The organism is Streptomyces sp. NPDC051907 (assembly GCF_040681075.1).
Taxonomy (GTDB): domain Bacteria; phylum Actinomycetota; class Actinomycetes; order Streptomycetales; family Streptomycetaceae; genus Streptomyces.
This window is the reverse complement of the sequence record NZ_JBFAYB010000022.1, coordinates 1-56,109: the sequence shown is the minus strand read 5'-3', so window position 1 is coordinate 56,109 and position 56,109 is coordinate 1. Positions and strand designations below refer to the sequence as shown.

The window sequence follows — 56,109 nt, the reverse complement described above, 5'->3', positions numbered from 1 at the left end:
GCCTCCTCGGTCCCGGCCACCGCGACCGTGCCCGCCACGACGACGTACGGCGCGTCGGACCACACGGAGGGGCGGAAGCCGGCCCGGTAGCGCTCGATCGCGGCGAGCACCTTGTCGCGGCCCTTGAGGTCGCCGATGACCAGCGGCAGCCCGGCTGCGGCGGCGATGTCCGCGCCCTCGCCGACGGCGAGCAGGTACGGCGGGACCCGCAGGCCCTCGGCGGGGCGGGCGTGCACCTGGGGGTGGGCTCTCTGCTCGCCGGTGAACCAGCCGAGCAGTTCCTCCAGTTTCCCGGCGAAGTCCTCGGCGTCCTTCTTGTCCCGGCCGAGCGCTCTGCGGATGCCGTCGGTGAAGCCCACCGAGCGGCCGAGCCCCATGTCGATCCGGCCCGGGAAGAGCGATTCGAGGACCCCGAACTGCTCGGCCACGACGAGCGGTTGGTGGTTGGGCAGCATCACGCCGCCCGTGCCGACCCGGATCCTCGACGTCACGGCGGCCACGGCGGACGCCAGGACGGTCGGCGCGGAGCCCGCGACGCCGGGGACGCTGTGGTGCTCGGAGACCCAGAAGCGGTGGTAGCCGAGCGCCTCCGCCTCGCGTGCCAGCCGCACGGTGTCGCGCAGCGCCTGCGGACCGCCCTGGCCCTCGCGGGTGCGGGAGCGGTCCAGGAGGGAGATGCGGGTCGCTGCGATCAATGCGCTCATGCAGGGTTCAACGTCTGCGTGCCGCGAGGATTCCCTAGGCTGTCCGCGTGACGCTCGACACCAGGCCCATGGCCATATTCGATCTGGACGGAACGCTCTCCGACTCCGGGCGCCGCCAGCGCTTCCTGGAGCGCCGGCCGCGCGACTGGAAGGCCTTCTTCGCGGCCGCCCCGGACGACCCGCCGCTGGCGGAGGGCGTCGAGCTGTGCCTGAAGGCGGCCGAGGAGTGCGAGGTCGTCTACCTCACGGGCCGGCCGGAGCGCTGCCGCAGGGACACGCTCGGCTGGCTGAGGGCCCAGGGGCTTCCGGAGGGGCGGCTGTTCATGCGGAGGAACGACGACCGCCGGCCGGCCCTGCACACCAAGATGGAGATCCTGCGCCGCCTCGTGCGCGACCGGGAGCTGCGGATGCTGGTGGACGACGACGCGTTGGTGTGCGACGCGGCGGAGCGGGCCGGCCTCCGGGTCGTACGGGCCCGCTGGGCGACGCCGAGCGAGGCGCTGAAGGACGCTCAGGAGCGCGAGGGCCGCACCTGATCCGCCCCTCAGCGGGGCGCCGGCGGGTCCGGCCCGTCGCTCAGGCGCCGTCCTCGAGGCGGAATCCGACCTTCAGGCCGACCTGGAAGTGCTGGATCTGCCCCTCGGCGATCTGGCCGCGGATCTGGGTCACCTCGAACCAGTCGAGGCTCCGCAGGGTCTGGGACGCACGGCTGATGCCGTTGCGGATGGCCTGGTCGATGCCTTCGGGGGAGGTGCCGACGATCTCGGTGACCCGGTAGGTGTGGTTCGACATGGGGGTCGTACTCCTCTCGGTGCGTTCCCTCAACGGTGCCCCACGGCGCGGCGGCGCGCGAGACGTCGGCAGCCGGACGGCGCTCGCCCTGCGGGGCGGACGGGGCTGAGGGGGCACGCGGTGCGGCGCGCGGGCCCAGGCGGCCCGGGGGCCTCGCGCGGACACCCCTCCCCAGCCCGCGGAGCGGGAAGCGGCGGCCGCGGACCCCGCGACGGAACCCGGTCGGCCGAGTCAGGTCTCGACGTCAGTAGTCGACCCGGTCGGACTTGGCCAGCCACGCGTCGAACGGCGCCGTACGGTTCGGCAGGTCCAGGTGCTCGACCGACACCGGCCACATCGACGCGGGCTTCTTCTCGAACAGGTCGTAGAACTTGCGGTCGTCGAAGCCGGCCACCGCGGCGTCGTGCCGGTCGGCGGAGTAGACGACCCGGTCGACGCGCGCCCACAGCGCGGCGGAGAGGCACATCGGACACGGCTCGCACGAGGTGAACAGGACGCAGCCCTCGAGCGAGAAGACGCCCAGCTTCTTGCAGGCGGCGCGCAGCGCGCTCACCTCGGCGTGCGCGACCGGGTCCAGGGTGGAGGTGACCTGGTTGTTGCCGATCGCGACGACCTCGCCGTCCTTGGCGACCAGCGCGCCGAACGGACCGCCGCCGTTGCGCACGCTGTTGGTGGCCAGCTCGATCGCCTCCTCCATCCAGGCGCGCTCGATCTCCTGGACGCCGGCTTCTTGGGTGTTCGCGGTCATGGTCACTCCTGTGTGGAGACGGTGGGTACTGCTCGGTGCTTGCGGGAGAATCGAGGGATCGAGCAGAGTGGTCGATCCCTTGCCGCGTTGCAACGTGGCTGGGTTCTTCGCAATGTGTGTGAGGAGTACACCGTCTGCCGTGCGGCGTCAGCTAGGAGTGGAAGACATGAAGGCGCAGGCCAGTCCTTCGTAGACTTCTACGAAGAAGCCGGTCGGACCTGCGGTGTTGTCAACTTCATGGACGCCACGCACAGTTCGCGATGAGGGCTGGCGGCAGTCGGTGCGGGGGCAGCTGCGGCTGCTGATGGTCGCTGTGGGGTGTGAAGACGAGCCAGGGAGATCTTCCGGCGCCCTCCGTCCCAGGCACGAACTCCTCGCCGGCCCCTACGGCGGCCCGGATCCGTGCAGCCAGAAGGCTCCGTAGACGGCCGCGGTCAGAACCGCTGTCCCGACGATCGACCACGCCCGTGCTGCTTTCATACGGCTCAGGGCGTTCGCCAGGGGAATGAGGAGGGGGAAGGCGGGGATCAGCAGTCTCGGCTTTGATCCGAAGTAGCCGGAGGCGCATAGGGCGAGGAGTACGACGACACCGCAGTAGACGAGCAGCGGAACTGGCTGATTTTCTTTGATGGTCTTTCGGTACAGCCAGCCGAGCATGAAGACGCCGACGGCAAGCGCGATTCCGGCGGGGAATGCGGGGCTGAGGATAAGGCCGCCGATGAACTTGGAGAAGGCGAGTCCGCCGTCGAATCCATTGCCCCACGCGGCCTGCACATCGAGGTATCCAAGCGGGCTGCCCACCTGGCTGCCGACCCAGAGGATGTAGCCGACGGCGCCGGCGGGGGCTATGAGGAGGCCCAGGATCATGCGGCCCGTCGGCCGGGAGCCTTCCGGGTCCTTGGAGCGCCCGCGGAGGTGAACCAGCGCCGCGGCCCAGAGCGCGGCGGCGACGGCGAGCCCCACGGGCCGTGTCAGGCCGGCGAGTGATGCCAAGAGGCCCGCGCGTACCCAGTCTCCGTTGATGGCCCAGCGCAGCGACCACACGGCGAGCGCGACGAAGAGCGATTCGCTGTACGCCATGGACTGGACGATGCCGACCGGCAGGGCCGCCCACAGGGCGACGGCGAACACGGCGGCCCTTCGGCCGTTCAGCTGGTCCACGACGGCGAAGATGCCGAGGGCCGCCAGGACGGACGCGACCGCGCTGATCGCCAGCCCGGCGTGCGCGGGGCTCATCGGTGTGGCGGCCGACACGAGCGACTCGAGCCAGGGCAGCAGGGGGAAGAAGGCCATATCGGACAGGACTCTGCCGTCCGGCGCCTGGAGGGTGAATCCATAGCCCTCTTCGACGACGCGGACGTACCACAGGGAGTCCCATCGCCGTGCGAGGAGATCAGTCGCGTCGCGGTCTGCGATATAGGACCACAGGTACAGGGTCCCAAGACACAGAATCCGGATCGCGGAATACGCGATCAGCGCGGGCGCTGCACGTCTGAGCAGCCTCGTGCTGGATTTCACTCCCCTGTCGAGAGTTGTCGCGTATTCCAACCTGGGAGTGGTCATCAGGGCTTTTCTTCCGGATCTCTCTCTTGTCGGCAGAAGCGGCCGGGGGCGGCTGCTCGGCCGCGTGGTCTGCCTCTCCCCGCCGACCAGCAGGCGCCCCCATTTTCCACACTGCGGTCTCGCGACGGCAATCGCCCTCCTGTGAGCCCTCGATGGGCAAGGGTGGCATGAGTGCTCTTTTCGATCTTCTGCGAGAAAAGGTCCATACAGCATTAATCGGGCATCTCGTCGTTGTTCCAGCCGTCCTTGATCATGGAATGAGTCCGCCGGGAAGGTGCGAGACGGCCGGGGCTTGACCGGCTCATTGGTCCATACCAAAATCCAGCCACACACCCCTGGAGAGCACGGCCGCGGGCGCGGCGCGGGGCAGGGCGACGCCCAATTCACCGCAGTGGGCCGGCGTGGAGGCGGCCAACCCCGTCAAGCCGTCTATGACGACGGTCCTCCAGGGCGGCGACCCGGCGCGCGCGGCGCGCACCGCCTCCGCGAGCGGATCACCAAGGCGCTCATCCCGCGCTAGGAGCGCCACCCCTCGCCATTCAGCCTCCGCACATCCCCGCTCCGCCGAGCGGTCATTCCGAATCCAGCCGGCCAAGGAAGAAGTAGTGGGGACGGGCCGCCGTCCCCGCGGCCCTCCCTCCGTCCGGCACAGGAGACCGCCATGACCGCATCGCCAGCCGTCGTCTCAGCCATGCTCCCCGCCCCCACCATGCTCCCCGCTCCCGCCGCGATGCCCGCCCCGGCCGAGCTCGCGTCGGTACCCGGACCGGGACCGGTCCCCGTCCCGGTCCCGGCCCCCGCGTCCGGCGAGACCCGGTACGTCGTCTCGCTCGCCCGCGACCAGGAGGACGTACGGGCCGCCCAGCGGCTGCGCCACCAGGTGTTCGCCGGCGAGATGGGCGCCCGCCTCCAGAGCCCCGAGCCCGGCCTGGACACCGACGCCTTCGACGCGTACTGCGACCACCTGCTGGTACGCGAGGCCGACACCGGCGAGATCGTCGGCACCTACCGGCTGCTGCCGCCCGAGCGCGCCCGCATCGCCGGCCGGCTCTACTCCGAGACCGAGTTCGACCTCGCCCGCCTCGCGCCGATCCGCGACGACCTCGTCGAGGTCGGCCGCTCCTGCGTCCACCCCCGGCACCGCAACGGCGCCGTCATCGCCCTCATCTGGGCCGGGCTCGCCCGTTATATGACCCGCACCGGCCACAACTGGCTGGCCGGCTGCTGCTCGATACCGCTCGCGGACGGCGGCTCCCTCGCCGCCGCGACCTGGGACACGGTCAAGACCAGGAACCTCGCGCCCGAGGAGTACTGGGTCACCCCGCACAAGCTCTGGAACGCCGACACCGTGCCCCTGCCCGACGGCCGCGTAGAGCTGCCGCCGCTGCTGCGCGGCTATCTGCGGCTCGGCGCCTGGGTGTGCGGAGCGCCCGCCCACGACCCCGACTTCGGCGTCGCCGACCTGTACGTCCTGCTCTCGCTGCGCCGCACCAACCCCCGCTATCTGCGGCACTTCCTCTCGCTGGCCCCGGTGAAATGAACGTCTGGCTGCCCACCGCGCCCTGCACCCCGCACCGCTGCGCCACCCACCCCGGCCCCGCGGCCGGGGTACCCACCGCCCTCGCCCGGCTGGTCGCCGGAGTCCTGACCGTGGCCCTCGGCCTGCTCCTCGCGCCGGCCGTCGCGCTGCTCGCCGCCGTGCTGGGAGCGCGCCTGCGGGACCCGCTGACCCGCTGCTGGGCGCGTGCGGTGGTACGCGCCTTCGGCGTGCGCACCGAGGTCGTCGGCCGCCCGGGCGGGCCCCGGGGTGTCCTGGTGGTCGCCAACCACGTCTCCTGGCTGGACATACCGCTGATCGCGGGCGTCCTCCCGGGACGGATGGTCGCCAAAAGGGAGGTCCGCGGCTGGCCCGTGCTCGGCCCGCTCTCCGCCCGCGGCGGCACCCTCTTCCTGGACCGCGACCGACTGCGCGCGCTGCCCGGCGCCGTGCGTCTGATGGCCGCCGCGCTGGCGGGCGGCGACCGGGTGATCGCCTTCCCCGAGGGATCCACCTGGTGCGGCCGCGGCCAGGGCAGATTCCGGCCCGCCGTCTTCCAGGCCGCGCTCGACGCGGGCGTCGCCGTCCAGCCCGTGCGCATCACCTACCGGCCCACCGGCGCCGCCGCGTTCGTCGGGGACGACCCGCTGGCCGCCTCCCTGTGGCGGGTCGCGGCGGCCGGGGGGCTCACCGCCGAGATCAGGCTGCTGGAGCCGATCCCCGCGCGGAGCCTCCCCGACCGCCGGCTGCTCGCCCGAGCCGCTCAGGAGGCCGTCGAGAGCGAGAGCGCGAACCTGCCCTCCTCATCGGTCCACCAGTGCGTCAGGTCCATGCCCGCCTCCGCCAGCTCGGCGCGTACGCCCTCCTGACGGAACTTCGCCGAGACCTCGGTGCGCATCTCCTCGCCGGCCGCGAAGGAGACCGCCAGATCCAGCTCGCGGATCTTCACGGTGAGCGCCGAGCGCGCCCGCAGCCGCATCTCGATCCACTCCTGCTCCCGGTTCCAGAGCGCGACATGGTCGAAGTCGTCCGGGTCGACGTCCGCGCGCAGCTCCCGGGCGACGACGGCGAGCACGTTCTTGTTGAACTCCGCCGTCACCCCCGCCGCATCGTCGTACGCCCGCACCAGCACCGACTCGTCCTTGACCAGGTCCGTGCCGAGCAGCAGGCAGTCGCCGGGATCGAGCAGCGAGCGCACCGAGCGCAGGAACACCGTCCGCTCGGCGGGCAGCAGATTGCCGATCGTGCCGCCGAGGAAGGCGACCAGCCGCGGCCCCGGAGTGCCGGGCAGCGCGAGGCCCCGGGTGAAGTCGGCGATCAGGGCGTGGACGTTCAGCCCCGGCCGCTCGGCGAGCAGCGTCTTGGCCGCGCCGGTCAGCGCGCTCTCGCTCACGTCGACCGGCACATAGCTGTCCAGGTCAGGCAGCGCGTCCAGCAGATGCCGGGTCTTCTCCGACGAGCCGGAGCCCAGCTCCACCAGGGTGCGCGCGGCGGTCGCCGCCGCGATCTCGGGCGCCCGGGCGAGCAGGATCTCCCGCTCGGCGCGCGTCGGGTAGTACTCCGGGAGACGGGTGATCTCCTCGAAGAGCTCGCTGCCGCGGGCGTCGTAGAACCACTTGGGCGGCAGCTCCTTGGGCGTACGGGTCAGGCCGTGCAGCACATCGGCGCGCAGGGCCGCCTCCGTGGCGTCCTCGGGCAGGGTGCGGGTCAGCAGGAAGGGGCTCACGCAACGGGCTCCTTGAGCGGGGTCAGCAGGACGTCGGTACGGGTCGCGGCGAGCAGAGTCCGGTCGGGTACCTCTCGCCAGTGCGGATCGTCGTCGTACGGCTCCGAGGCCACGACGGTGCGACGGCCCGGCTCGGCCAGATACCAGAGGGTGTCCCCCCACGCTGTGGCGGCGATCGTCTCGCCGTCCGTCACCAGGAGGTTCAGCCGCGACCCCGGGGCCGCGGCCGCCACCTCGTAGACCGTGTCGGCGAGCGCCTGGCCCAGCTCGTCGCCCACCCGCAGCCGGTGCAGCACCAGCGCCCACAGCAGCGCCGCGTCGCAGCGCGCCTCCATGGAGAGCACGTCGGCCGCGGGCAGCGTCAGGGCGAGCGGCCCCAGCACCCCCGGCCAGCCCCGCACCGCGCCGTTGTGGCTGAACAGCCAGCGTCCGGCGCCGAACGGCGCGGCCGCCGCCTCGCCGTCCGCGCCCGCCTCGGTGGCGTCGCGCACGGCGGCGAGCACCGCGCCGCTGCGGACCACCCGGGCCAGGTCGGCGAAGGAGAGATCGGCCCAGATCGGCCCGGCGCGCCGGTATCTGGCGGGCGTCGGGTCGTCCTCGGCGTACCAGCCGACGCCGAAGCCGTCGGCGTTGACCGTGCCGTGCCGCTGGCGGCGCGGCGCCCAGGACTGCCGGTACAGGCTGTGCGCGGGCTCCACGAGGACGCTCCCCAGCGGGAGCGAGGGCCCGAGATAGGCGAGATGGCGGCACATCAGGCGGTCTCCTCGTGGCCGGCCGCGTCCCGCGCGGTGCGGAACCCGGAGAAGATCTGGCGGCGCACCGGCAGATCCCAGTTGCGGAACGTGCCGCGGCAGGCCACCGGGTCCACGGCGAACGAGCCCCCGCGCAGCACCTTGTGGGCGCTGCCGAAGAAGACCTCGGAGTACTCGCGGTAGGGGAAGGCGGCGAAGCCGGGGTAGGGCAGGAAGTCGCTCGCCGTCCACTCCCATACGTCCCCGATCAGCTGCCGCACCCCGAGCGGCGAGGCGCCCTCGGGGTAGCCGCCGGCCGGCGCCGGACGCAGATGGCGCTGGCCGAGGTTGGCGTGGAGCGGCGTCGGGTCCTCGTCGCCCCAGGGGTAGCGCCTGGAGCGGTCCGTGCGCGGATCGTGCCTAGCCGCCTTCTCCCACTCGGCCTCGGTGGGCAGCCGCCGCCCGGCCCAGCGGGCGTAGGCGTCGGCTTCGTACCAGCTGACGTGCAGCACCGGCTCGTCCGCGGGCACCGGCTCGCTCACGCCGAAGCGGCGGCGCAGCCACTGCCCGCCCTCGCGTCGCCAGAACAGGGGAGCGCCGATGTCGTGCCGGCGGATCTGGTCCCAGCCCTCCGCGGCCCACCAGCGTTCGTCCCGGTAGCCGCCGTCGTCGATGAAGGCCTGGTACGCGCCGCAGGTCACCGGCGTCGTGTCGATGAAGTAGGCGGGGACGATGCGCTGGTGCGCGGGCCGCTCGTTGTCCAGCGCCCACGGCTCGGTGGAGGTGCCCATGGTGAACGGGCCGCCGGGGACGAGGACTTCGGCGGGCAGGCCGCGCGTGCTGCCTGCGGGCGGCTCGGGCGCGCTGAGCGCGGCCGGGCCCCTGCGGAGCTGGTGGGTGATGAGCATGGTCTCGTCGTGCTGCTGCTCGTGCTGCGCGATCATGCCGAACGCGAAGCCGGAGTCGACCAGCGGGCCGCCCTCCAGCGGGGTGCGCTCCAGGATGTCCAGCACGCGTCCGCGGACGTCGGAGGCGTAGACGCGGGCCTCGGCCGGGGCGAGCAGCGGCAGCGTGGGACGGGCCGAGCGCGGGTGCTCGAACGCGTCGTATATCGAGTCGATCTCCGGCCGCAGGGCCTCACGCCCGCCGACGGTGCGCAGCAGCCACTGCTCCTCCTGGTTGCCGATGTGGGCGAGGTCCCAGACGAGCGGCGACATCAACGGCGAGTGCTGGGCGGTCAGATCGTCGTCGTCGACGCACGTGGTGAGGACGGCCGTGCGGTTGCGGGCGGCGGTCAGCGCCTCGACGGCGCGCTGCCGCAGTTCTTGACTCATGAGCGCGGTTCCTTACCGAGTGAGGGGAGGCGCAGATCGTCGGCGGGACATCGGCCCCGCAGGACATGGCGCTCGTTGAAGTCCGCGACCGCCTCCTGCAAGGTGCTGGAGGCCCCGATGCGGGGCAGCGCCTCCAGGGCGGCGGCGAAGCAGCTGACGGCGGTGGCGTGCAGCTCCGGATCGGCCAGTCCGTGCCGGGCCGCGTTGATCCAGAGCGGGTTGCGGGGGGCGGGCAGCGAGTCGGCGCTCTCCGCCAGCGGCTTGACGGCGCGGTAGACCGTCTCGGCCGCCTCCGGATCGTCGAACAGGGCGGCGGTGACGGCGAGCGGCACCATCCAGCCGTCCTCGCCCGACTGGGCGTCGATCATGCGCAGTTCGAGGTGCCCGCGCGGCCGCACGGGCGGAAAGAGCGTGGTCATGTGGTACTCGAGGTCCTCCCTGGTCGGCGGTCTCAGCGCGCCCGAGCGGATCCACTGGCGGAAGGACATCCGGTCCGGCAGCAGCGTGAAGGGCCCGTCAGGAGTCCGTACGAACATCACCGGCGCGTCCAGCACATGACTCGCCCACGCGGCCCGCGGCTCCGCGTACAGCGGCGGGGCGATGGGCCGGACGGGATCGAGGGCGTTCCACACCGCCTGCCGGGTGGAGCGCCAGCCGGTGCGACGGCCCTCCTGGAAGGGGGAGTTGGCGAACGCCGCCAGCAGCACGGCGCCCAGCAGATGCCCGAGCTGCCAGCGTCTGCCGTGCCCGAGCGGACCGGGCTCCGCCTCGCCCGAGTCCAGGCAGACCTGTATGGAGGCCGATCCGCACATCATGGCGCGGCCGCAGGGGCCCGTCCGGTCGAAGTACGCCTCCATCGCGTCGTAGCGCGGGGCGTGCAGCAGCCGTCGGGGCGGTCGGAGGGGGTCGAGGCCGAGTCCGGTGAGAGCGAGTCCGGCCGGGCGGAGCGCGGCGCGTACGGCGTCCAGATCGGCGGCGACGGAGTCGATGCACTCCGTCAGCGAGGCGGCGGGAGCCGAGCTGAGCTCCAGCTGGCCGCCTGGTTCGAAGGTGAGGGCCGAATTCAGTTGAAGGGAACGTACCTGGTCGAACGCGGCCGTGAGGCGATCGTCCTCAACGGGCCGCTGGGGCCGCTGCGGCTCGTGGACGAGCCACTCGACCTCGACGCCCACGGTGCGGGGCGGGCCGGTCTTGAAGCAGATACATCGAAGCAGATCCTCCGCTTCGTCCTCGGCGATCGGCCGGCCGTAGTCGCCCGGATCGGGTGGGTGCATGTCGGCTCCTCCTGTCGAAGGCTCTCTGCCAACCTAAGGCCACGGCCGACGGTTCGCACAAGAGTGCCCCTGACGGGCGGAAATCCCGTTGCCGTGCCTGACGCCCGTCGCCCAGGATGTGCGCCATGAGTGCACGACTGCGGGGGATCGCAAAGGAAACCGAGGAGATCGTCGAACGGGGCCGGTACTTCCTGCCCGGCGGAGCCGAGGTGCTCATAGGTCCTCAGGTGGCCGCCGCGCTGGACGGAACCAGGATGTACGGGCCGGCCCCCGTGCCGGTCGCCCCGGACACCGACCGGGAGACCGCCTTCGCGGTCACGGGCGAGTCCAGCATGGAGGCGGCCTGCCGGATGACCTCCGCGGACGCGGCGCCGGTCGCCGTCTTGAACTTCTCCTCCGCCCGCAACCCCGGAGGCGGCTACCTCAACGGCGCCCAGGCCCAGGAAGAGGCCCTGTGCCGGGCCTCCGCGCTGTACGCCACGCTGCTGCGCGCCCCGGAGTTCTACGCGCACCACCGGGCGGAGCGCAGCCCCTTCTACACCGATCGGGTGATTCACTCGCCGGGCGTCCCGGTCTTCCGCGACGACCGCGGGCGGCTGCTGAGCACGCCGTACACCGTCGGCTTCCTCACCTCGCCCGCGCCGAACGCCGGTGTGATCGCCGGCCGCGCCCCCGACGAGGTCCCCCGCATCCCGGCGGCCCTCGCCTCCCGGGCCGAGCGGGTCCTGGAGACGGCGGCCGAGCACGGCTACCGCCGCCTGGTCCTGGGGGCCTGGGGCTGCGGCGTCTTCCGCAACGACCCGGCGCAGGTCGCGGGCGCGTTCCACGGCCTGCTCACCGGGTCGGGCCGGTTCGCCGGCCATTTCGACGAGGTCGTCTTCGCCGTGCTGGACCGAACGAGGGAGTCCGCCACGCTCGGGGCGTTCCAGGCGGCCTTCGCGGGTCAGCTCCAGCCGTAGCGCTCCTTCAGACGCCGCACGACCGCGTCGAAACGCGGCCGGTCCAGCGCGCACGCCTCACGGCGCATGCCCTCCTCGTGGACCCGCAGCACCCGGTCGAGGTCCACCCAGGACTCGCGCCCCGCGCGGTCCCAGTCGCCGGCGCCGATCGGCGCCCACTCCCGGTCCTGGTCGTGCCGCTTGCTGGACAGCTGCACGGCCAGCAGCGTGCCCGCCTCCTCGTGGGCCACCACCAGCACCGGGCGGTCCTTGCCCCGGCCGTCGTTCTCCTCGAACGGCACCCAGGTCCAGACGATCTCGCCGGGGTCGGGATCGCCGTCGCGGTCGGGGGCGTACGAGGTGCGGACCGGGCCGACCTCGTCGGGATGGGCCTCGACGGTGGCGGCCGGGCCGCTGCTGCCGGGGAGCTCGGAGGGGGCGCCGGACGCGCCGGGGGAGATCGTCACCCGCCATACGGTAGGCCGGACCGGTCCCTGCGCAGCGGCCGGACCCTTCGATCCGCTCGTCCGACCCAGCCGACGGGCGACGGCGACGGGCGCGCAGCCGTGGTTCGCGGCGTGGTTCGGCGCCGGGGTCGGGCGCCGGGGGTCGGCGGTTCGCCCGACCGGGCGCGGAGCACGGTGACACCGGATATCAGGCCGAAGTCGCCGCCGGCGCGGCCCGGAGCGATCTTCCGCGCGGCAGAGCGCCGGCCGGGCGCCCTGGACGCCGACGTACGGCGTGTACAGGGCGGGGCTGCCCACCGGCGGCGACCAGAGCGGACCGCGCCCGGGGCCGGTCCGTGCGGCCTGCGCGACCGGTGTGGCCTGCGTGATCTTTGTGGCCGCCGAGTCCCGACGCCCGGGCCGTCCCGCGCGGCACCCCGGCGGGCGGCGGAGAGGGCGGGCCGGATCGGCCCGGGGCCGTGCGGGAAGGGCGGAGGACGGCGCCGTACGAGGCCGCTTCGGGGGCCTGAGGCGACGAGGGTGACACGTGCCAGTGACGCGTGTCAGTCCTGGCCGGCGCTCGATTCCAGCCAACCGTCGAACTCGGCGCAGGGGCGTTCTGGAAGGATGCGGTGCGCGATGAGCCAGTTACCCAAGCAGTCCGCCGAACGCTCCGTTCCGACCAGCGCAGACGTCGCCCGGCTGGCCGGAGTCTCCCGGGCCACCGTGTCGTACGTCCTCAACAACACCGCGGCCGTCCGCATCAGCGAGCCCACGCGCCGCCGCGTCCGCCAGGCCGCCGAGGAACTGGGCTACGTGCCCCACGCCGCCGCCCGCAGCCTGCGCGCCGGCCACACCCGGATGGTGCTGCTGCCCACCGCCCACGCGCCCGTCGGACCGCTCTACCACCGCTTCCTCCGCGAACTCCAGTGGGCGCTGCGCCGCCTCGACTACACCGTCGTGCAGTACGGCAGCCTCGGCCTCGACGGCGACGAGGCCGCCCGCGCCTGGGCGGAGCTGCGGCCCGTCGCGGTCGTCTCCCTCGGCGAGGTGGCCCTCACCGCGCACGGCGTCGACGTCCTCAAGCGGTCCGGCGCCAAGGCCGTCATCACGCTCGGCCCCGAACGCGTCGAGGGCGCGCACTCCCTCGTCATGGACCAGCGGGAGATCGGCGGCCGCGCGATCGCGCATCTGATCGGCCGCGGCTATAGGGACATCGGCTTCCTGCTGCCCGAGGAGCCCGGCCTGGGGCTGTTCTCGCGCCCCCGCCTCGAAGGCGCCACGGAGGCCGCGCTGCGGGCCGGCGCGCGCATCGAGCCGCTGCCCATGGCGTACGACGAGGAGTCCGCGGCCGCCCTCGCGGCCCGCTGGCGCGGCCTCGGGCTCGACGCCGTCTACGCGTACAACGACGAGCACGCCATGCTCCTGATGCGCGCCCTCCAGGACGAGGGCGTGGAGGTCCCGCGCGAGACCGCGGTGATCGGCGCGGACAATCTGCTGCTCGGAAAGCTGCTGCGGCCGAGGCTGAGCACCGTCCAGATCGACCTGGTCGCCGGTCGGAGCCTGGCCGAGCTCGTCGACCGGGTGGTGCGCGACCCCGGCGGCGAGCCCGAGCGGCACGACCTCATGCGGGCGCGAGTCGTCCACCGCGAGTCCAGCTGAGCCCCGCGCCGCCTGCCCCGCCCGCCCCGCCGAGTGCGGCGCGACGACGACGTGCGCGCCGGGCGGCGCGTGTCTAGCGTCGCTTGCATGAGCACTCATCCGCAGCGGTTCGAGATCCTGGTCGTCCCCGAGCACGTCGAGGGCGACGACGCCGCCGAGCTGGCCGACAGCGCGATCCGCTCCGCCGTCGTGGTGGACACGGGCAAGCGGGGCTCCTCCGGCTATCCGCGCTATGTCGGCGAGGGCATGGAGGCCGACATCGATCCGGCGACCCGCACGGTCGAGGCGCTGCTGGTGGACGGCAACGAGCTGGACTACGGGCTGTCGGCGAGGGTGCTGGAGGCGTCGGACGGCTGAGCGCGCGAGCGCGGCCCGACGCCGTCGACGGGCTCCACGGGCACGGTCGTCCGAGGGCCGTTGACAGGGGCCGCATCCCGGCAGAGACTCGGCGGGGCCGGATGTGAACCATCGTTCACGGATGTGCCGCCGGGCCGAACCGCCGCTCGTCCACGCTTGGGAGAGATCCGATGAGCATCCGCGACGTCTACATTGTCGACGCCGTCCGCACCCCGATCGGCAAGTTCGGGGGCGCGCTCTCCTCCGTACGCCCCGACGACCTCGCCGCGCACGTCCTCAAGGGCCTCGTGGACCGTACGCCGGACCTCGACCCGGCCCGTATCGACGACGTCTTCTTCGGCGACGCGAACGGCGCGGGCGAGGACAACCGCGACGTCGCCCGCATGGCCGTCCTCCTCGCCGGACTGCCGGTCTCCGTGCCCGGCGTCACCGTCAACCGGCTGTGCGGATCGGGCATGGAGGCGGTCATCCAGGCGGCGCGCGCCATAGCGGTCGGCGACGCGTCGATCGCCATAGCGGGCGGAGTCGAGTCGATGTCCCGCGCGCCGTGGGTGCTCCAGAAGCCCGAGCGGGCCTTCCCCGCGGGCCACCAGGAGCTCTACTCGACAACGCTGGGCTGGCGGATGACCAACCCGCTGATGCCCGCCGAGTGGACGGTCTCCCTCGGCGAGGGCGCGGAGCTGATCGCCGACAAGCACTCCCTCACCCGCGAGCAGCAGGACGCCTTCGCGCTCGCGAGCCACCAGAAGGCGGCCGAGGCGTGGGCGAAGGGGCTGTACGACGGGGAGGTCGTGCCGTACGAGGGCACCGACCTGGTCCGCGACGAGTGCATCCGGGACTCGACGTCCATGGAGGCCCTCGCCAAGCTGAAGCCCGCCTTCCGCAAGACCGGCACGGTCACCGCGGGCAACGCGTCGCCGCTCAACGACGGGGCGGCCGCGCTGCTCCTCGTGGACGAGGAGGGCCTGAAGGCCACCGGCCGCGAGCCGCTCGCCCGCATCCGCGCCTCGGCCGTCACGGGCATCGAGCCCCAGCTCTTCGGCCTCGGCCCGGTCGAGGCGGTCGGCCGTGCGCTGGCCAAGGCGGGCAGGACGATGGCGGACCTGACGACGTTCGAACTGAACGAGGCCTTCGCCGCGCAGTCGCTCGGCTGCCTCGCCGAATGGCCCGACCTGGACCCGACCCTGGTCAACCCCCGAGGCGGCGCCATCGCGATCGGCCACCCCCTGGGCGCCTCGGGCGCCCGCCTGGCGGGCTCGGCGGCCCACCAACTGGCCTCAACCGGCTCCGGCACGGCCCTGGCGGCCCTGTGCATCGGCGTGGGTCAGGGCATCGCGCTGGTCCTGGAGCGGTAAGGGGGGAGGGTCGGGGCGCGGGCTGCACATGCGGTCGGGGGTCCGTCCTCAATCGCCGGACGGGCTGGAATCGTCTGCTTCGGGGACCCTGGCTGAGGGTTCGTCCTCAATCGCCGGACGGGCTGGATTCGCCCGCCTCGGGGACCTTGGCTGAGGGCTCGTCCTCAATCGCCGCGGGCTGGAATCGCCCGCCTCGGGGGCCCGGGGGCCCCGCCCCCCGGTTTCGGGGAGGGGCGGGGCTGGGGAGAGAGAAACCGCCTCAGGAAGCCGCCGCCCCACCCTCCGGCGCCGCTTCCTTCGCCTCCTCTATCGACTTCCGTACCTCGTTCATGTCCAGCCCCCGCGCCTGCCCGATCACGCCCTCCAGCGCCGTCTCCGGCAGCGCCCCCGGCTGAGCGAAGACCGCGATGTTGTCGCGGACGATCATCAGCGTGGGGATGGAGCGGATCTCGAAGGCCTCCGCCAGTTCCTGCTCCGCCTCTGTGTCGACCTTCGCGAAGACCAGATCCGGGTGGCGCTCGGACGCGCCCTCGTAGACGGGAGCGAACTGCCGGCAAGGGCCGCACCAGGAAGCCCAGAAATCAATCAGGACAAAGTCGTTCTCCGACACGACCTGATCGAAGTTTTCCTTGGTGAGCTCAACAGTGCTCATGACGTGCTACCTCTTCCTGCGTCCGGAGGACTCGCCCCCGACAACTGCGCCCGGGGCCGTGCTATTCCTCCCCCTGCCCATGTGGCCAGGACGCACACCCGGCACCAGACTGGCTCTATGACGGAAGCCGTGGAGTACGACGTCGTAGTGCTGGGCGCCGGCCCGGTCGGGGAGAATCTGGCGGATCGTGCGAGGGCGGCGGGCCTGAGCACAGCGGTGGTGGAGAGCGAACTGGCGGGCGGCGAGTGCTCCTATTGGGCGTGCATGCCCAGCAAGGCCCTGCTGCGCCCGGCGATCGCCCGCGCCGACGCCCTCCGCGTCCCCGGACTGCGCGAGGCCGTGCAGGGACCGCTCGACGCCGCGGCGGTGCTGGCGCATCGCGACGAGTACGCCTCCCACTGGAAGGACGACGGCCAGGTCGCCTGGCTGGACTCGATCGGGGCCCGGTTCTACCGCGGTCACGGCCGGCTGCACGGCCCGAGGAAGGTCGTCGTGGACGGCCCCGAGAGCGAGCACCATGTGCTGACCGCCCGGCACGCCGTCGCCGTGTGCACCGGCAGCCGCGCCGTTCTGCCCGACATCCCGGGACTGGTGGGGGCCAAGGCGTGGACGAGCCGCGAGGCCACCAGCTCCCAGCGGGCGCCCGACCGGCTCGCGATCGTCGGCGGGGGAGTGGTCGGCGTCGAGATGGCCACCGCCTGGCAGGCGCTCGGCTCGCAGACCACCCTGCTCGTACGCGGCGGGGGAGTCCTGCCGAGGATGGAGTCCTTCGTCGGCGAGCACGTGGTCGACGCCCTGACCGAGGCCGGCGCCAAGGTCCGTCTGCACACGTCCGTCGCCTCGGTGGAGCGCGCCGACGGCGCGGGCCCCGTCACCCTCGTGCTGGAGGGCGGCGAGCGGATCGAGGCCGACGAGGTCCTCTTCGCCACCGGCCGCGCCCCCCGTACCGACGCGATCGGCCTGGAGTCGGTGGGCCTGCAGCCGGGCGGCTGGCTGTCGGTCGACGACAGCTGCCGGGTCGAGGGGAGCAGCTGGCTGTACGCCGTCGGCGACGTCAACCACCGTGCGCTGCTGACCCACCAGGGCAAGTACCAGGCCCGGATCGCGGGCGCGGCGATCGTGGCCCGGGCGCAGGGCGTCCCCCTGCTGGAGAGCGACCGCTGGGGCGCGCACGCCGCGACCGCCGACCACGCCGCCGTCCCGCAGGTGGTCTTCACCGACCCCGAGGTCGCGGCCGTCGGCCTGTCCCTGGCCGAGGCGGAGGACGCGGGCCTGCGGGTCCGCGCCGTCGACGTCGACCTGGCGTCGGTCTCGGGCGCGAGCCTGTACGCGGACGGCTACCGCGGCCACGCCCGCATGGTCGTCGACCTGGACCGCGAGATCGTGCTCGGCGTCACCTTCGTGGGGCCGGGCGTCGGCGAGCTGCTGTACTCGGGCACGGTGGCGGTCGCCGGAGAGGTCCCGATCGACCGCCTGTGGCACGCGGTTCCGGCGTACCCGACGATCAGCGAGGTGTGGCTGCGGCTGCTGGAGGCGTACCGGGGCTGACCGGGACCAGGCGGCTCCCCCAGGTGGACACTCAGCACCGGTGGACCGGTATCCCTTGAGCACGGCCCCCGCACCGCAGTACCGCGCTCAGGCCTGCCCGTCGCCCTCGAGGCGGCGCAGGCGCTCCGCGTCGCAGGTCCGCGGGCAGGTGCCGCACGCCTCGGCCGGTCGGATCGTGTAGTAGAGGCAGCATCCGATGCGCGTGCGCGTCGGGTACGACTGCCCCTCGCGGCCCGTCAGCCGTCGGAAGTCCGCGCCCCCGGGGAACGGCGACACCGGCCCGGGCAGCAGCTCGCTCGCCGCCCGCACGCCGTGCTCCTCCTGTCCCAGCATCCGGCCGAGGTACCAGACGCCGGAGACCAGGTCGTCGCCGACCATGCCCCACAGCGCCCGCGGCCCCCGCCGCAGCCGTGGCCCGATCGCGGCCAGCAGCGGTCGTACGAGATCGGCGACCGCCGTGCGCAGCTCGGCCCGCAGCGCCTCCTCGTGCGGCAGCACGCCTGCGCCCGGCAGCTCGGCGGCCGGATCGTCGGGCAGGCACGCGAAGCCGCCGGGGACGACGGCGAACGCTCCGGTCGACAGGTTGACGCGTACCTCGTCCGGGCGGATCCGAGGCACGCGGCGCTCGAGCTGCCAGGGGCCGCTCAGCAGCAGGCAGACGGACCAGAGGTAGTCGTGCAGCGCGCGCGAGGCCACCACGTCGGGCCGGGCGGTGTGCGCGTGACGGTTCTGGATGCGCAGGGCCTCGGCGTCGAGGAAGGCGTCGAGGAGTTCTGGACGGACCGTCAGCTCGGCGCCGTCGACCCAGCCTTGACTGGTCGGCGAGCCGGGGGTCGCGATGTCCACGTGCAACGACGGGCAGAGCGCGGCGAGGCGCCGGTAGGTCGCGGTCAGCAGGGTGGAGCAGCTCACGGCGGGTCCGGCCAGTGAACATGCCGGGGCCAGGGACAAGGGGGGCTCCTCAACGAAAGTGACTCGGAGGTAGGTAAGGCAAGGCTCACCTTAACCACATAGCAGCCCTCGAACGCGAACCGGGGCCGGGCCGACGCGAATTGACAGACTTAGGTATGCCTAACTTAGGCTCTCGCTCCGTGCCCCAGAAGATCGCGGGCCGCCCTCCAGGGCGGTCCGTCCGCGCGGCGGACGCCGCCCGCCCTCCCCGCCGCCCTCGCGTCGGCGCTCGGCGCCGCCCCGTCCGCAGCGCCCCCTGTCTCCGTCGTGTCTCCGTACGACGTCATGGCCATGTCTCTGTACGACCCGGCGCCGCCCCCGCGCGGCCCAGTGCGCGGAAGTGAACCCACATGCAGATGTACCTGCTTGCCCTCAACCCGACCGACTCGGTCACCGAGGGATTCCTCCCCGCCGCCCGCCGGCTCGGCCTCGACGTCACCCTCCTCGCCGACCAGCCCGCACCGCACCGCGCCCGTTACCCCGACGTCGAGATCCTCGAATGCGACGTACGCGACTTCCGCGCGGTCGTCGCCCGGATCTCCGCCCACCGGACGCCGGACGCGGTCTTCACCAACAGCGACCATCTGCAGACTCAGACCGCCCTGGCCGCCGAGTACTTCGGCCTGCCCGCCAAGGACTGGCGGGCGACGCTGCGCACCAAGGACAAGGCCGAGATGCGCCGCCGGCTCGCGGCCCAGGGCGTCGACGTCGTCCGCTCGGCGGAGATCGCCCCAGCAGGCGACCCGGCCGGCCTCGACGTGCCGTACCCCTGCGTGCTCAAGCCCCGCGAGGGCGTGGCCAGCGAGGACGTCGTCCTGATAGAGGGACCCGCCGAGCTCGCGCTGCGCTGCGAGGAGATCCAGGCGCGACGGCCCCAGGCGGCGCTGGTCGTCGAGGAGTACCTGCCCGGTGAGCTGTACACCCTGGAGACCCTCGGCGACGGCCGGATCCGCCATGTGCTGGGCGGATTCCACACCGAGCTGTCCCCGCCCCCGTACTTCATCGAGCGGCGGCTCAGCTACCTCCCCGCCCACCCCGAGCCTGTGGCCGCCCAGATCCTGGCCCAGCTCGACGCGCTCGGCGTCGGATTCGGCGCGTGTCACACCGAGTTCGTGGTGCACGAGGGGCGCGCCCGCATCATCGAGGTCAACTACCGCGCCATCGGCGACCGGGCGGATCTCCTCCTGGCCGAGCTGCTGGGCATCCCGCTCTTCGAGCACATCCTCCAGACGCACCTGGGCCGGCCGCTCCCCGCGGACCTGGGCGCGCGGACCGACGTCGTGGCCCGGCTCGAGTACCCGTACGCACAGCAGTCCGGAACCTTGACCGCCGCTCCGTCGGCTACCGAACTGGAGTACGGTGAGGTCCAGCTGACATACCGGCCGTTGCGCCCGATCGGCGAACGGCACGAGGTCTACGGCACCAACCGCGACCTCCTCGGCGTCGTCCGGGCCATCGGCCCCGACGAGGAGAGCGTGGACCGGGGAGTGACCGACTTCCTCGCAGCGCACCGCTGGGAGATCACCCCGTGACCACGACGACGACCGCGACGACGACCGCGACGACGACCGCGAGCGTGACGAGCCAGGCCGACCCACCGTCGGACGCGGACCCCGAGAGCGACCTGGTGCTGCGGGTGCTGAGCGCGCTGCTGCGCGAGGACGTGGTGGGCCTGCGCACCCGCGCCGTCCCCGTCGAACGGCCTGACGGAGCGTGGCTGCGGCTGGCCGCCGGCGACGAGGACGCCCTGCTGCTGCCGGTCGCCGAGGACGGATTCCAGTGCGAGCGGGCGGCCCGGCTGCCGCTGCTGCGCCAGGAGTCCGACGGCCGGGAGCTGACCACGGCCGACGACATACTGGCCGCGCTGCGCCCGCTCGCCGAACCGGCCGACCGCGGCGGCTTCGACGCCTTCGCCGACGAGTGCCGCCAGACGCTCGCCACCCTGCGCCTGCACGACGCGACCGAGGCCGAGGTCGTCGAGGCCCTCGTCACAGGCCACGGCGCCGATCCCGCGTACTGGACCGGACTGGCCGGCGGGCTCGCCCACGACGCCCTCGCCGCCCGCCACGACCACCCCGTCTACCCGACCGCACGCGGCCGGCAGGGGCTCGCCGCCGACCAACTGCGCCGGTACGCACCCGAGTTCCACCCCCGCTTCGCCCTGCGCTGGCTCGCCCTCCCCAAGGAGGCCGTCGCCGTCCACGGCAGCCTGCGCCTCGCCCAGCCCTCGCAGGTCGGCGTGCCGGGAGTCGACGACAGCCATGTCGCCCTCCCCGTCCACCCGCTGTCCGTCGGCGCCGCGCTGCACGACGCCCTGCGCGCCACCGGCCTCGACGGCCGGGCGATCCTCGCCGACCGGCCCTGCCTGGACGTCGTGCCCACCCTGTCCATGCGCACCGTGGCCCTCGCCGAACGCCCCGGCGTCCACCTCAAACTCCCCCTGGCCACCGCCACCCTGGGCCGGCTCAACCGCCGCACCATCAAGCCCGGCACGCTCGTCGACGGCGCCGCAGGCCAGCGCCTGCTGGAGACGGTGATCGCCCGCGAGCCCCGCTTCCAGGGCCGCGTCCTGCACGCCGACGAGACCCGCTTCGCCCACGCCGGGCACGAGCTCCTCGCCGTACTGCAGCGCCGCTACCCGGCCGGGCTCGACGGCGCCGTCGTCGTGCCGATGGCCGCCCTGCTCAGCCGGTCCCCGGACGGGCGGATGGTCGTCGACCGCCTCGCCGACCGCTTCTACGGCGGCGACCCGCTCGCCCTCCTCGACGCCGTGCTCACCCTGCTCTTCGACTGGCAGACCACGCTCTTCCGGTACGGCGTCGCCCTGGAGTCCCACCAGCAGAACGTGTCGCTCGTGCTGGACGAAGAAGTCGGGCGGCCGCGGCTGCGCCTGCTGCTCAAGGACAACGACGGCCCGCGCGTCAACACCGCCCGTCTGCGCGAGGCCCTCGGCGCGGACGCCCCGGACCTGGCCGCCTTCGACGACGCCCGGATACTCGGCGACCACGACCAGCCCGTCGTCGACCTCTTCACCGCCGTCACCGTCCATCTGTGCGCCGGCGCCTACGCCTTCGGGCTCGCCCGGCGCGGCCGCGCCCCGCTGGAGCGGCTGCTCCGCCTCGTGCGCGACCGGCTCGCCGACGCCGTGGAACGGCTCGGCACCCAGCCGGGAGCCCCCGGCGCCGTCCTGCGCGAACACGTCCTCGACGCGGCGCGGCTGCCCGTCAAGGCCATGGTGACCGCGGGCACCCTCCTCGCCAAGAACCGCTCGGGAGCGTCCGACATCAACAAGCACTACACCACCGGCCCCAACTACCTGCTGCGGGAAGCGTGACGGCCATGGCGCCCACCCACTCCTCCGCCCTGACCGGGCTGCCCACCGCCGACGAGGCCGTGGCCCACACCCTGCTCAACTGCCTGCTCCGCGAGGTGTCGGGCCCCGAGCACCAGACCGCCGTCGACGACGGCCGGCTGCTGCTGCGCCTGCCACGCCAGGAGACGCTGCTCCGCATCGACCTGCGCCGCACCTCCCTGCTCGGCGCGCACCGCTTCGCCGGACCGGTCGCCGAGCGGCGCGGCGACCGCTGGTCCGAGGTGAGCTGGCAGCGCCTCGCGCAGTACACGCACAGGGAGCTCTCGCTCCGCACCGGCGCGCGCAACGACGAGTTCCTCGCCCAGATCGCCTCCAGCCACCAGGCGGTCTCCGCGGCACTCGCCCAGCCCCGGCCGGCCGCGGGCGCCGCCGGCCAGGACGCGCCCCCCGCCGCGCTCGACGCCTACCTCGCCTCCGAGCAGTCCCTCATCCTCGGCCACCGCTTCCACCCCGCCCCCAAGGCCCGCGGCGGCGACCACGCCGCCTGGTCCGCGTACGCCCCCGAGGCCGCGGCCTCCTTCCCGCTGCGGCTGCTCGCCGTACGCGACCGCCTGATCGTCCAGGAGTGCGCCGAGCCGGGCGCCGCCGACCCGCTGGACCGACTGGGCACGGCGCCCGAGGGGTACCGGCTGCTGCCCGCCCACCCCTGGCAGTACGCACTGCTGCACGACCACCCCGCACTGCGGGCCGCCCTCGGCCGGGGCGACGTCCTCGACCTCGGCCCGAGCCGGACGCCGTTCGCCGCCACCGCCTCCGTGCGCACCCTCTACGACGGCGACGACTTCCTGAAGTTCAGCCTCAACGTCCGCATCACCAACTGCCTGCGCAAGAACGCCAGCTACGAGCTCTCCGGCGCCGTCGCCCTCACCCGGCTGCTCCACGGCGCCTTCGCCGACCTGACCGCCCGGTTCCCCGGCAGCGGCATGCTCCGCGAGCCCGCCTACCGCAGCCTCGCGCTCCCCGGCCCGGACGGCAGACCCGAGCTGGCCCTCCTCGAGGGCTTCGGCGTGATCGTGCGCGAAGGGTTGGACCGTCGCCTGGACCCCGGGCTCACCCCCCTGCTCGCCGCGGCCGTCGCCGACGAGTACCCCACGGGCCCCGGCCATGTCTCCCGGCTCCTGGCCGACTCGGACCCGAAGACCGCGCTCGAGTGGTGGCGCGCGTACGTCGAGCTGCTCGTCCCGCCCGTCCTCGCCGCCTACTTCGACCACGGGATCGTCCTCGAGCCCCACCTGCAGAACGTCCTCGTCTGCGTCGACGCCGACGGCAGGCCCGCCCAGGTCCTCTTCCGCGACCTGGAGGGCACAAAGCTCCTGCCCGAGCACCACGCGGCCGCCCTGGCCGCACTGCCCGCCGACGTCGCGGGCCCGCTGACCTACGACGCCCGGCGCGGCTGGGACCGGGTCGTGTACTGCCTGCTCGTCAACCACGTCGCCGAGATGCTCGCCGCCCTCGCCGATCTGCACCCCGGGAGCGAGACCGCGCTCTGGTCCCAGGTGCGCCGCACGCTCCAGGACCGCGCCGACGCACACGGCCGCCCGCCCCGACTGAACGCCCTCCTCGCGGGGGCGCCCCTGCCCGCCAAGGCCAACCTGCTCACCCGCTGGGCGCGCTCGGCCGACCGGGAGGCGGGCTACGTCCGCCTGCCCTCGCCCCTCGCCGAGGACGTGCTGTCCGGGGCGAAGGCCGCCGACGACGTCTGGAGCGCCCGATGACCGCACCCCTGCTCACGGCGTCCGTCCGCGACAGCGTCCTCTCCCTGGACGCCGGCCGGCTGCCCGCCTACTTCTACGACCTCGCGGCCCTGCGCGCGCACGCCGCCGCCGTCCGCTCCGCGCTGCCCGAGCGAGTCGAGCTCTACTACGCCGCGAAGGCCAACGCGGAGACGGAGATCCTGCACGCCCTCTCCCCGTACGTCGACGGCTTCGAGGTCTCCTCCGGCGGCGAGCTCGCCCACCTCAGAAGCGCCCTGCCGCGCCGCCCGCTCGCCTTCGGCGGCCCCGGCAAGACCCCGGCCGAGATCGCCGCGGCCCTGGAGGCGGGGGTGGAGCGCTTCCATGTGGAGAGCGCGTACGAGCTCCGCATGCTGGAGGACCTCGCCGCCCGGCTGGCGCCCCGCGCGCCCGTCGCGGTCCTGCTCCGCTTCAACCTCCCCCTCGCGGAAGGCTCCTTGGAGTCAAGCGCGCTCTCCATGGGCGGCCGGCCGACCCCCTTCGGCCTCGATCCGGCCGAGGCGGACGACGTGGTCCGCCGCTTCGCGGACGGCGACGTCCCGCACCTCGAGCTGCGCGGCGTCCACGCCCACCTGGCCAGCGGCCTCGACGCGCCCGCCCAGCTCGCCGTCGCCGAGTCCGTGGTGACCTGGGCCGTGTCTCTCGCCGAGCGCCACCGCGTGCCCCTGCACGAGGTGAACGTCGGCGGCGGCATGACGGTCGACTACGCCGACCCGGCCGCCCGCTTCGACTGGCCCGCCTACGGCGCGGGCCTCGCCCGCCTCGCCGCCGCCCACCCCGCCCTGCGCATCCGCATCGAGCCGGGCCGCGCGCTCACCGCGTACTGCGGCTGGTACGCCACCGACGTCCTGGACGTGAAGCACAGCCACGGCGAGGAGTTCGCGGTCGTCCGCGGCGGCACCCACCATCTGCGCACCCCCGCGACCAAGGGCCACGACCAGCCCTGCGCCGTGCTCCCCGTGCCCGCCTGGCCCCACCCCTGGCCGCGCCCCGAGGCCCGCGCGGAGAAGGTCACCCTCGCGGGCCAGCTCTGCACCCCGAAGGACGTGCTGGCCCGCCGGGTCCCCGCGCCCGGGCTGCGAGCCGGCGACCGCGTGGTCTTCGCGCTGGCGGGGGCATACGGATGGAATATCTCCCACCACGAGTTCCTGATGCACCCGAAGCCCAGCTTCCACTTCCTGCACACGGCCGACAGTCCTGAATCCGGGGATCCGGCCGTTTACTGGTGACCGTCAGACCCCACCGACCGCCAGACCAACCGACCGTCAGACCCCACCCGTACGAGGACAGCCACGGAAGTCGATGAGGAGAGAGCGTTCATGACCCTGCGTCGCGTCGTGCCCGACATCCGAGCCGAGGAGACGAAGGAGGGCGGGGGCGGGGGCCGCTTCGGCCTCATAGGCCGGGAGGAGGGCCTGCTCCCCTCCTCCGCGCACGATCCCCGACGCGAGACGGACTCCCGACGCACGGCGGGCTTTCGACTCAGTGCGGACTTCCGACGCACGGCGGTCGACGCCGTCAGCCGCCGCTCATGACGTCCGTCGCGTTCCTGCCGGTGAAGAAGCCCGCCCGGTCGCTGGTGTGGGACGGCGACGATCTCGTCGACGTCGTCGGCGGCCGGCGCCGGTGGAGCGCCGACGGCCGCGAGCACGCCGGGGCCTGGCCGCTGGGCGACCACTACGACCGGGTGCTGGTGTCGCCGTCCGGGCGCTTCACGGTCGTCCACGGCGAACGCGGCGCCAAGGCCCGGGTGCTCGACGGCACGCGGCTCGTACGGAAAGTCGCCCGAGCCTCCTACCACGCGGAGGACTACGACCATCCGATCGCGCTCGGCGCGCTGCCGGACGGCCGCGAGATCATGGTGCACTGCCCCGAGGAGTACAACGTCCTCCAGATCGAGGAGCTGGAGACGGGGCGGCGGCTCACGGCGGGGGAGCGCGCCCCCAAGGACGTGTTCCACTCCCGGCCGCAGATCAGTCCCGACGGGAGGCATCTGCTGGTGGCGGGCTGGGTCTGGCAGCCCTACGGAGTCGTCGAGGTCTTCGACCTGCAACGCGCCCTGGCCGACCCCGCCGTGCTGGACGGCCCGGGGGTGCTGCCGTGGGCGGCGGGCGAGGACGCCGAGGTCGTCTCCGCGTGCTGGCTCGACGCCGACCGCGTGGCGATCATGACGGGGGAGTACATCAACATCGACGACGAGGAGCCTCCCCATCTCGGACCGGGGGAGCTGGGCGTCTGGTCGCTCTCGCAGCGGCGGTTCCTGCACCGCAGCCCGGTCGCCGAACAGCTCGGCATGATGCTGGCGCGCGGGCCCGCCGCCTGTGGGACGGTCGTCTCGCTGTACGGACATCCCCGGCTGGTCGACGTCGCGACCGGCGCGCTGGTCGCCGAATGGCCGCAGGTGAACGCGGCGCGCAGGGAGGGCAGCTACGGGGTCACGCACATACCGTCGACGACGGCCGCGCTGCATCCCGACGGAGGCAGGCTGGCGGTCGCGCAGCCGGACTCGATAGCGGTGATCACGCTGCCGGCCGGCTAGCCGGTTCGCTCTGCTTCCCGGTGGCGGCCGGCCGGGGCCGACGGGGGAGGGCGTCGGATGCCCGAGGGCATCGATCGCCGCTCCGCCGCCGGCCCCCGCCGACCGGGACGCCGGATCGGACGGTCCACCGGGGACCGCTCCGGGAGGGCCGGACCACGGCGGTCGGACCGCGGAGGCCAGCCCCGGACGTCAGACCGCGAGGGCCAGACCGCGAGGGTCTGACCCTCGCGGATCAGCTGTGCATCAGACCTCGGTGGATCAGACCTCGGTGGATCAGACCTCGGTGGATCAGACCTCGGTGGATCAGATCGCGAGGATCAGATCGCCGGGGCCGGGAAGGTCGGGTACTCCACCCCGGAGACGTGCTGGACGACCCGGATGACCTGGCAGGAGTAGCCGAACTCGTTGTCGTACCACAGGTAGAGGATCGCGTTGTCGCCGTCGACCTTGGTCGCGCCGGCGTCGACGATCGAGGCGTGGCGCGAGCCGATGAAGTCGCTCGAGACCGCGTCAGGGGCGCTGGTGAAGTCGATCTGGCGCTTGAGCGGCGAGGTCAGCGACACGTCGCGGAGGTAGTCGAGGACCTCCTCGCGGGTGGTCTCGCGACCGAGCCGCAGGCTGAGGATCGCGATCGACACGTCCGGCACCGGGACCCGGATCGAGCTGCCGGTGATCGGGGCCTTGAGGTCGGGCAGCGCCTTGGCGACGGCGGAGGCGGCGCCGGTCTCGGTGATGACCATGTTGAGCGGCGCGGAGCGGCCGCGGCGGTCGGCGCTGTGGTAGTTGTCCAGCAGGTTCTGGTCGTTGGTGAACGAGTGGACGGTCTCCACGTGGCCGCGCAGCACGCCGTACTCGTCCGCCATCGCCTTCAGCGGCGGCACGATCGCGTTGGTGGTGCAGGACGCGCAGGAGATGACCTGCTCGTCCGGCTTGATCGTGTCGTGGTTGACGCCGTGGACGATGTTCGGGACGTCGCCCTTGCCCGGAGCGGTCAGGACGACCTTGTCGATGCCCGGGCGCAGGTGCTGCGACAGGCCCTGGCGGTCGCGCCACTTGCCGGTGTTGTCGATGAGGATGGCGTTGTTGATGCCGTACGCCGTGTAGTCGACCTCGGACGGGTCGTTGGCGTAGATCACCTTGATCTCGTTGCCGTTGGCGATGATCTTGCTGTTCGCCTCGTCGACGGTGATCGTGCCCTGGAACTGGCCGTGGATCGAGTCGCGCCGCAGCAGCGAGGCGCGCTTGACCATGTCCTCGGCGGACCGCTCGCCGCCTCCACGGACCACGATGGCCCGCAGTCGCAGGCCGTTGCCGGAGCCGGCCTTCTCGATCAGCAGGCGGGCGACGAGGCGGCCGATGCGGCCGAAGCCGTAGAGGACGACGTCGCGGGACTCGCGACGCTCGATCTTGCTGTCGCCCGTGGCGCCGGCGACGGCCTCGGCGGTGAACTCCGCCACCGACAGACCGCGGTCGTCGCTCTTGTACGTCGCGGCGAGCATGCCGATGTCGATCTGGGAGGGGCCGAGATCGAGCGTGGTGAGGGCCTGGAGGAACGGCATCGTCTCGGTGACCGAGAGCTCCCCGCCGGCGATCTGCCGGGCGAACCGGTGGGTCTTGAGGATGCTGACCACCGACTTGTTCACCAAGGAGCGGCTGTGAAGCAGGACGGTCACGTCCCGCTCCCGGTGCAGCTTCCCGATGATCGGGATCATCGACTCCGCGATCTCCTCGCGGTTCTTCCAATTGGTGAACGAGTCGTCATTGACAGTCACAGGTTTATCTTTCGAGCTAGGCGGCGCTCATATGCTAACCCGTCGCCATTTTGACCATTCAACCGGCGCCGCCTGAACGGTCTCCCGTGCCGTGGGGGAGGGGGTGCTACGAGGCGAAGATGTCTCGTTATGCCGCGATATGTGACACGGGGGCGTTGTCGCCGACCGGCCCTGCGTCCTGCCCGAGGGCCAGTGGAGGACTAGAGCGCGACGGCGAGGGCGACAGATGCGGTGGCGAGCCCCAAGTACCCTGCGGAGTAAGCCATGTTGTGGAACACCCGGGCACGGATGTGCACGCCGACGGCGCCCACGAAGAACAGGACGAGCCCTGCCGCCGCGGCGGCGCCGACGCCCCGGAGGCCCAGAAGCCCGAGGAGGAGCCCGGCGGCTCCGGCGGCCTTCAGCGCGGCGAGCCGCGGGAGCCAGGAGTGCGGGACGCCCACCTCCGCCGAGCTGGCGAGGACGGACTCGACTCTCATGAGGTCTCCGACGGCGCTCGCCGCGTTCGCCAGGACGGCGATGACGGTGACGGTCGCGTAGGCAAGGAACATCTGCCTCCCTTTCGGCTGAGGATCGTGTGGGCCTGCGGGCGAGCCGCTGTCCGCCCGCCCAACAAGCCTCATCGCAGCCCGGGTTGGGCGTCCAATACCTGTGTCCATAACCTGGCGTCATGGACGTCGACACCCGCCTGCTGCGCTACTTCGTCGCCGTGGCGGAGGAAGGCACGATCACCGGCGCCGCGGAGCGGCTGTTCGTGTCGCAGCCCGCGCTCACCAAACAGATCCAGCAGCTGGAGGCCCAGCTCGGGGCGAGGCTGTTCACGCGCTCCCGCGCCGGGATGGCCCTGACCGAACCGGGCCGCGTCCTGGCGGAGCGGGCGCCCACGCTGCTGGCCGACTGGGAGCGGGTGCTGCGGGAGACCAGGAGCGCCGCCGACCGGGCGGCCCAGGTGCTGCGGGTCGGCTTCCTGGCCAGCGCCGCCAACGAGGCCACCCAGGGCATCGTCGCCGACTTCGCCCGGTGCCGGCCGGGCTGGCGCGCGGACATGCGACAGGCCGCCTGGTCGAACCCGAGCGCCGGCCTCGCCGACGGGGACGTCGACGTCGCCCTGCTGCGGCTGCCCTTCCCCGGCCAGACCGCCCTGCGCGTCGCGGTGCTGTTCACCGAGCCGCGCTGGGTCGCGCTGCCCGCGGGCCACCCCTTCGCCGCGCGCGACCTGATCCCTTTCCGGGACCTGTGGGAGGAGCCGTTCGTCGCGGCGCCGGCCGCATCGGGCCAGTGGCGGGACTACTGGCTGGCCGCCGACGAGCGCGACGGCCGGCCGGTCCGTGTCGGCGCCGTCACCGAGCACCCGGACGACTGGCTCAGCGCGATCGCCAACGGCTACGGCGTCGCCCTCGCCCCCGCGTCCGCCGCCCGCTTCTACGCCCGCCCCGGCGTCGCCTACCGCCCCGTGAGCGGTGTCAGCCCCAGCCGGGTCGGCGTCGCGTGGACGCCCGCCGACGACGCCCACCCCGTCGTACAGGACTTCGTCCGCTGCTGCCTGGACCACAGGCCGCCGAACGAGGGCGCCCTAGATGCCTGAGCGACGAGGGCGTCGCAGACGCCTGAGCAGCGGGCAGGCCCGGTCTGCCGGCATGGGCCGGTGACCGGGCCGCTGCCGCGGTCTTCCGGCGTCGAGCTGCTGGACGTTCGCCGGCTCCGCCTGGCCGAGGCTCCCGCGCCCTCGCTCTCGCCCGCGGACCGGCAGGCCATGAACCGGGCCTGGGACGAGGCGGTCCGGGCCAATCCGAGCCTGTTCGACGGGCCGGCGGCGGCGTGCGCGGGGCTGGACTGGGACGGGCCGCACAGCCTGGTACTGGCCTGGGCGAGGACGACGTACCGGCTGTACGCCTTGCGTCTCGTCCCCGGCGCCACCTCGTGGCTGCCGTCCCTGTTCGTCTGCGTCGTGCAGCCGACGGACGACGGGCGGCTGCTGGCGGGTCGGATGGGGTCGTCGACGGCCGCCCCCGGCCGCTGGCAGCTGCCGGGCGGATCCGTCGAGCCGCCGGCAGCCCACGCGGCACTCGATACGGCGGCGCTCCGCCGGCATGCCGCCCGGGAGCTGGTCGAGGAGACCGGCGTCGAGACGCCGCCGGGGGACCTCGCCCTGTGGCTCGTCACCCGCGGCGGGAACGGGAGTGTCGGCGTCCTGTTCCTCGCCCCGCCGCGGCCGGCCTCCCTGCTGCGCGAACGATTTTCGGCCCTGGTGTCCTCGGAGACGGCCCAGGGCCGCGATCCGGAACTCGACCGGATCGCCTTCGTCCGCACGCCGGCCGACCTGGCGGGCCTCGACGGACCGCTCGTGGACTACCTGGCGCCGGTCGTCCGCCGGTACGCGGAGCGGTAGCGCGACGCGGGCGAGGTGCGGGCGAGGTGCGGGCTGGGGGACGGTACAGGCGAGGTACGGGCCGGGGTGCGGTGTGGCCGGGGGCATGAACGCCTCACGGCTTGAAATGCGCGACCAGGAACACCACGCGCCGGTTCTCGCGACGGTCCTCCTCGCTCGCAGGCGTCTTGACCTCCAGATCGGCCGCCCCGGCGACGGCCGTGAAGATCGAGGTTCGGCGCAGTTCGGCCAAGTTCGTCGGCGGGGTGATCCCCGACGCCTGGAGGCGCAGAACGATCTGATGGAAGAGCCACTGCACGGCGTTGTCGGCCCGATTCCTGCTCGCCTGGCGCTCGCTCTCCCGCCGCTGCTCGGAGGTGAGGCCCGCCGTGTCGTCCCGGTCGGAGTGGCCGACGACGGTGACCACGCAGAACTGGTCGGCGAACTCCTCCGCGTTGGCCGCGCGGTCCGCGATCTCCCGGTTCACGATGTCCTGCGCGCCCTGGCTCAGGGAGCTCAGGAGCTCCTCGAAGTCGTACCTGCCGGCGTGGTAGCCCGACACGGGGATCTCGACCTCGAACTTGACCATTCCGGCTCCTCTGGTGGACGCGCCGCCTCCCAGCCTCAGACTCAGCCTCCGCCGGGCGGGCGGAGACCGCACGCGGTGTGACCCGTTGAGGCGAGGGGCGCGGGACCGACACGGGGTTCGGGCCGGTGAGCGGCGCGGTGGGTCGAGGCGCCGGGGGCGGCCGAGGCGCGATGATCACGGTCGGGCATGCTGGGCCGGTGACCGTGCTCTCCGGCTTCCTTCCCATCTGGGCGATCACCGCCGTCGGCTGGGCGGCCGGCAGGTTCAACGTGCTCGGGAGCCAGGCGCAGAGCGTTCTGGGGCGGTTCGCCTTCGCCTTCGCCATGCCCGCGCTGCTGTTTCTGACGCTGTCCAACGCCCGGCTGTCCGATGTCGCGACCAGAGGCGTGGCCGTCTTCGCGGCGAGCCTGCTGCTCGTGTTCGCGCTCGGTCTGCTGCTGACGCGCCGGGTGTTCCGGCGGCGTCAGTCCGACGGGGCGATCGGCGCGATGGCCGGGGCGTACGTCAACTCCGCCAATCTGGGCATACCCGTGGCCGTGCACGTTCTGCACGACACCTCGTTCGTGATCGCGGCGGCGCTGTTCCAGACGCTGTTCATCACGCCGCTGATCCTGGTCCTCATAGATCTGGACGTACGGCGCGAGGCGCGCGACCGGTGGGGCCGGATTCTGCGGCTGCCGTTCCGCAACCCCATCATCGCGGCGTCCGCGGCCGGAGTGAGCGTGTCCGCCCTGGGCTGGCGGCTCCCCGCGGAGGTGACCGCGCCGGTGCAGATGCTGGGGGGCGCAGCCGTGCCCGCGGCCCTCTTCGCACTGGGGATGTCCCTCAACGCCCGGACGAAGGGCGGGCCCGCGGGCGCCACGCGAGGGGAGAGCCCCGCACCGCGCGGCGCCCAGGCCGAGAAGCAGCCTGCGACGGCCGCCGCCCGGGTGAAGGACCCCGCGGCGAGCGGCCGCGCCGAGCGCTGGGTGCTGGTCGCCATGAAGCTCGTCGTCCAGCCGCTGGTCGCCTACGCGCTCGCACGGTGGGCGTTCGGCCTCGACGGACGGGAGCTGTTCGCCGTGGTGCTGTGCGCGGGGCTCCCGACGGCTCAGAACGCGTTCATCTTCGCGTCCGAGTACCGCCTGAACTCCGACCTCGCCAGGGACGCCGTACTGCTGTCCACGCTGCTGTCCATGGCATCGCTGTCGCTGATCGCCTGGCTGCTGGCCTGACCCCAGCGCCCCAGCGCCCCAGCACCCCAGCGAGTGATCCGCCTGCTGAGGACGGGCTCCCGCTCAGGGCCGGCTCCCGCCGAGGATCAGCTCATGACCCGGACATGGCCGCGGCCAGCCGCAGATGCGGCGCGGCGTCCGCCGCCCTGCCCTGGCGTTCCAGCGTGCGGCCGAGCATCAGCCGCGCGTAGTGCTCGACCGGGTCGAGCTCCAGCACGGCGCGCAGCTCGGCCTCGGCCCTGCTCAGCTGGGCGGAGTGGTAGTAGGCGCGGGCGAGCAGCAGCCGGGGCGCGACCTGCTTCGGCGCGTCGTCGACGAGCGCGCCGAGGATGCGGGCGGCGGTGACGTATTCCTTCGCGTCGAAGAACAGCTTCGCCCGGCTCCACCGCTCGGCGGCGTCGCCGAACTCGTAGTAGGCGTCGCGCATGTGCTCTCCTCCTCGGGGCCCGGCTCTGGATCCTGCGATCTCCGTACGATCGGCCTCCGTACGACTGGCCCGTACCATCGGCTCAACGGGCGACGATGCTTGAACATTCCACTGATGTCCGAGGCGTGGAGGGCTCACTCCCGCGCCCGTACAGGAATAGGTTGAGAGCCATGAGCAATCTCGATCGCCAGGCCGCCCTCTCCGTCTGCGGCGGGCGTGGCTTCGTCGTCGCCGAGCCCGTCCGCGAACTCCTCAGCCCCCGCAAGGTCCAGCTCGGCGAGTCCACCGAGGTCCGCCGGCTGCTGCCCAACCTCGGCCGCCGGATGGTGGGCGCGTGGGCGTTCGTCGACCACTACGGCCCCGACGACATCGCCGACGAGCCCGGCATGCAGGTCCCGCCCCATCCGCACATGGGCCTGCAGACTGTCAGCTGGCTCCACGACGGCGAGGTGCTGCACCGCGACAGCACCGGCAGCCTGGCGACGATCCGCCCCCGCGAACTGGGCCTGATGACCTCGGGCCGCGCGATCAGCCACTCCGAGGAGAGCCCGAAGCAGCATGCGCGTCTGCTGCACGGCGCGCAGCTGTGGGTCGCCCTCCCCGACGACCAGCGCGACGTCGAGCCGCACTTCCAGCACCACACCGACCTGCCGACGGTCACGGCGCCCGGCCTCAGCGCGACGGTCATCCTCGGCGAGTTCGCGGGGGCGGAGTCGCCGGGTACGACGTACACCCCGCTGGTCGGCGCGGACCTGGCACTGGCCGACGGCGCGGACACGAGCCTGCCGCTGAACCCGGACTTCGAGTACGCCGTGCTCTCGATGTCCGGCGAGGCCCACGTCGACGGCGTCCCGCTGCTCCCCGGCTCGATGCTCTACCTCGGCTGCGGCCGCACCGAACTCCCGCTGCGCGCAGAGTCGGACGCCGGCCTGATGCTGCTGGGCGGCGAGCCCTTCGAGGAGGAGATCGTCATGTGGTGGAACTTCATCGGGCGTTCGCACGAGGAGATCGCGCGGGCGCGCGACGACTGGTCGACCGGCTCCCGCTTCGGCGAGGTGAAGGGCTACGACGGCGGCCCGCTGCCCGCTCCGGCGCTCCCGCCGGTGGCGCTGAAGCCGCGGGGGCGGGTGCGCTGACCTGGGGTGTTGTTCCCGCCGTGAGTTCCCGGCAGGTGCCTTCACTGCGCCCCCTCGCCGGTACTGCGAGGGGGCACAGTTATGCCTGACGTGGGTCGGCCGCTTCGGCGGTCGGCACTTGCAGGTGTTGGCACCTGTGACCAGGTCTGATCAGACACTTGCTGACTTTTTGCTGACCTTACTGATGAGTAATCAGATTGACGGGGTCGCTGACCATGCCAAGCGGTCGGCATCGCGCGCTGGCCGCCAGTCGATCGTCATCAGGGTGCGGAGCGCCGCGGGAAGGTCGTCAAACGCAATGCGGCTGCGCCGGAATGCAGCAATTCAGCGGCATTCGCTACGCGGAGTCGCATCACGCGAAGTCCGACCGGGAAGTCCGCCGCTGGTGGGCGTCCCTTCTGTTTTGTAGCAGCGGCGCACCGACGCCCATGTGGTTGCGGCATTCCGGGCGGATGACGCCAATTCTTTGCTTGGCTTGCGGTGTCCGACCCGGTGCGTAGGTTGTGAGCGGGGGCGGCGATGAGCAGGGCGACCGGCATCAGTGCGACCTCGAGTAGGCAGTGCTTGCTGGACGCCCGACGCCGTTGCGAGGCTGGTGAATCCGTTGATGTCCCGATGACGCATCATGTGGAGTGCGTCGCGATCCTTGAACCGACCGCAAAGGGTGCCTGACCTGCAGGTTCTTCGAGTGTGCATTATGTGCGCTGTGGGCGTTACGGGCGATATCATGACGCATGAGCGACGCACGTGACGCACGTTTGACGCACGTCGGACCCAAAATATGACAGGTCGTCAGACGCGTGAAAGCCGCCTCCGAGCCCGGATGATTTCGGGCACGGAGGCGGCTTTCGCGTACTCACAGAGACCGCACGGCTTGTGTGGCTTGTGTGTAAGGCGAAGGCGCCCTAGCGCGAAGTGCTCGCTGTGGTGCGGGGCGAGAAAGGCTTCCCTCGCGGAAATAGCCCTGCGGTCTGCGACGTTGCCGTCTGGCATCGTGGTCGTGAAGGGGGTGTGGTGGGGCTGAAGTTGTTCAACACGAAAGGCGGCGTAGACGAGGTATTGCCGCATCTTGCTGAGGTCGATGCGGATGTGCAGGCCCTCATCGAGGCGCACATGGACACCATGCTGGGTGTGCGGTTCCTGGCGAGCGAGAACGTCATCGACTGCGTGGATGGCGGGCGGATCGATTCGCTGGGGCTCGATGGGAACGGTGCACCCGTGATCGTTGAATACAAGCGCGGTACCGAAGCTGGGGTGATCAACCATGGCCTGTATTACATGGCATGGCTCACCGCGCACCGGGGTACGTTCGAGGGCCTGGTCCGCGACCGGCTCGGGGCACCAGCCGCAGCCCAGGTTCTTTGGAGCGCGCCCAGGCTGATCTGCTCGCCGGCGACTTCACTCGCTACGACGCCCATGCGGTACGTGAGCACCAGCGCAGCATCGACCTGGTCCGCTACCGGTATTTCGGTAGCGAGCACATCGGCCTTGAGACCGTGGTTTCGGTCACCGGGAATTCGCCTGCGGGTGGGCGGGGACGTCGGCGCGCGGCCGTGCTGTCCGTGCTGCGGACACAGGCCGGCCCAATGGCTGACTTGGCCACGGCGGTCGACGAGGTGCTGACCGGCCTCGGGGCCGGTGTCACCCGGGTTCAGCGCAAGCAGTACGCGGCTACCAGGGATTGCGGAACGTCGCCTGTGTGCTCGCGCCGCAGCAGACCAAGCTCCTTGTCTACCTCAAGGCAGACCCGAAGGAGATTGCCCTTGTCCCGGGCTTCACCCGGGACGTGACGGGGCTCGGCCACTACGGCACCGGCGACCTGGAGCTGCAGCTGCGCACAGAGCGGGACTTGGAGCGCGCCCAGGACCTGTTTCGCCTCAGCTACGCCGCGACGTAGCGCGCCGGCGGCCGGTGCGGTCGTGCGAGGCGGGGCCGCGGCGTTGTGGGTTGCTGTCGTGGTGTTGCCTTTCGACGCGACGGATCGGGAGTGGCGGTGGAGCTATAAGTATTCGGCGGATCCCTGGTTTCGGTAACCGGGGATCCGCCGCTATATTGCCGCGCTCTTGTTTCCGGAGCGGTTGCGGGCGACGGTGGTCGGCTCGCCGTTCTTCTTGACCGTGGGCACCGGAGGGGGAGCCTGTTTGATGTACTGCGAACTGACCCCGAGCCTGGCGAGCGCTGCTTTGGACGGCCCAGCTGCCTCAAGCCGCCCCTATGGTCATCTACGTCAATGGCGATACCAGCGAGCCCACTTGGGCCGGATCAACGAGGTAAGTGCGGCATGAGCCGGGTTACCGACATCCTCTCGACGGTGCCCGCAACCACGCCGAGCAGATGCTCGGCGTCCCCAGCACCTACGGCGTCCTCGTCGAAGCCGAGGCCGCAGCGCAGATCGTCCAGGCCGCTGGCCTGGACGCCGGATAGCCCTTCGGTCTGGCCATCGCCCAGGGCCTGGCCGGCATCGAGCAACTGCCCGTCGAGCAGCAACAGCAACTCGTCCGCGCCGCCGCCCGCCTCTACGCGATCACCGCACCTTCCCTTTCGGCAAGCGCACCGGCCACTTCGCCTCCGCGCCCGGCCGCTCCCGCTGAACCACCGACCCGCTCGCCCACCTTGTTCCCGCCTGTATCCCTTGGAGAGTTCCTTCTTGCGCATCCGTTCTGCTCGCACCCTCCCGGCCGCTCTTGCCGCCGCCGCCACGGTGACCGGAAGCCTGTCCTGGGCGCCGACCGCCTCGGCCCAGAGCACCGATCCCACCCCGTCCGCATCCGCATCCTCGACTCCGCGCAACGCGGCCGAGGCGGAGACCGGCGGCGTGGCCATCCTGAAGAAGGACCCCGGCGGCGACGGGCTCGCCGGCACGTCCTTCACCCTCTTCGACTCCGCGGGCAAGGAGGCCGCCAAGGGCACGACCGACGCCCAGGGGCAGCTCGCCTTCAAGGACCTCGCACCGGGCGTCTACCGCCTCAAGGAGATCTCCAGCGGCAGCAAGCTGCACGACACGGTCGACGACCAGGACGTCACCGTCACCCCCGGTACCGACACACCGCTCACGATCGTCGACCCGTTTCAAGGCCGCCTCGGTCCTGCTGAAGGCCAAGGACGACAAGACCGGCAAGCTTCTGGCCGGATCCACGGTCAACATCGGCAGCGGCGGAAGGTGAGTGTCTGCTCGGTGCCGTCGGCCTGCGCCACCCGGAGCGTGTGCGCGTCGACGAACGTGCCCCGGCCGTCGAACTCGGCGATCTTGTTCTTCTTCATCAGGTAGTGGACGCCCTTGACCCGGCCGTCCGCGACGGTGCAGCTGCGCCGGAACGCCTCGCCGTAGTCGAAGGAGACCGTGCCGTCGACCTTGATGCCGAAGGTCTCCGCCTCGTGCTGGAACACATGCGCCAGCTCGGCGTTGCGCAGCAGCGCCTTGTCGGGATGCAGCCCACGTTCAGGCACACTCCGCCTCAGTGCTTCTCCTCGACGACCGCGACCCGCTTCCCCAGCTGGGCGGCTCGGACGGCGGCGACATAGCCGCCCGGCCCGAGCCGAGGACGACGACGTCGAAGTGCGCGTTCTGCGCGTCCATGGAACGTTCCCTTCTTGCCACGCCTCGCGGCGCAGACACACCGACGATCGGGCTCGTGATCCTCGGGTTCGAGGAATGGAAGCACCGTTGTTACCAACCGGTTGCGGCGCGGGAAGATTCCCTCCGTATCTCCGTCCCGACAGAGCGGCGGCAGATCGACAGAAGCCGCAAGTTTTTGCCGTGACAAGGCGAACCATTCGAACCCGCTTCCGCGTATAGCACAATGCAGCTGTTGGAAGGTCTGGGAAGCGACGGGCTGCAGAGCATCGTCGCCTCCACACGAGGGCTGTCCCGGAGGGACGGCACCTTGACGGGGGGGAACGGGCGGGGGCCATGAGGCCGGTCGGGCACGTGCTGCGTCGTGTGTCCGCGCCGGGCCGGTGATCACCGCTCCGCGACGCCGGACGCCGGAGGATGCCGGGCTCGCCGTCGAGCGCTTCACACGGGGCCGGGGAACTGCTGCGCGGGGCGACATCGGCGATCGCCCCTGCCGCCGCACAAGGAGAGGGAGAGCCGTCCGGATGCACAACAAGGAGGCTGTACAGGTGCCACCGGACCAGGAACGGAGGGTCGCGGGCCGCTACCTTCTGCTGTCGCGCCTCGGCGAGGGCGGTATGGGAACGGTGTGGCGTGCCCGCGACGAGTCGCTGCACCGGGACGTGGCCGTCAAGGAGGTACGTGCCCCCGCCGGGCTGTCCGCCGCGCACATCGAGCGGATGTACACTCGGCTGGAACGCGAGGCGTGGGCCGCCGCCCGCATCCCCAACCGCAACGTGGTGACCGTGTACGACGTGGCGACCGACGACGGCCGCCCCTGGATCGTCATGGAACTCGTGCGCGGGCGCTCACTGGGAGACCTGCTGCGCGCCGAAGGACCGCTGCCCCCGCAGCGGGCGGCGCGGATCGGCGCCGAGATCCTGTCCGCCCTCCGCGCCGCGCACGGCGAGGGCGTGCTGCATCGCGATGTGAAGCCCGCCAACGTGCTGCTCGGCGACGACGGCAGTGTCGTGCTCACCGACTTCGGCATCGCGATGGTCGAGGGAGAATCCTCGCTGACCATGACAGGCGAGGTCGTGGGCTCCCCCGAGTACCTTCCGCCCGAGCGAGCCCTCGGCCGCGCTCCGGGTCCCGAGTCGGACCTGTGGTCGCTCGGCGTTCTGCTCTACGCGGCCGTGGACGGCCACTCCCCCTTCCGTCAGAACACTCCGCTGAGCACCCTGCGCGCGATCGTCGATGACGAACTCCCCGCACCACGCCGGGCCGGACCGCTCACCCCGGTCATCGAGGGGCTTCTGCGCAAGGAGCCCACCGAGCGCATGAGCGCCGAGACGGCCGAGCGGGAGCTGCGGTTGGTCGCGGCGGGTGGCGCGGACCGGACGGCTCCGCCGGCCCCGGCGGTTGGGGCGGCCGGAGCGGAAGCGCCCACGAGGGCTGACGTGGAAGCCCCAACGTCCGACACCTTGGAGGGCACGACGGCAGGCGAAACCCGCACCGTCGGGGACGCGCAGACGGTGGGCGACGCGCCGACGGTGGGTGACGCACGCGCGGTGGGCGAAGCGGCAACGGTCGGTGACGCTGCGACGGTTGGTGACGCTGCGACGGTTGGTGACGCTGCGACGGCTCACACCTCGGCCGGGACATCGCCTGCTCAGCCCACTCACTCCGCTCAGCCTGCTGAGTCGCCTGCGTCTCCACGGGCCCCTCAGCCCACCCTGCCCGTACCGACTCCCTCAGCCACGCCGCACCGGCCGGCGGCCGCCGAGGTGTCCGCCGCCACCGCACCGCCCGGTGTCTTCGGCCCGCCCGTCCCCTTCGAGCCGACGCCGCCCGATGTCCCGCGCAGGCGCCGACGGACCATTGCCGTGATCGCCGGCGTGGTGGCGTGCGCCGTCCTCATCGCCGGGCTGAGCTACGCGCTGGTCAATCACGGTCACGACGAGGGCGGGAAGGACAAGGCGAACTCGGGCGCGACGCCCGGCACCGCTCCGTCGCCGGGTCGGGCCGGGCAGGATGCCTCCGCCTCGCAGCAGGTGCGCGCGACGGTGACGGGCGTGAACACGACCTACGTGGGCGCGTGTTCACCGCCGGCGGATCAGGCCCCAACCTTCACGGCGACGTTCGCCGTGGACCAGGTCCCGGCCAGGATCACCTATCGGTGGGTGTCCAAGGACGATTCGGTGGTCGACCGCGCGTGGCGCACCCTCACCTTCCCGGCCGGCGGAGACCGCACGGGCCAGAACGTCGTACAGCTGACGGCGTACTCCAGGGCCGGAACCTTCACCAGCGAGATCGGCGTGGAGGTCAAGGGCCCCCTGGGGACGACCTCGAACACGGTCCCGTTCTCGATCACATGCCAGTAGATCGCCAACTCCCGGACGAAAACAGGGACTTCCCCTTTTCCGACGGGCTGCCACCATGGACGGAGCGGCCGGACAGCGGCCGCTCCGGCTCAGTGGTCCACGATCGGTTGAACCGCACCCGGACACAACCAGGTGTATGTCCCGGGGTGGTTCACCCTCACTCGGGACCGGCCGCCACACGCGGCCCGTCCCCGTATCCGTCGTTTTTCTCGAGTGCCGTTCACAAGGAGTACGCAGGTGCCGTCGATCATCGTGGGACGTACGGGTCCCTTCACTGGTCAGAGTGTGGTTCTGGACGGTTCACCACTGACCATCGGCCGTAAGGGCGACAACGGCATCGTGCTGGTGAGCGTCAACGCCTCCCGTCTGCACGCCGAGATCGTCACCGAGGACGCCGGCTTCGTCCTGTACGACCGCGACAGCCGCAACGGCACGTACGTCAACGACGAACGCGTCACGCGGCACGTACTGCGCCCCAACGACTGCATACGGATCGGCGACGAGACCTTCCTCTACGAGGCGCAGGACGCGATGGAGACGGTCATGGACCTCTCCCTGCTCAACTCCCCGCGCATCGAGCCGAGCCCGGACGCCGGCACCCTGCGGGTCACGGTCACCGGCGGCGGCCCGGTCGGCCTCGCCTTCGCCCTGGCACTGGAGGAGCAGCTCCGGGGACGTGTGCAGATCACCGTCTACGACGCCCGGTGGCGCAAGGAGGGCTCCACGATCGTCTGGAAGGACGAGCGGCACAGCAACGTCCGGCGCCAGCAGGTCGTGACCGTGCAGAGCCGGCAGTACCTGGCGCTGTCCGAGGAGGTCCGCTCGGCACTGTTCGACAACACGGACGGCTACTCGGAGATGTGGCCCGTCGGACCGGACTCCGTGGACGGCCGTCCGCCGCGCAACATCCGAATCGCCTACGTCGAGGACCAGCTGCTGGAGCTGGCCAACAGACGCGCGGGCATCAGGCTGGTCCCCCAGCGTTTCGACGTGGAGGAGCAGCAGAACCGGCTCGCCCAGGACCATGTCCTCGTCATCGCCGAGGGCGGGCGTTCCCGCACCCGCGAACACTTCGCCGACCGCTTCGGGGCGGCCGACGCCTCCATCTACTCCCTCGACGGCGAGCACCTGCGGGATGTCGTGCTGGGGCTGCGGGTCAAGTCGACGCTGCCGGACCCGATGAGCGTCCTGCTCACCGTGTCCCAGAACCGTTTCCTGCTCAACTCGCTCCGCGGCGAGGGCTTCCTGAACATGCGGCTCACCCGCGAGGAGGCCGAGGACGTGATCGGCATCGATCCGGTCCGCAAGGCCTTCGAGGAGTGCATCGCCGCCCGGCCCTGCGTCATGACCCGGGGCGAGCACCACGAGTTCGTCTGTCCCACGCACGGAACCCTGTTCCTGCCGGCCCTGCTCCAGGGTTCACCGCTGTGGAAGCGGATCCTGGAAGGGCTCAAGATGTTCGGGGTGCCCGAGAAGGACCTGTCGGCGGTCACCTCGTTCCGCCTCGACATGGTGCAGCGCCCGCGCTTCACGGCCCAGCTCAGCCGGCCCACCGCGAAGACCCCGGGCACCTTCGGCTTCCTGCTGGGCGACGCGGCGAACGCCATCCACTTCTGGCCCGGCCGCGGCCTCAACAGCGGTCTGGCGTCGGCCACTTCGCTCGCCCGCTCGCTCAGCCGGGTCTGGCAGGGCCGGCCGCTGCGCGACGCCGACTTCATCCGCCACGAGGCGGCGATGTCGATGCTTCAGTACCGGCACAAGTCCCGGGCCTGGAACGCGATGGTGGCCACGGACGACGAGGGGGTCACCCGCGCCATCAAGGACATTGTCGCCCGCAGCATGGGCCCGGCCGACGGCTCCGCGGTACAACGCCCCGACCTCGAACTGCTGTTCGACCGGATGGTCGCCATCCGCGAGCGGTTGTCGTCCCGCCTGCCGGGGATGCCGTCCGACGAGGTGCTGCGCGCCCATCTCTCCACGCTGGCCCCGGAGACGTTGCGGACGCTTCAGGAGAGCGGGGCATGGGACACGTTGATCGTGAGCGGCGAGGAGGCCGACATCGACATCTTCTACCAGTCGGAGGTCCCGGTCTTCGTCCCCCGCCCACCCGACCCCCGCACGGACGTCCCGCCGCACGTGCCGCAGGAGGCGGCGTTCCTGAACCCTCACAACGCGGGGCCGGCGGTCGCGTCGTCGTGAGGGAGGCACGGTGGGGGCGCGTCCGGTAGGAGACCGCCCCCTCCGGGGGTCGGCGTACGGGAAGGCTGCGAACCACCCTGCGCTGAGCAGGTCCTGCGCCGATACCGGCACGGTGTGTCCGAGACCGAGCCCGGACGCCCTGACGCCCTGACGGCGAATCGACTATGATGGCCCGCGTTCCACGCACGATCACGAGGTGTCCGAGGCACCCGGTTCCTTCGCGCGGTTCGGCAAGGACCAGGACGGGACGTTGCGTACGTCCGAAGACAGGTGATCGCTGTGACCTGTCGCATCGATGTCGAGCTCCCGACGCGGCCCGGCCGGACCGCGAATGTCACGTCCTCCACCGCGGCGATCTCACCGAACCGCTTGAGCGTCACGCACCCTCGGGCGGAGACCGCTGCGGTGTCGCTCATCCCTTGCTCGCCCGCCTGTTCGCGTTCATCTGGTACACGCAGATGAAGATGAAGGCGGTCGAGGCACCGATCAGGACCCACTGCGCGGGCCCGTCGAGCGCGGCGCCGACAGGCATGAGGATCAGTGCGAGCAGCCCCGTCATCATGGTGAGCGACTTGTTCGACGGATTCCGGTTTCCGGTGTTCGACATGAGGTTCTCCCTTGCTCCTTTCTGAGGATGTTTCACGCTCCGTACGCCCGGGCCCCGGACGGTCGGAGGCCGTCCGGGGCCCGGGCGTGTCACCACTGTTGACACCGCGAGGGGCTCACGCCCCCGGCGGGTAGCAGGTAGAGGCAGCCACCCGCGCAGCCAAGAGACTCTCTGAGTGGCGGCGCAGCGTACCTGGCAACCCATCAGGAAAGGCGCCCGAGGAGCGTCACTCGAGCGTCAGGATTTTGCCTCGCCACCGGCCCAAGCGCCGCCACGCACTCCACATGATGCGTCATCGGACAAGACACTGCTCACGCTGACCACCGGCGCCGACGGAACAGCCACCGGCAAGCTGCCCATCAACTCCCGTATCGGCACGGACTTCTGGGTCAAGCAGGTGAAGGCGCCCGCCGGCTAGGACGTCTACAAGCCCTCGAAGGCGTTCAAGGCCAAGCCGGGCGATCCCGTGACGGTGACCGTCACCAACGCCAAGACTGCCACCACCCCGCCGCCCACGGACAAGCCGACCGAGAAGCCCACCGAAAAGCCGAGCGACAAGCCCACCCAGGACAAGCCCGGCAAGGACGAGGACACCCCGGCGCCTTCCGCCTCGGGCATCCCAGCCGCCGGCGAGACCGCGTCGAGCACCGCGGCCCCCGACCCCGAGGGCTCGCTCGCGCACACCGGCGCCGACGCCACCCCGTGGCTGATCGGCGGCGGCCTCCTGATCGCCGCTGGCGGAGGCGCCCTCTTCGCGGCCCGTCGCCGGCGCACGGACACTCCACCGACGACGGCTCCACCGCGAGCTGACCTGACCTGACCTGACCTGACCCGCGCCGCCGCGAGCGGATGCACCCCGCAAAGCCCCCGGAATCCTTCGATTCCAAGGGCTTTGTCGTGAGCGCGTGTCCGACGCGAGCGGAGGCGGGGCGTCACCCGCTGCTCACGCGTAGCGCCCGCCGAATCGTGAAGACTCGTACGGATATTCGCCTTCAAGAGTGGACTCGCCATCCCGTTGGGGTCGGCTGGTGCCGAACACCAGTGCGATGTCGCGGGCGTGCGACACACTGCCGCCGGTATCAGCTTCCCCGCACCAGAGGAGCCGTCCCCGTGACCGAGCGAATCGTCCCCGACCAGTGGACTGGGCGTTGCCAGTGTGGCGACCACGCGTACGAGGCGTCCGGCATCCCGGACGATCCCCACCTGTGCTCGTGCGAGCACTGCACACGCCTGTCCGGTTCGCCGGCGATGGCATGGGTCGGGTTCTCCAAGGACGGCCTGAAGTGGACGGGCCCGGCAGGAGAGCCGACCTACTTCTCTACGTGGCTTCTCCGAACTAGCGGGTGTCCCATGGCCAGGTGACAGGATGATCAGTCCTGCGAGTAAGGGGCAGGTCTGGGTCTGGAGAATGGGTCTGGAGAACTGCTCTGAACGGCTCGGGTGTTAGCTTCCTTCCTGTGTTGAAGCACCAGGACGAGACCAGGGCGGCCTATGACGGGGTCGTCGAACTGTATGCATCGTTGTTCGCCAATCGGTTGGAGACGCAGCCGTTCGCGCGGAACATGATCGGCACCTTCGCCGAGCTCGTGCGTGGCACGGGGAACCTAAGGGCAGCCGACGTCGGGTGCGGGCCCGGCCATTTGACGTCCATGCTGAACGACTTGGGGTTGGACGCCTTCGGGCTCGACCTCTCCCCGGCGATGATCGCCCACGCCCGGCAGGCTCATCCGGCGCTGCGGTACGACGAAGCACGCATGGAGGCCCTGCCGGTCGAGGACGGCGCGCTCGGCGGAGTGCTGGCGCACTACTCGATGATCCATACCCCACCAGAAGAATTGCCCACGCTGATCGCGGAGCAGGTACGTGTCTTGGCGCCGGGGGGCCTGCTCCTGGTGTCCTTCTTCGGAACCGAGGGCTCGGAGCCCGTCCGCTTCGACCACAAGGTGGCGCCTGCTTACAGCTGGCCGGCGGACAAGTTTGCCGAGTTGCTGGCCGGGGCGGGCCTCGTCGCGGTGGCTCGGTTGCTCCATGATCCAGCGTCCGAGCGGGGCTTCCTCGATACCCACCTGCTGGCACGCCGCCCGTAGAACGTGGCACGTGGCCGGGGCGGTGTAGATCATCCGCGTGGATGAGGCTCGTCCAAGCGCCTCGTTCTGTGACGGTGTCCGCTGAGTACGGCGGAGTGGCATCCGTTCACTCACGCACCCGGCGGGGTGGCCGCCGCGGTGGTGCGGGCAACGATCTCTCGGAAGGTAGGAATTCCCAGGTCGACAGACTCCTGCTTTCGGGAGATCTGGGCGTCGAGTTGGGCTAGCTTCTCCTCGGCGTGGGTCAGGCTGCTCTGCAGCCCTTCGATCTCGCCGAGCCAGCCTTCCCTTTCGGCTTCCAGGATGCGTGTGAGGAGGTTGTCGCGGATTTCGACGAGCCGGGGACGTTCTGTCGCGTGGATGATCAGGGCGGGGCATCGGACACAAGCGTGTTCGTGAGCACAGTCAGTTCCGTAGGCGCGGCCGCAGTCGCCCAGGGCGAGCTTGCGACGCTCGAAGTGTCCGAGAAACTCGTCCCAAGGCGAATCCCGACGCCACCGACGTCGTCAAGTGGCACGGCCTTCTCGCTGAGGCCCAGTCCGTGCTCGACCGTGCGGAGGACAACCTCCTCGCCGCGCTCGACACCCAGCCCAGCGAGGTCGACGACCCGACGATGGGCCTCGCCCACCGTGTGAACGCCGCCGTCACTGCACGCGACGGCCGGGCCCTGGTCGTGCGATGGCTCCTCGACCCGGACGCTCCGGGGACGAGGGACCTCGCCGCCGAACGCCTCGCGCGACTTCGGCCGCGAACCGGGCCGGCCGTGCAGACCAGTGCTGCGCACCGACCCGCGGGTACGCCAGCGCCGGCGTCGGCGTGGCGGCCGGGGAGGACCGTCCGATGAGCCGGGTCAAGACCAGCACCATGGACGCCGATCTGCAGCAGGTCTTCGGGAACCCGGTCCCCGAGCTGTACGAGGCGGCTGCCGGACCCGATGCTTCTCCCGCTCTCGCCCGTGCCCTGGAACTGCGCTCCTTCCTGGCTCTGACCGAGGAGCAGGTCGCCCGTGTCCGTGACCGCGTGCACGGGGACATGGATCCGGACCGTGACATGGGCGATCTGTCGGCGGACAAGCTCCGTTTCGACGCGCAGTGGCTGGAGGCGGCGCTGGATGCCCGCGACGGCTACCGCGCAGCCCTCGGCGAGCTGCTGCGCACCATGCCCCCGCCCGACGAGCAGGCCCGCCCCGTCCGTCTGACGCAGCTCAGGGCCACCGCGACCCTGCCTCCTTCCGCCGCCCCGGCACCCCAGCGTGCCGGGGCGGCCCGGGCCCGCCGACCGTGAAAGCCCCCGCTTGACCCACCTCCCGTCCACCGACATAGCCGGACGGATCGAGGACTTGTACGGCGCATCGCTCGCCGACCTCGAAGCCCACGCCCAGGACCAGCCGCACGGCATGCTCTCCGCCCTGCTCGGCATGCACGACGATCTCGCCCTCGCCGAGCGCAGCATCGACTTCCACCGCGACCACCTCGCCCGGCTCGTCCACCCCGAGCGGCAGATCGGCCCACACGAGGTCTCCCACCTCCTCGACGGCACCCGCCGCCTCGCCGAAGCCGTCGCCGTCCGCGAGGTCCAGGCCACATCGGTCGCCGCCGTCCTGCAGAGCCTGGCCCGCGTCCCGGCCCCGACGCCTGCCCCGCCGGCTCCCTCGCCGCCCGTTCCGGCTCCGCCTCTTGCGGCGCCGAGTCCGGCGCACCGCCGCTGACCGCAGGCGATCTCCCCTTTCATTCACCCAGGAGTTCCTCCCTTGGCCCTCACCGCTCTGCCCCCTGACGCCGACGCCGACATCGCCCGGGTCACCGAGGCCCTCGCCATGATCACTCCGCGCTGGAACGTGAGGATCTTGCTGGCACTCTCCGGCCCGCCGCTGCGTTACAGTGAGCTGGCGGCCAAGGTGTCCTGGCTGCAGGACGGCCAGCTCCACCCCAAGCTCAAGGCCCTGTGCGACGCCGGCCTCGTCGGACGCACCGAACACACCGCACGGCACGTGACCTACGGCCACACCGAACGTGGCGTTGCCCTGCTGCCAGTCCTGCCGATGATCGTCACCTGGGCCGAGGAACACCTGGAGAAGGCGGACGGCCCGCTGCCCGCGATCGAGCAGATCGAGGACAGCCTCACCCTGCTCACCCGGCGCCACGCCGCCGCCATCCTGTGGGTGCTCAAGTCCCGCGAGGAGGTCAGCGGCCGGGCTCTGGCCCGGATCGTGATGCCCCGCAGCGATTGGACCAACATCTACCCGCCGCTGCGGCAGCTCGTCGCCGACGGCCTGGTCGACACCGACGGCATGGGTCGGCCCTACCGGCTGTCCGCTGCGGGCGACGGCCTTGGCCCCGTGCTCAGCACTCTGTCTGCCTGGTCCGCCGGGCAGCCCCTCGACCAGGCGGCCCAGCACCCGGTCTGGGGGAGCCCGCAGGCGAAGCCCGCGCCGAGGCCGTGGGTCAGCAGCCAGTCGAGGCCGGCCCCCGCGGCGCTCCCACCTGTTCGGACACTCCAGTCCTCTCCGGCGTGGTACAACGGGGATCTCTTCTCGCACGTCACGACCACCCGCCCGAAAGCAGCCATCCCGGCGGGAGGCCCGCGGCGATGAGCACCGCCTTCACCTCTGCCGCAGCGCACCGCGCTGTCGAACTGCTCGCCTCGCGCCCCCTGGTCCGCCTGGTCACCGAGATCGACGACAACGGCGCCATACCGCTGCGACGGTTGGCCGGCACCCTGCCCGACCTCTCCACGCACCAACTGCGCAGCGCATCCGACACGGCCCGCGCCCACGGTCTCATCCGGGGCGTGCCAGGCACCGGTCTGGAACTCAGCGACGCCGGGAGGGAGTTGGCAGACCTGTACGACGCGATGGCCCGCTGGGCCCGGCGTCGCGCCGTCCCCGCCCCCGTCTGCGAGTTCAGCAGCCGTATCCGGCACGTCCTCGACCTGTTGGCGCCATCGCTCACCATCGAGCGGGCCGACGGTCCCTCCCAGCTGACCGGCGACGGAGCCGAGGCGGGCCTGACCCGTCCCCGCACGCTCCTGATCCAGTGGCTGGCCGAAAACCCCCAGGTGACCAGGGTGTCCGAGCCTGAGCCGGTCGCGTGAGCACAGCGGTCACACCCCGGCCGACGAGATCACCGTCGCCACGAGGGCGGACCGATGAACCCTCAGCCTAATTCGCACCACGAGATCGACGGCGACGTCTACGTCTGGCCGCGCCACCTCGCTTCCACCACCGGAACCGGCGACCCTGCCCTCGCCCCGCTGCTCGAACTCGGCTGGGACCTGCGGTACGACGAGGACTCCAACGTGTATGTGAGCGCTCCCGACCGGCGCGTGCGCCTGGGCTACCTGCCCGAAGGCGAGGACGACGGGCTCTGGCGCATCAACGCCTACAAGGACTCCTTCGGACCGCCGGCATGGGGCGTTTGCTTCAACGACCGTGTCCCCACCGAGTTCGTGACCGCGTTCACCACCGTCCTGGCCACGGCGTACGAGCAGGGGCCGGACGCCTACCTAGCCCGGCCGGTCTCCGGCATCGACGAGCACGATCCCTTCCTCCCGGTCGTGCCGCTTCTGAAGCAGGGCTGGGAGATCGACCGTCCGCGTTGGGGCGTCTTCGCGGTGCAGGCCCCGGACGGGCACGCCGGGATGGAGTTCACCACCGGCGACCTCGATCCGGAAGCCGAACTGACCACGCGCGAGGCCCGCTGGCAGCTGTGGGCGGGCAAGTCCGTCGACCGGCCCGTCTGGTACGCCACGGCCAGCACCGACACCCCCGTCGCCCTGCTCACCGCCGTCACCGAGTGCGCCGCCGATCCGGCTCCCCTGCCCCGGTGGCGCGAGGACACCTTCAGCTACATCAAGGACATGGCCCAGCTCACCCCGATCCTTCCGCCCGGACCGCGGGCACCCACTCCGCTCGACGTGCAAAGGGCCGTCACATCCAGCCGCCCGGCCTCGCTCCCCGCACCCAGCGTCCCGCGCTGGAGCACCACCAGCCGACCCGCCCTGCCCGGCCCACGCCGGTAACACCAGTCCTACCCCGACCGGAGATCTCTCTTGTCCCTGCAGGCCCCCGGGTTCTTCGCCGAGCTGTGCCTCCCCTTCCACGACCACACCGTCGTGGGCAACACCTACTTCGCCGCCCCCGTCCCCGGCGTACCGCTGCGGCTGCGCATCGACTTCACCGGCACCATCCAGGCAGACACCTACGGTGGGCTGCGTGTGGCTGTCGTCCACCCGGAGCGTGGCGAGATCGACGCGGTGGCGCTCAGCTTTGTGGATCACGGAACGTTCCACCGCCGCGACGAGGCCACCAACACCCGGCCGAACACCAAGCAGTACGCCACCTTCGACACCTACCACCGCCCCGGCCGACCCCCGTGGGACGGGGCTGTCACCACCGGGCTGCGCGACGCCATCGAGCAGTACACCGCAGTCTGGTTCCCCGGCGCCTGGGCCGCGTCCGCGCCTAGGCGCACGGCCGGCCGTACACCGCGCAGCGCTCCAGTCCCGCAAGCCACCCCCACCGGGGCCCGCGCCCGCTGAGCTGTATGGCAACACCGAGAACTGACTTCACCCGCCTGACGGCGCAAACCCCTGGGGTCCACAGGACCCCAGGGGCTTCGTCGTCGGCGAATGCGATGGATGAGCGCCTAAGGGTTGTTCCGTAAATGATCTTCGATTCCCCCTGGGTATAGCGGCTGCCCTGCGGCCTCTGACCTATCCGGCGAGGGCGAGGCTGTGTATCCGGGCGATGCCGAGCATGGCGTGGTGGGCGCCGTCATCTTTCAGGCGGCAGTCACGGAGGATTTTCCAGGTCTTCATGCGGGCGAAGACGTGCTCGAAGCGGGCGCGTACCTGTTTGTGGGACTTGTTGTGTTCCTCTTTCCAGGTCGGTAGTTCGCTCTGGCCGCGCTTGCGGCGGTGCGGGATGACGAGTCCGGTGCTCGGGTAGCCGCCGTCGGCGATCGTGAGTGTCTTCCCGACGGCGGCTTTGGCGCCGGATTCCTCCCACGCCTTGCAGTCGTTGCGGTTTCCGGCGAGGGGCCGGCCGACCACGACGTCCAGGCGGGTGTCGGCGTCGATGACGACCTGGTGGTTGGTGGAGTGCCGGTAGTTCTTCGACCGCGTGGCGATGCTGTGATCCCGGGTAGGCACCAGGGTGCCGTCCACGATCAGCGCGGTGTCCTTGGCGAACCGCTTGCGGGGCTGGAGCGCGAGCATCGGCCCCAGGTGGTCGATGATGCGGTCCGCCGCCGACTTGGAGACTCCGAACAGCGGGGCGAGCTGCCGCATCGTCAGGTTCGTGCGCCAGTAGGCGGCGACCAGCAGGGCCCGGTCCTACAGCGGAAGGCTCCACGGCCGCCCCTTCCGGACCGCGTCCGCACCCTTGCGTCGCAGAACTGTCACCAGCTTCCCGAAGGCGCGCGGGTTCAGCCCGGTGAACGGGGCTAGCCAGGACGGTTCCGACGCCGTGATCACACCAGCCATCACATGATCATTTCACCCGTGACCGGCAACTGCGTGGTAGCCGTCAACCAATCCCGGTGACTACCGAGGCCAAAGACAGGAGCAACGCGCCCAGCGCCCCCGCAGAGCCGTAAAGCCTCACCTCACGCCGGCCATCGTGGCGGCGGACATAGCGCGTGGCGGCGGCGGCAAAGGCCAGGCCACCGGCAATGAACCACGGCCCCCACAGGTAGAGGTACCAGCGGGTCAACCCGACCAGATCAGGCGCCACAGCGCGCGCCCCAGCCTCAACCAGCACTCCGTGGATCACGAACTGACATCCATGCCAGACGAGCAGCACTGTCGCGCCGCCGCCACAGAGCACCATCATTCGACCGGTCCACTTGCCGCGACGGCGCGTCAGACCGATACCGACCAGCACTCCGAAGAGCTTCAGGAAACCGGTCACCCACAAGACTGCCAGGAACCACGTCACCCGGTCATGAGCAAGCTTCACCAGCGGCGGAGCCACCGTCGCCTGCACACCGAAGGTGCCTCCCAACGCCCAGACGAAGCTGGGTACCGCGAACAGGAACCCCCATGCCGCAACGGTGAACCCGGGCCACCTGCCCAGATGGAGGCGGAGCGCCCAGCTCAGGGGCGGACGGACTGTATCGTCCAAAGAATGCTTGATCGTCACAACTCCACCGTTGCTGAACCTCTACGACAGGGCGTCGTCCTGGCGAACAATCACGCTCCCCCACGCGGGGGAGCCACCCTTGATCGCGCTGGCGACTGACGGGCAGCAACGACTCGAAGTCCCTCGAAGATCAGTTACGGCACAGACCTTAGGGAGTCGTGCCACCTGCGCCCATGCGGCCACAGGGAGGTGGGCGCCGTCGGCACGGAGACCGCGAGGTGTTGGCGGCGATCGTGTTCGTGGCCGTGTCAGGCTGCACGTGGAACGAACTTCCGCCCGGTTTCGGCCCTTCGGGCGTGACAGCCTTCCGGCAGTTCACCGAGTGCTCGAAGGCCAGGGTGTGGGCCAAGCTCTATCGGCTGGTCCTGGACGAACTCGGTGCCCAGGGACAACTGGACTGGACGCGATGCGCGATCGACTCCGTCAGCGTCCGCGCGCTCAAGGGGGGCATCTGACAGGACCGAATCCGAGTGGCAAGAGTGGGTCCAAAATCCACCTCGTAGTCGACCGCAACGGCCTCCCGCTCTCGATTGGGATCTCCGATGCCAACACCCACGACAGCCAGGCACTCGAGCCCCTCGTACGAGGCATCCCACCCATCCGCTCTCCGCGCGGACCACGCCGGAGGCGACCGGCAAAGCTGCGCCGGTCCGGCAGGGCGCGCAGCTCGCCGAAGCCGGCCGTGCAGTCGAGGACCCGCGCCGTCGTCAGATTGTGGGCGGTGAGGCCGGAGGCGGCGGGACGGGCGGCGTGACCTGTGGGCTCTGCGGCGGTGCGGGCGGGGCGGCCGACGGCGGGTAGGGGGCCTGCTGGCGAGCTGGCGGCGCGTAGGCCGGGGGGTTCTGGCGCGGGGGGTACGGGCCCGGGTACAGGTGCTGCGGCGGCTGGAGATACTGGCCGTTCTGCGGTTGTCCGTAGACTACGGCGGGCTGTATCGGCGTCGGATCGGGCCGGGATACCACCAGGCGGATTATCGCTGCCAGCAGTCCCGGTCCCACGAGGACGGCCGCGGCCAGCAGCGGCCAGTACTGCTCCTCCCCGTTGGACCACTCTAACTCGGCCTGAGAGGGCGACCTGGGGTCCTGGCAGTAGAAGTAGGCGATCAGCAGGACGAGTACGGAGATGCCGATGTGGATCCCAATCCACATTCTCCGCGCCGAGGGGTTGCGCACAGGCAGCAGCCCAAGGATCAGCCATAAGAGCACTATCGGCGTTCCAAATGTGATGGACATGCCAACCCCCCCATACGCGAAACCTGCCTTGACCTTCGTGCAATAGTGCCCACCGAGAGCAGCCTTACACGTTGCGGACCGGGACCTGTCTTCTTTAGACGTCAGTTCGTTAGGTGATTCTGCGGTAGCAGATGAGTGTTGCTGCGATGGCGGTGAAGGCCGGGAAGTGCCACGTGGTGGTCGGGGCGTACCAGGCGTCAGTTGCCGGGAACCCGTCCGACGCGCTCCACGCCTCATGCTTCGCCGTGCGCCACCGCCTCTTGGGCTTGTTCGCAGGTCCGTTACGGAACAGGAGATCAAACCCCACGTACGGGGCAAACATCGTCGCTCACCACGCGGCGCAGTGAGAATCCGACAGCGCAAACGAGAAGCACTGAGAATCCGAAAGCATCAGTGCGACACGACGTCCTGCCAGTCTCAGAATCGCGTCCGATACGACGTGATTTGGACATCGCACCTGAGATTAGGACGCGAAATCTGAGACCCTGCACGGATTGTAGGGTCCCGCCGCTCGCGGTACGGGCGGCACCCCGCTGACCGTCGCTCCTGCCGCTATCTCAGGTCGTTGGCCAAGCCGTCCAGTCTCACGAGCGTAGCCTTTCCTCACTGTCTGGAACCGTATGCTGTCTGTCCCGCCGCGCCCCTGTCTCTAGAGCCAGACCGGGAAGGGGTCTGTCAAACGAACGGCTCTGGCTCACCGCCGGTGGTAGCGGAGCGTGATGTCGATGGGCCTGGAGAGGTCCAATCCCGAGCGCCGCTACATGGCCTGTGTGTCAGTGGCGGCTGTGCACGATCTTGGCGAGGCGGGCGGCCTGCGCGTCGATGGCTTGTGGGCCGTTACCGGTCAGCAGGGCGTGCTTCTCGTCCCAGACCACTTTGACCCCTGAGGGGTTGAGGGCGAGGCTGACGTCGTATCCGGCGTCCTTGAGTGCCACATCGACGAAGTACGGAAGCCGGGTGCGCTTCCCGGGAACCTTGGGGTACTGCGAGGCGAGCACAATCCGTTCGGCCACTTGCGCGAACGTGGTGATCTTGGCGCCCTTGAAGCCGTGCCGGTTGTTGGTGATGACCTCTCCGTCCCTGCGGACGCGGTATCGGGCCGAGGTGAGCGCGACGGGGCCGTGGCAGATGAGTGAGATCGGGACACGGTTCTCCCGGAGGCTGTTCAGCAGTTCGCCCATCCACGGGTTGGCGTGGAAGTCGGCCATCGGACCGTGACCGCCGGGCGCGTGCATGAAGGCGATGTCCCGGAAGGAGAACGGTTCGTTGGGGTCGCGGTCCTTCTCGACCAGTTCCTGGATGGAGAAGTACTTCTTCTCCGGCAGGGCCTCGAAGCTGGCGACGACCTCGTCTCGGATGGAGATGGCCTCCTTGTCCGTCTTGGGCAGCGGGGCTGAGACGGGGATGCGTCCGAGATGGCGCCGGCCCAGGGCGAGTTCGTCGTTGCGGCGCTTGACGAGCTTCGGGTTCTTCTTTCGCAGACCCTCGGGAGTGAACCCCTTGCGGGAGCTCTGGATGGTCGTGCGCGCCGCCACGGCGCCAGTGTTCTTGCCGCCCATGAAGTTGAGCCCCAGGCCGTTGATGTCGATCTGCGGCGGCTTGCCGTCCGGCGTGACGAGGATGAAGTCGTAGTCCTTCTCGAACTGCGCCAGGACCGCGGCGACCTCGACGAGGAAGAATCCGGTGGGGAGGCCGGGGTGGTCGACGGGCTCGCTCAGGTGGAGCGTGCGCGCCGAGGAGAGCACGATGAGGGCTTGGGGCCGTGAGGTGGCGGATCTGGACATGGCAATTGTCTCCATTCTAGTTGTGGGCTCTGATGGAAGGTTGAGCACCGAAACCGGTCCTGCGTGCGGCCTCCGCCGTGGCGACTGTGTTCGGGGGGCTGCCGCCGCTGTGCGGTGTGTCAGTTCTCTTTGGTGCGGGCTTCGGTGACGTCGTCGGCGTCGGTTGAGTAGGCGAGGTCCTTGACGGCTTCCAGGGCCGTAAGGCGCTCACGAAGGCCGGCGGTGACGAGTTCGTAGGCGTCGGAGCCGAGGGTGAGGCGCTTGGGCGCCTCGTCCTGGTCGGCGGAGGCGATGATGGCCGCGGCGATCTTGGCCGGGTCGCCCGGGCTGGGGAAGGCGGGTACCTCTCCGGCGAGCATGCGGCGGAGCAGGCCGGGTGCGTGATCGGCGTACTCCGGCATGGGCTTGGCGATGTCGGCGCTGGTGCCGGCGAACTCGGTACGGGCGCTGCCCGGCTCGACGAGGGTGACACTGATACCGAAGGGGGCGATCTCACCCAGGGTGGACTCCCAGAAGCCCTCGATGCCCCACTTGGTGGCGTGGTACAGAGACAGGGCCGGGAGCGCGATCTGTCCGCCCATGCTGGAGAGCTGGATGATGCGACCGCCGCCCTGTGCGCGCAGGTGAGGGATCACCGCGCGGGCGAGCTGGATGGACCCGGTGAGGTTCGTCGCGATCTGCCGGTCGATCTGGTCGTCGGAGAGTTCCTCCGCCGCGCCGAGCAGGCCATAGCCCGCGTTGGACACGACGACGTCGATGTGTCCGAGATCCGCGAACGCCTGCTCGACCACCTCGCGAATCCGGCTGGTGTCGGTGACATCCAGTTCGGCCCGCCAGAGCCGGGAGCCGTACTCGGCCGCCAGGCCGTCCCGGGCCGCCGCGTTGCGGACGGTGGCCGCGACGCGGTCCCCGCGGGCGAGCAACTGCTCGGTGAGCTGCCGCCCGAAGCCTGACGACGTGCCGGTGATGAACCACGTCTTGTTCGTCATCTCGATCTCCTGAAATTCGGTAAGTGCCGCGCCGGCGTCCGGGTCGGCGGGGTGCGGCGTGAAGCCGGTTCAGCGGTTGCCGAAGAGCACGGCGTAGGGATGGGGATCGTTGCGGCGGCTGGTCGCGTAGGCGACGTGCTTGACCTCGGTGTACTCGTCGAGGGCGTTGTGTCCGAGCTCTCGTCCCAGTCCGCTCTGCTTCATGCCGCCGAAGGGGTAGCGGGCGTCGATGACGTAAAAGTCGTTGATCCAGACCATGCCGGCGTCGATCCGGTTGAACTGGCGTGATCTGGAGGTCAGCTGAAGACGTTGATGCCGGTGAGCTCCGCCGACCAGTCCCACAGTCGTGCGGCCTCGTCCGAGTCGATCGCGTACTCCTGGACGTCGCCGCGTTGCGTACGGCTGTCGAAGACGGCGGCGATGTCGACGTCGTCGAGGTAGAGTCCGCCCTTGCCTTCGAGGAGCGGCGAGGTCGCGGCCCAGACCTGGGTCGCGGCGCCGGCCTGAGGCGACTTGCCGAAGTTGGGGGTGAGGTTGCCGTCGGCGTCCATGGCGCCGGCGGCGATCAGATCGGCGTCGCTCAGGTAGCGGCCCAGGGGCGTAGCGATGACGCCGGGGTGCAGGGCGAAGGTGCGGACACCGGCATCACGTGCCAGGCGGTCGAGGTGGACAGCGAAGAGGGAGTTCGCCGTCTTCGACTGCCCGTAGGCGGCCCAGCGGTCGTACTGGCTGTGCTCGAAGAACGGGTCGTCCCACCGCATCGGCGAGTAGAAGTGCCCTCTCGAGGAGACCGAGACGACGCGGGCGCCACTGTTCAGCATGGGCCAGAGCCGGTTGACGAGCGCGAAGTGCCCGAGGTGGTTCGTGGCCACCTGGAACTCCCAGCCCTTGGGGCCGACCCGTGTGAGCGGTGCGGCCATCACTCCGGCGCTGTTGATGACCAAGTCGATAGGCCGGCCACCGGCTTCGAGGCTGCGGACGTAAGCGGCGACGCTGCCCAGGTCGGTCAGATCCATCGCACCGACCTCTACTCGCGGAAGGCCCTTCAGCTCCCCGAGGGCGAGGTCCGGACGACGAGAGGGAACCGCAACGGTGGCGCCGGCGCCGACCAGGGCCCGCGTGGTCTCCAGGCCGATGCCGGAGTACCCGCCCGTCACGACGGCGAACCGACCCGTGAGGTCGATGCCGTTGAGGACATCGGCCGTAGTGCTCTCGGGCCCGAATCCGCTGCCCATGGGAGTCTGCTGTTCCTTGGCCATTGCGCTGTCACCATTTCCGGTACGTGAGTTGCTGTCCGAGTGACGAGGCGACGCTATTTCTATGCGCCCGCATCCTCGCTTGGACAACACGCTACGTCTTCGGAAGCGAGAGCTTCCATGGCAGAAACGCTCACGCTCTTACCTCTACGTCTCATTCACGTGGACCCGGGGATATGGATCCAATGGGGTGCACTGTGCGTCAGAGTCGCTCTCTTGGGCTCGTCGAGACGCGATCATCGCGGTCTCGCTCGCGGACGAGCTGGACCTCGGCCGGATCGAGCGCTTCCTCGCCCTGGCGTGGGAGAGCGGCGAGTAATACACAGCAGCCCTCACCTGCACAGATGCCGTTTGGAGCGGCCGGATCTGTGAGGTAGGAGGGCACTATGGCGAAGAAGACGGCAGAG

The 56,109-nt window shown here is 71.2% G+C and carries 52 protein-coding genes and 7 pseudogenes (1 of these 59 only partly in view); 35 read left to right on the top strand and 24 right to left on the bottom strand.

Annotated features, from left to right (window positions below; all coding sequences use genetic code 11):
- Positions 1-704, bottom strand: partial view of an LLM class flavin-dependent oxidoreductase gene (locus tag AB0M39_RS15015; RefSeq protein WP_365364150.1) — the 5' portion only. 316 nt of this gene lie to the left of the window's left edge; 704 of the gene's 1,020 nt are visible here — the first part of the coding sequence; the start codon lies at positions 702-704; its stop codon lies beyond the left edge, outside the window.
- A 47-nt stretch (positions 705-751) separates the two neighbouring features.
- On the opposite strand from AB0M39_RS15015, the gene AB0M39_RS15010 reads away from it, so the two are divergent.
- On the top strand, positions 752-1,240 hold the full coding sequence (locus AB0M39_RS15010; RefSeq protein ID WP_365364148.1) for a hypothetical protein: 489 nt from the start codon (positions 752-754) through the stop codon (positions 1,238-1,240).
- A 40-nt stretch (positions 1,241-1,280) separates the two neighbouring features.
- Here the strand turns inward: AB0M39_RS15010 and AB0M39_RS15005 are convergent, their stop codons facing one another.
- The 3 genes from AB0M39_RS15005 to AB0M39_RS14995 form a co-directional block, all read right to left on the bottom strand.
- Positions 1,281-1,496, bottom strand: a complete 216-nt coding sequence (locus AB0M39_RS15005; RefSeq protein ID WP_365364146.1) for a dodecin — start codon at positions 1,494-1,496, stop codon at positions 1,281-1,283.
- 244 nt (positions 1,497-1,740) lie between these two features.
- Positions 1,741-2,244 (bottom strand): nucleoside deaminase, encoded by a 504-nt coding sequence (locus AB0M39_RS15000; RefSeq protein WP_365364144.1) that lies wholly within the window; start codon positions 2,242-2,244, stop codon positions 1,741-1,743.
- Between the two features lie 384 nt (positions 2,245-2,628).
- Complete coding sequence (locus AB0M39_RS14995; protein WP_365364142.1) at positions 2,629-3,762, bottom strand: hypothetical protein; 1,134 nt, start codon at positions 3,760-3,762, stop codon at positions 2,629-2,631.
- Between the two features lie 383 nt (positions 3,763-4,145).
- Here AB0M39_RS14995 and AB0M39_RS14990 point away from each other — a divergent pair.
- The 3 genes and pseudogenes from AB0M39_RS14990 to AB0M39_RS14980 all read left to right on the top strand — a co-directional run.
- A pseudogene (locus tag AB0M39_RS14990) lies at positions 4,146-4,292 on the top strand (sugar transporter); the annotation flags it as partial.
- Positions 4,293-4,468: 176 nt separating this feature from the next.
- Positions 4,469-5,347: a GNAT family N-acyltransferase gene (locus AB0M39_RS14985; RefSeq protein ID WP_365364140.1), complete on the top strand. Its 879-nt coding sequence runs from the start codon at positions 4,469-4,471 to the stop codon at positions 5,345-5,347.
- Positions 5,344-6,213, top strand: a complete 870-nt coding sequence (locus AB0M39_RS14980) for a lysophospholipid acyltransferase family protein (protein WP_365364138.1) — start codon at positions 5,344-5,346, stop codon at positions 6,211-6,213. The genes AB0M39_RS14985 and AB0M39_RS14980 overlap by 4 nt, the downstream gene beginning before the upstream one ends.
- Here AB0M39_RS14980 and egtD read toward each other — a convergent pair.
- From egtD to egtA, 4 genes are read right to left on the bottom strand one after another with little or no spacing between them, the layout of a single operon-like run.
- The gene (gene egtD / locus AB0M39_RS14975; RefSeq protein ID WP_365364136.1) at positions 6,108-7,070 is read right to left on the bottom strand and encodes an L-histidine N(alpha)-methyltransferase; all 963 of its coding nucleotides are present in this window, start codon (positions 7,068-7,070) and stop codon (positions 6,108-6,110) included. The genes AB0M39_RS14980 and egtD overlap by 106 nt on opposite strands.
- The gene (gene egtC, locus AB0M39_RS14970; RefSeq protein WP_365364134.1) at positions 7,067-7,822 is read right to left on the bottom strand and encodes an ergothioneine biosynthesis protein EgtC; all 756 of its coding nucleotides are present in this window, start codon (positions 7,820-7,822) and stop codon (positions 7,067-7,069) included. The genes egtD and egtC overlap by 4 nt, the downstream gene beginning before the upstream one ends.
- Entirely contained in the window at positions 7,822-9,135 is a 1,314-nt protein-coding gene (gene egtB, locus AB0M39_RS14965) for an ergothioneine biosynthesis protein EgtB (protein ID WP_365364132.1), read from the bottom strand. Before egtB ends, egtC begins: the two co-directional genes overlap by 1 nt.
- Positions 9,132-10,409: an ergothioneine biosynthesis glutamate--cysteine ligase EgtA gene (gene egtA, locus AB0M39_RS14960; RefSeq protein ID WP_365364130.1), complete on the bottom strand. Its 1,278-nt coding sequence runs from the start codon at positions 10,407-10,409 to the stop codon at positions 9,132-9,134. The genes egtB and egtA overlap by 4 nt, the downstream gene beginning before the upstream one ends.
- Positions 10,410-10,534: 125 nt before the next feature.
- Here egtA and AB0M39_RS14955 point away from each other — a divergent pair, with 125 nt between their 5' ends.
- Entirely contained in the window at positions 10,535-11,368 is an 834-nt protein-coding gene (locus AB0M39_RS14955) for a TIGR02452 family protein (RefSeq protein WP_365364128.1), read from the top strand.
- On the opposite strand, the gene AB0M39_RS14950 is transcribed toward AB0M39_RS14955, so the two are convergent.
- Positions 11,353-11,814 carry a type II toxin-antitoxin system PemK/MazF family toxin gene (locus tag AB0M39_RS14950; protein ID WP_365364125.1) on the bottom strand — a complete coding sequence of 154 codons (462 nt, stop codon included), beginning with the start codon at positions 11,812-11,814 and terminating at the stop codon, positions 11,353-11,355. The two genes, AB0M39_RS14955 and AB0M39_RS14950, sit on opposite strands and share 16 nt — an antisense overlap.
- 618 nt (positions 11,815-12,432) lie before the next feature.
- On the opposite strand from AB0M39_RS14950, the gene AB0M39_RS14945 reads away from it, so the two are divergent.
- The 3 genes from AB0M39_RS14945 to AB0M39_RS14935 all read left to right on the top strand — a co-directional run bounded on the left by AB0M39_RS14945 (position 12,433) and on the right by AB0M39_RS14935 (position 15,167).
- Entirely contained in the window at positions 12,433-13,455 is a 1,023-nt protein-coding gene (locus AB0M39_RS14945) for a LacI family DNA-binding transcriptional regulator (RefSeq protein WP_365364122.1), read from the top strand.
- A gap of 87 nt (positions 13,456-13,542) precedes the next feature.
- Positions 13,543-13,812, top strand: a complete 270-nt coding sequence (locus AB0M39_RS14940) for a hypothetical protein (RefSeq protein WP_365364120.1) — start codon at positions 13,543-13,545, stop codon at positions 13,810-13,812.
- Between the two features lie 170 nt (positions 13,813-13,982).
- Positions 13,983-15,167, top strand: a complete 1,185-nt coding sequence (locus AB0M39_RS14935) for a thiolase family protein (RefSeq protein ID WP_365364118.1) — start codon at positions 13,983-13,985, stop codon at positions 15,165-15,167.
- Between the two features lie 259 nt (positions 15,168-15,426).
- Here the strand turns inward: AB0M39_RS14935 and trxA are convergent, their stop codons facing one another.
- Entirely contained in the window at positions 15,427-15,819 is a 393-nt protein-coding gene (trxA, locus tag AB0M39_RS14930) for a thioredoxin (protein WP_365364116.1), read from the bottom strand.
- A 117-nt stretch (positions 15,820-15,936) separates the two neighbouring features.
- On the opposite strand from trxA, the gene AB0M39_RS14925 reads away from it, so the two are divergent.
- On the top strand, positions 15,937-17,367 hold the full coding sequence (locus AB0M39_RS14925) for an NAD(P)/FAD-dependent oxidoreductase (RefSeq protein WP_365364114.1): 1,431 nt from the start codon (positions 15,937-15,939) through the stop codon (positions 17,365-17,367).
- An 87-nt stretch (positions 17,368-17,454) separates the two neighbouring features.
- Here AB0M39_RS14925 and AB0M39_RS14920 read toward each other — a convergent pair whose 3' ends face one another.
- Positions 17,455-18,318: a (2Fe-2S)-binding protein gene (locus AB0M39_RS14920; protein WP_365364112.1), complete on the bottom strand. Its 864-nt coding sequence runs from the start codon at positions 18,316-18,318 to the stop codon at positions 17,455-17,457.
- Between the two features lie 350 nt (positions 18,319-18,668).
- Here AB0M39_RS14920 and AB0M39_RS14915 point away from each other — a divergent pair, with 350 nt between their 5' ends.
- The 6 genes from AB0M39_RS14915 to AB0M39_RS14890 all read left to right on the top strand — a co-directional run bounded on the left by AB0M39_RS14915 (position 18,669) and on the right by AB0M39_RS14890 (position 25,963).
- Entirely contained in the window at positions 18,669-19,850 is a 1,182-nt protein-coding gene (locus tag AB0M39_RS14915) for an ATP-grasp domain-containing protein (protein WP_365364110.1), read from the top strand.
- A 44-nt stretch (positions 19,851-19,894) separates the two neighbouring features.
- A complete protein-coding gene (locus AB0M39_RS14910) occupies positions 19,895-21,652 on the top strand; it encodes an IucA/IucC family protein (protein ID WP_365364208.1) in 1,758 nt (585 codons plus the stop codon).
- A gap of 5 nt (positions 21,653-21,657) precedes the next feature.
- Positions 21,658-23,406, top strand: coding sequence for an IucA/IucC family protein (locus AB0M39_RS14905; protein WP_365364108.1), 1,749 nt, complete (start codon positions 21,658-21,660; stop codon positions 23,404-23,406).
- Positions 23,403-24,653: a type III PLP-dependent enzyme gene (locus AB0M39_RS14900; RefSeq protein ID WP_365364105.1), complete on the top strand. Its 1,251-nt coding sequence runs from the start codon at positions 23,403-23,405 to the stop codon at positions 24,651-24,653. The genes AB0M39_RS14905 and AB0M39_RS14900 overlap by 4 nt, the downstream gene beginning before the upstream one ends.
- Before the next feature lie 90 nt (positions 24,654-24,743).
- Positions 24,744-24,959, top strand: coding sequence for a hypothetical protein (locus AB0M39_RS14895; protein WP_365364103.1), 216 nt, complete (start codon positions 24,744-24,746; stop codon positions 24,957-24,959).
- The gene (locus AB0M39_RS14890) at positions 24,956-25,963 is read left to right on the top strand and encodes a hypothetical protein (RefSeq protein WP_365364101.1); all 1,008 of its coding nucleotides are present in this window, start codon (positions 24,956-24,958) and stop codon (positions 25,961-25,963) included. Before AB0M39_RS14895 ends, AB0M39_RS14890 begins: the two co-directional genes overlap by 4 nt.
- Before the next feature lie 317 nt (positions 25,964-26,280).
- Here the strand turns inward: AB0M39_RS14890 and AB0M39_RS14885 are convergent, their stop codons facing one another.
- Positions 26,281-27,735, bottom strand: coding sequence for a glyceraldehyde-3-phosphate dehydrogenase (locus AB0M39_RS14885; protein ID WP_365364099.1), 1,455 nt, complete (start codon positions 27,733-27,735; stop codon positions 26,281-26,283).
- Positions 27,736-27,935: 200 nt separating this feature from the next.
- Positions 27,936-28,286 (bottom strand): DoxX family protein, encoded by a 351-nt coding sequence (locus AB0M39_RS14880; RefSeq protein WP_365364097.1) that lies wholly within the window; start codon positions 28,284-28,286, stop codon positions 27,936-27,938.
- Between the two features lie 119 nt (positions 28,287-28,405).
- Between AB0M39_RS14880 and AB0M39_RS14875 the strand changes: the two genes are divergently transcribed.
- Positions 28,406-29,320, top strand: a complete 915-nt coding sequence (locus tag AB0M39_RS14875; RefSeq protein ID WP_365364095.1) for a LysR family transcriptional regulator — start codon at positions 28,406-28,408, stop codon at positions 29,318-29,320.
- Positions 29,321-29,380: 60 nt separating this feature from the next.
- The gene (locus AB0M39_RS14870; RefSeq protein WP_365364092.1) at positions 29,381-30,124 is read left to right on the top strand and encodes an NUDIX domain-containing protein; all 744 of its coding nucleotides are present in this window, start codon (positions 29,381-29,383) and stop codon (positions 30,122-30,124) included.
- Positions 30,125-30,218: 94 nt separating this feature from the next.
- Here the strand turns inward: AB0M39_RS14870 and AB0M39_RS14865 are convergent, their stop codons facing one another.
- Positions 30,219-30,692: a hypothetical protein gene (locus AB0M39_RS14865; RefSeq protein ID WP_365364090.1), complete on the bottom strand. Its 474-nt coding sequence runs from the start codon at positions 30,690-30,692 to the stop codon at positions 30,219-30,221.
- Between the two features lie 197 nt (positions 30,693-30,889).
- Here AB0M39_RS14865 and AB0M39_RS14860 point away from each other — a divergent pair, with 197 nt between their 5' ends.
- Complete coding sequence (locus AB0M39_RS14860; protein ID WP_365364088.1) at positions 30,890-31,906, top strand: AEC family transporter; 1,017 nt, start codon at positions 30,890-30,892, stop codon at positions 31,904-31,906.
- Between the two features lie 91 nt (positions 31,907-31,997).
- On the opposite strand, the gene AB0M39_RS14855 is transcribed toward AB0M39_RS14860, so the two are convergent.
- Positions 31,998-32,333 carry a tetratricopeptide repeat protein gene (locus AB0M39_RS14855; RefSeq protein WP_365364086.1) on the bottom strand — a complete coding sequence of 112 codons (336 nt, stop codon included), beginning with the start codon at positions 32,331-32,333 and terminating at the stop codon, positions 31,998-32,000.
- A 170-nt stretch (positions 32,334-32,503) separates the two neighbouring features.
- Between AB0M39_RS14855 and AB0M39_RS14850 the strand changes: the two genes are divergently transcribed.
- On the top strand, positions 32,504-33,469 hold the full coding sequence (locus AB0M39_RS14850) for a pirin family protein (protein ID WP_365364084.1): 966 nt from the start codon (positions 32,504-32,506) through the stop codon (positions 33,467-33,469).
- A 1,011-nt stretch (positions 33,470-34,480) separates the two neighbouring features.
- A pseudogene (locus tag AB0M39_RS14845) lies at positions 34,481-35,366 on the top strand (transporter).
- A gap of 365 nt (positions 35,367-35,731) precedes the next feature.
- On the opposite strand, the gene AB0M39_RS14840 reads toward AB0M39_RS14845, so the two are convergent.
- The gene (locus tag AB0M39_RS14840) at positions 35,732-35,956 is read right to left on the bottom strand and encodes a hypothetical protein (protein WP_365364082.1); all 225 of its coding nucleotides are present in this window, start codon (positions 35,954-35,956) and stop codon (positions 35,732-35,734) included.
- A 160-nt stretch (positions 35,957-36,116) separates the two neighbouring features.
- Here AB0M39_RS14840 and AB0M39_RS14835 point away from each other — a divergent pair.
- A pseudogene (locus tag AB0M39_RS14835) lies at positions 36,117-36,624 on the top strand (SpaA isopeptide-forming pilin-related protein); the annotation flags it as partial.
- Between the two features lies 1 nt (position 36,625).
- Here the strand turns inward: AB0M39_RS14835 and AB0M39_RS14830 are convergent.
- A pseudogene (locus AB0M39_RS14830) lies at positions 36,626-37,046 on the bottom strand (FAD-dependent oxidoreductase); the annotation flags it as partial.
- A 521-nt stretch (positions 37,047-37,567) separates the two neighbouring features.
- Here AB0M39_RS14830 and AB0M39_RS14825 point away from each other — a divergent pair.
- Together AB0M39_RS14825 and AB0M39_RS14820 are read left to right on the top strand one after the other, a co-directional pair.
- Complete coding sequence (locus tag AB0M39_RS14825; protein ID WP_365364080.1) at positions 37,568-39,406, top strand: serine/threonine-protein kinase; 1,839 nt, start codon at positions 37,568-37,570, stop codon at positions 39,404-39,406.
- Between the two features lie 237 nt (positions 39,407-39,643).
- Positions 39,644-41,605 (top strand): FHA domain-containing protein, encoded by a 1,962-nt coding sequence (locus AB0M39_RS14820; protein WP_365364078.1) that lies wholly within the window; start codon positions 39,644-39,646, stop codon positions 41,603-41,605.
- Between the two features lie 412 nt (positions 41,606-42,017).
- On the opposite strand, the gene AB0M39_RS14815 is transcribed toward AB0M39_RS14820, so the two are convergent.
- Entirely contained in the window at positions 42,018-42,212 is a 195-nt protein-coding gene (locus AB0M39_RS14815) for a hypothetical protein (protein WP_365364076.1), read from the bottom strand.
- Between the two features lie 175 nt (positions 42,213-42,387).
- Here AB0M39_RS14815 and AB0M39_RS14810 point away from each other — a divergent pair, with 175 nt between their 5' ends.
- From AB0M39_RS14810 to AB0M39_RS14765, 10 genes and pseudogenes are all read left to right on the top strand, one after another.
- Positions 42,388-42,630 (top strand): hypothetical protein, encoded by a 243-nt coding sequence (locus AB0M39_RS14810; protein ID WP_365364074.1) that lies wholly within the window; start codon positions 42,388-42,390, stop codon positions 42,628-42,630.
- 54 nt (positions 42,631-42,684) lie between these two features.
- Entirely contained in the window at positions 42,685-43,032 is a 348-nt protein-coding gene (locus tag AB0M39_RS14805) for an LPXTG cell wall anchor domain-containing protein (RefSeq protein ID WP_365364072.1), read from the top strand.
- Positions 43,033-43,669: 637 nt separating this feature from the next.
- Positions 43,670-44,299, top strand: coding sequence for a class I SAM-dependent methyltransferase (locus tag AB0M39_RS14800; RefSeq protein ID WP_365364070.1), 630 nt, complete (start codon positions 43,670-43,672; stop codon positions 44,297-44,299).
- A gap of 481 nt (positions 44,300-44,780) precedes the next feature.
- Positions 44,781-45,143 (top strand): annotated as a pseudogene (locus tag AB0M39_RS14795) (hypothetical protein); the annotation flags it as partial.
- Entirely contained in the window at positions 45,140-45,583 is a 444-nt protein-coding gene (locus AB0M39_RS14790) for a hypothetical protein (protein WP_365364068.1), read from the top strand. The pseudogene AB0M39_RS14795 and the gene AB0M39_RS14790, both read left to right, overlap by 4 nt.
- 10 nt (positions 45,584-45,593) lie before the next feature.
- The gene (locus tag AB0M39_RS14785; protein WP_365364065.1) at positions 45,594-46,007 is read left to right on the top strand and encodes a hypothetical protein; all 414 of its coding nucleotides are present in this window, start codon (positions 45,594-45,596) and stop codon (positions 46,005-46,007) included.
- Between the two features lie 42 nt (positions 46,008-46,049).
- The gene (locus tag AB0M39_RS14780) at positions 46,050-46,892 is read left to right on the top strand and encodes a helix-turn-helix domain-containing protein (protein WP_365364062.1); all 843 of its coding nucleotides are present in this window, start codon (positions 46,050-46,052) and stop codon (positions 46,890-46,892) included.
- Positions 46,889-47,392: a regulator gene (locus tag AB0M39_RS14775; protein WP_365364060.1), complete on the top strand. Its 504-nt coding sequence runs from the start codon at positions 46,889-46,891 to the stop codon at positions 47,390-47,392. The genes AB0M39_RS14780 and AB0M39_RS14775 overlap by 4 nt, the downstream gene beginning before the upstream one ends.
- 54 nt (positions 47,393-47,446) lie before the next feature.
- Positions 47,447-48,319 carry a DUF317 domain-containing protein gene (locus tag AB0M39_RS14770; RefSeq protein ID WP_365364058.1) on the top strand — a complete coding sequence of 291 codons (873 nt, stop codon included), beginning with the start codon at positions 47,447-47,449 and terminating at the stop codon, positions 48,317-48,319.
- 30 nt (positions 48,320-48,349) lie between these two features.
- Entirely contained in the window at positions 48,350-48,838 is a 489-nt protein-coding gene (locus AB0M39_RS14765; RefSeq protein WP_365364056.1) for a hypothetical protein, read from the top strand.
- A gap of 174 nt (positions 48,839-49,012) precedes the next feature.
- On the opposite strand, the pseudogene AB0M39_RS14760 reads toward AB0M39_RS14765, so the two are convergent.
- Together AB0M39_RS14760 and AB0M39_RS14755 are read right to left on the bottom strand one after the other, a co-directional pair.
- Positions 49,013-49,783, bottom strand: a pseudogene (locus AB0M39_RS14760) (transposase).
- Between the two features lie 43 nt (positions 49,784-49,826).
- Positions 49,827-50,441: a DUF3995 domain-containing protein gene (locus tag AB0M39_RS14755; RefSeq protein WP_365364053.1), complete on the bottom strand. Its 615-nt coding sequence runs from the start codon at positions 50,439-50,441 to the stop codon at positions 49,827-49,829.
- 155 nt (positions 50,442-50,596) lie between these two features.
- On the opposite strand from AB0M39_RS14755, the pseudogene AB0M39_RS14750 reads away from it, so the two are divergent.
- Positions 50,597-51,075 (top strand): annotated as a pseudogene (locus AB0M39_RS14750) (IS5 family transposase); the annotation flags it as partial.
- A gap of 1,371 nt (positions 51,076-52,446) precedes the next feature.
- Here AB0M39_RS14750 and AB0M39_RS14745 read toward each other — a convergent pair.
- From AB0M39_RS14745 to AB0M39_RS14730, 4 genes are all read right to left on the bottom strand, one after another.
- On the bottom strand, positions 52,447-53,457 hold the full coding sequence (locus AB0M39_RS14745; protein ID WP_365364051.1) for a hypothetical protein: 1,011 nt from the start codon (positions 53,455-53,457) through the stop codon (positions 52,447-52,449).
- 119 nt (positions 53,458-53,576) lie between these two features.
- Positions 53,577-54,446, bottom strand: a complete 870-nt coding sequence (locus AB0M39_RS14740; protein WP_365364049.1) for an SDR family oxidoreductase — start codon at positions 54,444-54,446, stop codon at positions 53,577-53,579.
- Positions 54,447-54,515: 69 nt separating this feature from the next.
- The gene (locus tag AB0M39_RS14735) at positions 54,516-54,788 is read right to left on the bottom strand and encodes an aldehyde dehydrogenase family protein (RefSeq protein WP_365364046.1); all 273 of its coding nucleotides are present in this window, start codon (positions 54,786-54,788) and stop codon (positions 54,516-54,518) included.
- Entirely contained in the window at positions 54,743-55,705 is a 963-nt protein-coding gene (locus AB0M39_RS14730; RefSeq protein WP_365364042.1) for an oxidoreductase, read from the bottom strand. The genes AB0M39_RS14735 and AB0M39_RS14730 overlap by 46 nt, the downstream gene beginning before the upstream one ends.
- A gap of 187 nt (positions 55,706-55,892) precedes the next feature.
- Here AB0M39_RS14730 and AB0M39_RS14725 point away from each other — a divergent pair, with 187 nt between their 5' ends.
- Positions 55,893-56,021 carry a hypothetical protein gene (locus AB0M39_RS14725; RefSeq protein WP_365364212.1) on the top strand — a complete coding sequence of 43 codons (129 nt, stop codon included), beginning with the start codon at positions 55,893-55,895 and terminating at the stop codon, positions 56,019-56,021.
- Positions 56,022-56,109: the final 88 nt, after the last annotated feature.

Bases quoted from the DNA above. Each gene is read 5' to 3' on its own strand.
- AB0M39_RS15005 (WP_365364146.1), bottom strand. From the start codon at position 1,496: ATGTCGAACCACACCTACCGGGTCACCGAGATCGTCGGCACCTCCCCC.
- AB0M39_RS15000 (WP_365364144.1), bottom strand. From the start codon at position 2,244: ATGACCGCGAACACCCAAGAAGCCGGCGTCCAGGAGATCGAGCGCGCC.
- AB0M39_RS14985 (WP_365364140.1), top strand. From the start codon at position 4,469: ATGACCGCATCGCCAGCCGTCGTCTCAGCCATGCTCCCCGCCCCCACC.
- AB0M39_RS14980 (WP_365364138.1), top strand. From the start codon at position 5,344: ATGAACGTCTGGCTGCCCACCGCGCCCTGCACCCCGCACCGCTGCGCC.
- egtC (WP_365364134.1), bottom strand. From the start codon at position 7,822: ATGTGCCGCCATCTCGCCTATCTCGGGCCCTCGCTCCCGCTGGGGAGC.
- egtB (WP_365364132.1), bottom strand. From the start codon at position 9,135: ATGAGTCAAGAACTGCGGCAGCGCGCCGTCGAGGCGCTGACCGCCGCC.
- egtA (WP_365364130.1), bottom strand. From the start codon at position 10,409: ATGCACCCACCCGATCCGGGCGACTACGGCCGGCCGATCGCCGAGGAC.
- AB0M39_RS14955 (WP_365364128.1), top strand. From the start codon at position 10,535: ATGAGTGCACGACTGCGGGGGATCGCAAAGGAAACCGAGGAGATCGTC.
- AB0M39_RS14945 (WP_365364122.1), top strand. From the start codon at position 12,433: ATGAGCCAGTTACCCAAGCAGTCCGCCGAACGCTCCGTTCCGACCAGC.
- AB0M39_RS14940 (WP_365364120.1), top strand. From the start codon at position 13,543: ATGAGCACTCATCCGCAGCGGTTCGAGATCCTGGTCGTCCCCGAGCAC.
- AB0M39_RS14935 (WP_365364118.1), top strand. From the start codon at position 13,983: ATGAGCATCCGCGACGTCTACATTGTCGACGCCGTCCGCACCCCGATC.
- trxA (WP_365364116.1), bottom strand. From the start codon at position 15,819: ATGAGCACTGTTGAGCTCACCAAGGAAAACTTCGATCAGGTCGTGTCG.
- AB0M39_RS14925 (WP_365364114.1), top strand. From the start codon at position 15,937: ATGACGGAAGCCGTGGAGTACGACGTCGTAGTGCTGGGCGCCGGCCCG.
- AB0M39_RS14915 (WP_365364110.1), top strand. From the start codon at position 18,669: ATGCAGATGTACCTGCTTGCCCTCAACCCGACCGACTCGGTCACCGAG.
- AB0M39_RS14905 (WP_365364108.1), top strand. From the start codon at position 21,658: ATGGCGCCCACCCACTCCTCCGCCCTGACCGGGCTGCCCACCGCCGAC.
- AB0M39_RS14900 (WP_365364105.1), top strand. From the start codon at position 23,403: ATGACCGCACCCCTGCTCACGGCGTCCGTCCGCGACAGCGTCCTCTCC.
- AB0M39_RS14895 (WP_365364103.1), top strand. From the start codon at position 24,744: ATGACCCTGCGTCGCGTCGTGCCCGACATCCGAGCCGAGGAGACGAAG.
- AB0M39_RS14890 (WP_365364101.1), top strand. From the start codon at position 24,956: ATGACGTCCGTCGCGTTCCTGCCGGTGAAGAAGCCCGCCCGGTCGCTG.
- AB0M39_RS14880 (WP_365364097.1), bottom strand. From the start codon at position 28,286: ATGTTCCTTGCCTACGCGACCGTCACCGTCATCGCCGTCCTGGCGAAC.
- AB0M39_RS14875 (WP_365364095.1), top strand. From the start codon at position 28,406: ATGGACGTCGACACCCGCCTGCTGCGCTACTTCGTCGCCGTGGCGGAG.
- AB0M39_RS14865 (WP_365364090.1), bottom strand. From the start codon at position 30,692: ATGGTCAAGTTCGAGGTCGAGATCCCCGTGTCGGGCTACCACGCCGGC.
- AB0M39_RS14855 (WP_365364086.1), bottom strand. From the start codon at position 32,333: ATGCGCGACGCCTACTACGAGTTCGGCGACGCCGCCGAGCGGTGGAGC.
- AB0M39_RS14850 (WP_365364084.1), top strand. From the start codon at position 32,504: ATGAGCAATCTCGATCGCCAGGCCGCCCTCTCCGTCTGCGGCGGGCGT.
- AB0M39_RS14825 (WP_365364080.1), top strand. From the start codon at position 37,568: ATGCACAACAAGGAGGCTGTACAGGTGCCACCGGACCAGGAACGGAGG.
- AB0M39_RS14815 (WP_365364076.1), bottom strand. From the start codon at position 42,212: ATGTCGAACACCGGAAACCGGAATCCGTCGAACAAGTCGCTCACCATG.
- AB0M39_RS14790 (WP_365364068.1), top strand. From the start codon at position 45,140: ATGAGCCGGGTCAAGACCAGCACCATGGACGCCGATCTGCAGCAGGTC.
- AB0M39_RS14775 (WP_365364060.1), top strand. From the start codon at position 46,889: ATGAGCACCGCCTTCACCTCTGCCGCAGCGCACCGCGCTGTCGAACTG.
- AB0M39_RS14770 (WP_365364058.1), top strand. From the start codon at position 47,447: ATGAACCCTCAGCCTAATTCGCACCACGAGATCGACGGCGACGTCTAC.
- AB0M39_RS14745 (WP_365364051.1), bottom strand. From the start codon at position 53,457: ATGTCCAGATCCGCCACCTCACGGCCCCAAGCCCTCATCGTGCTCTCC.
- AB0M39_RS14740 (WP_365364049.1), bottom strand. From the start codon at position 54,446: ATGACGAACAAGACGTGGTTCATCACCGGCACGTCGTCAGGCTTCGGG.
- AB0M39_RS14730 (WP_365364042.1), bottom strand. From the start codon at position 55,705: ATGGCCAAGGAACAGCAGACTCCCATGGGCAGCGGATTCGGGCCCGAG.